This window comes from Dinghuibacter silviterrae, assembly GCF_004366355.1.
Lineage (GTDB): Bacteria > Bacteroidota > Bacteroidia > Chitinophagales > Chitinophagaceae > Dinghuibacter > Dinghuibacter silviterrae.
The window spans coordinates 3,681,771-3,738,648 of record NZ_SODV01000001.1 but is presented as its reverse complement, the minus strand read 5'-3'; the positions used below and the strand labels follow the sequence as shown (position 1 = coordinate 3,738,648).

At 47.0% G+C, this 56,878-nt stretch carries 57 protein-coding genes, 1 tRNA gene and 1 pseudogene (1 of these 59 running past the window's edge); 25 read left to right on the top strand and 34 right to left on the bottom strand.

Annotated elements, in window-relative coordinates:
- Nucleotides 1–120 precede the first annotated feature (120 nt).
- A complete protein-coding gene (locus EDB95_RS16080) occupies nt 121–2,136 on the bottom strand; it encodes a M13 family metallopeptidase (protein ID WP_133994822.1) in 2,016 nt (671 codons plus the stop codon).
- A gap of 94 nt (nt 2,137–2,230) precedes the next feature.
- Between EDB95_RS16080 and EDB95_RS16075 the strand changes: the two genes are divergently transcribed.
- A tRNA-Pro gene (locus tag EDB95_RS16075) sits at nt 2,231–2,304 on the top strand.
- 766 nt (nt 2,305–3,070) lie between these two features.
- Here EDB95_RS16075 and EDB95_RS28020 read toward each other — a convergent pair.
- From EDB95_RS28020 to EDB95_RS16045, 6 genes and pseudogenes are all read right to left on the bottom strand, one after another.
- Nucleotides 3,071–3,910: pseudogene (locus EDB95_RS28020) on the bottom strand (recombinase family protein); the annotation flags it as partial.
- 74 nt (nt 3,911–3,984) lie between these two features.
- Nucleotides 3,985–4,428 carry a hypothetical protein gene (locus tag EDB95_RS16065; RefSeq protein ID WP_133994821.1) on the bottom strand — a complete coding sequence of 148 codons (444 nt, stop codon included), beginning with the start codon at nt 4,426–4,428 and terminating at the stop codon, nt 3,985–3,987.
- 253 nt (nt 4,429–4,681) lie between these two features.
- A complete protein-coding gene (locus tag EDB95_RS16060) occupies nt 4,682–4,936 on the bottom strand; it encodes a hypothetical protein (protein WP_133994820.1) in 255 nt (84 codons plus the stop codon).
- Between the two features lie 20 nt (nt 4,937–4,956).
- Nucleotides 4,957–5,256: a hypothetical protein gene (locus EDB95_RS16055; protein WP_133994819.1), complete on the bottom strand. Its 300-nt coding sequence runs from the start codon at nt 5,254–5,256 to the stop codon at nt 4,957–4,959.
- Nucleotides 5,257–5,259: 3 nt separating this feature from the next.
- Complete coding sequence (locus EDB95_RS16050; protein WP_133994818.1) at nt 5,260–5,556, bottom strand: hypothetical protein; 297 nt, start codon at nt 5,554–5,556, stop codon at nt 5,260–5,262.
- A 10-nt stretch (nt 5,557–5,566) separates the two neighbouring features.
- Nucleotides 5,567–5,893: a hypothetical protein gene (locus EDB95_RS16045; protein ID WP_133994817.1), complete on the bottom strand. Its 327-nt coding sequence runs from the start codon at nt 5,891–5,893 to the stop codon at nt 5,567–5,569.
- Nucleotides 5,894–6,439: 546 nt separating this feature from the next.
- Here EDB95_RS16045 and EDB95_RS16040 point away from each other — a divergent pair.
- Entirely contained in the window at nt 6,440–6,868 is a 429-nt protein-coding gene (locus EDB95_RS16040; RefSeq protein ID WP_133994816.1) for a helix-turn-helix transcriptional regulator, read from the top strand.
- A 47-nt stretch (nt 6,869–6,915) separates the two neighbouring features.
- Here the strand turns inward: EDB95_RS16040 and EDB95_RS16035 are convergent, their stop codons facing one another.
- From EDB95_RS16035 to EDB95_RS16005, 7 genes are all read right to left on the bottom strand, one after another.
- Nucleotides 6,916–7,527: an SMI1/KNR4 family protein gene (locus EDB95_RS16035; RefSeq protein ID WP_133994815.1), complete on the bottom strand. Its 612-nt coding sequence runs from the start codon at nt 7,525–7,527 to the stop codon at nt 6,916–6,918.
- Between the two features lie 316 nt (nt 7,528–7,843).
- Nucleotides 7,844–8,434: a hypothetical protein gene (locus tag EDB95_RS16030; RefSeq protein ID WP_133994814.1), complete on the bottom strand. Its 591-nt coding sequence runs from the start codon at nt 8,432–8,434 to the stop codon at nt 7,844–7,846.
- A 1-nt stretch (nt 8,435) separates the two neighbouring features.
- The gene (locus tag EDB95_RS16025) at nt 8,436–8,861 is read right to left on the bottom strand and encodes a pepsin/retropepsin-like aspartic protease family protein (protein ID WP_133994813.1); all 426 of its coding nucleotides are present in this window, start codon (nt 8,859–8,861) and stop codon (nt 8,436–8,438) included.
- A 221-nt stretch (nt 8,862–9,082) separates the two neighbouring features.
- Complete coding sequence (locus EDB95_RS16020; RefSeq protein WP_133994812.1) at nt 9,083–10,069, bottom strand: DNA adenine methylase; 987 nt, start codon at nt 10,067–10,069, stop codon at nt 9,083–9,085.
- Nucleotides 10,059–11,990 (bottom strand): SNF2-related protein, encoded by a 1,932-nt coding sequence (locus EDB95_RS16015; RefSeq protein ID WP_133994811.1) that lies wholly within the window; start codon nt 11,988–11,990, stop codon nt 10,059–10,061. Before EDB95_RS16015 ends, EDB95_RS16020 begins: the two co-directional genes overlap by 11 nt.
- On the bottom strand, nt 11,990–13,876 hold the full coding sequence (locus tag EDB95_RS16010) for a hypothetical protein (RefSeq protein WP_133994810.1): 1,887 nt from the start codon (nt 13,874–13,876) through the stop codon (nt 11,990–11,992). The genes EDB95_RS16015 and EDB95_RS16010 overlap by 1 nt, the downstream gene beginning before the upstream one ends.
- A 243-nt stretch (nt 13,877–14,119) precedes the next feature.
- Nucleotides 14,120–16,012 carry a DUF262 domain-containing protein gene (locus tag EDB95_RS16005; protein WP_211352110.1) on the bottom strand — a complete coding sequence of 631 codons (1,893 nt, stop codon included), beginning with the start codon at nt 16,010–16,012 and terminating at the stop codon, nt 14,120–14,122.
- Nucleotides 16,013–16,755: 743 nt separating this feature from the next.
- Between EDB95_RS16005 and EDB95_RS27330 the strand changes: the two genes are divergently transcribed.
- The 3 genes from EDB95_RS27330 (at nt 16,756) to EDB95_RS15990 (ending at nt 20,531) form a co-directional block, all read left to right on the top strand.
- The gene (locus tag EDB95_RS27330; protein WP_162852629.1) at nt 16,756–17,313 is read left to right on the top strand and encodes a M35 family metallopeptidase; all 558 of its coding nucleotides are present in this window, start codon (nt 16,756–16,758) and stop codon (nt 17,311–17,313) included.
- Nucleotides 17,314–17,471: 158 nt separating this feature from the next.
- Nucleotides 17,472–19,823, top strand: coding sequence for a hypothetical protein (locus EDB95_RS15995; protein WP_133994808.1), 2,352 nt, complete (start codon nt 17,472–17,474; stop codon nt 19,821–19,823).
- 3 nt (nt 19,824–19,826) lie between these two features.
- On the top strand, nt 19,827–20,531 hold the full coding sequence (locus EDB95_RS15990; RefSeq protein ID WP_133994807.1) for a hypothetical protein: 705 nt from the start codon (nt 19,827–19,829) through the stop codon (nt 20,529–20,531).
- A 42-nt stretch (nt 20,532–20,573) separates the two neighbouring features.
- Here the strand turns inward: EDB95_RS15990 and EDB95_RS15985 are convergent, their stop codons facing one another.
- The 3 genes from EDB95_RS15985 to EDB95_RS15980 all read right to left on the bottom strand — a co-directional run bounded on the left by EDB95_RS15985 (nt 20,574) and on the right by EDB95_RS15980 (nt 22,966).
- Nucleotides 20,574–22,178 carry a recombinase family protein gene (locus EDB95_RS15985; protein ID WP_133994806.1) on the bottom strand — a complete coding sequence of 535 codons (1,605 nt, stop codon included), beginning with the start codon at nt 22,176–22,178 and terminating at the stop codon, nt 20,574–20,576.
- Nucleotides 22,169–22,309, bottom strand: a complete 141-nt coding sequence (locus EDB95_RS27325) for a hypothetical protein (RefSeq protein WP_162852628.1) — start codon at nt 22,307–22,309, stop codon at nt 22,169–22,171. Before EDB95_RS27325 ends, EDB95_RS15985 begins: the two co-directional genes overlap by 10 nt.
- A 318-nt stretch (nt 22,310–22,627) precedes the next feature.
- The gene (locus tag EDB95_RS15980; protein ID WP_133994805.1) at nt 22,628–22,966 is read right to left on the bottom strand and encodes a hypothetical protein; all 339 of its coding nucleotides are present in this window, start codon (nt 22,964–22,966) and stop codon (nt 22,628–22,630) included.
- A gap of 120 nt (nt 22,967–23,086) precedes the next feature.
- Between EDB95_RS15980 and EDB95_RS15975 the strand changes: the two genes are divergently transcribed.
- The 5 genes from EDB95_RS15975 to EDB95_RS15955 all read left to right on the top strand — a co-directional run bounded on the left by EDB95_RS15975 (nt 23,087) and on the right by EDB95_RS15955 (nt 26,981).
- On the top strand, nt 23,087–23,344 hold the full coding sequence (locus EDB95_RS15975; protein ID WP_133994804.1) for a helix-turn-helix domain-containing protein: 258 nt from the start codon (nt 23,087–23,089) through the stop codon (nt 23,342–23,344).
- A 110-nt stretch (nt 23,345–23,454) separates the two neighbouring features.
- Nucleotides 23,455–24,765 (top strand): hypothetical protein, encoded by a 1,311-nt coding sequence (locus EDB95_RS15970; protein WP_133994803.1) that lies wholly within the window; start codon nt 23,455–23,457, stop codon nt 24,763–24,765.
- A gap of 5 nt (nt 24,766–24,770) precedes the next feature.
- On the top strand, nt 24,771–24,950 hold the full coding sequence (locus tag EDB95_RS15965; protein ID WP_133994802.1) for a hypothetical protein: 180 nt from the start codon (nt 24,771–24,773) through the stop codon (nt 24,948–24,950).
- 4 nt (nt 24,951–24,954) lie between these two features.
- Nucleotides 24,955–25,326: a hypothetical protein gene (locus EDB95_RS15960; RefSeq protein ID WP_133994801.1), complete on the top strand. Its 372-nt coding sequence runs from the start codon at nt 24,955–24,957 to the stop codon at nt 25,324–25,326.
- 134 nt (nt 25,327–25,460) lie between these two features.
- A complete protein-coding gene (locus tag EDB95_RS15955; RefSeq protein WP_133994800.1) occupies nt 25,461–26,981 on the top strand; it encodes a zinc finger domain-containing protein in 1,521 nt (506 codons plus the stop codon).
- 707 nt (nt 26,982–27,688) lie between these two features.
- Here the strand turns inward: EDB95_RS15955 and EDB95_RS15950 are convergent.
- The 3 genes from EDB95_RS15950 to EDB95_RS15940 all read right to left on the bottom strand — a co-directional run bounded on the left by EDB95_RS15950 (nt 27,689) and on the right by EDB95_RS15940 (nt 28,538).
- Nucleotides 27,689–27,925, bottom strand: a complete 237-nt coding sequence (locus EDB95_RS15950; protein ID WP_133994799.1) for a DUF2442 domain-containing protein — start codon at nt 27,923–27,925, stop codon at nt 27,689–27,691.
- A gap of 10 nt (nt 27,926–27,935) precedes the next feature.
- Nucleotides 27,936–28,169 (bottom strand): DUF4160 domain-containing protein, encoded by a 234-nt coding sequence (locus EDB95_RS15945; RefSeq protein ID WP_133994798.1) that lies wholly within the window; start codon nt 28,167–28,169, stop codon nt 27,936–27,938.
- Nucleotides 28,170–28,265: 96 nt separating this feature from the next.
- The gene (locus tag EDB95_RS15940; protein WP_133994797.1) at nt 28,266–28,538 is read right to left on the bottom strand and encodes a hypothetical protein; all 273 of its coding nucleotides are present in this window, start codon (nt 28,536–28,538) and stop codon (nt 28,266–28,268) included.
- A 234-nt stretch (nt 28,539–28,772) separates the two neighbouring features.
- Here EDB95_RS15940 and EDB95_RS15935 point away from each other — a divergent pair, with 234 nt between their 5' ends.
- Together EDB95_RS15935 and EDB95_RS15930 are read left to right on the top strand one after the other, a co-directional pair.
- A complete protein-coding gene (locus tag EDB95_RS15935; RefSeq protein ID WP_133994796.1) occupies nt 28,773–29,198 on the top strand; it encodes a hypothetical protein in 426 nt (141 codons plus the stop codon).
- A 402-nt stretch (nt 29,199–29,600) separates the two neighbouring features.
- The gene (locus EDB95_RS15930; RefSeq protein ID WP_162852627.1) at nt 29,601–29,882 is read left to right on the top strand and encodes a sigma factor; all 282 of its coding nucleotides are present in this window, start codon (nt 29,601–29,603) and stop codon (nt 29,880–29,882) included.
- Nucleotides 29,883–29,899: 17 nt separating this feature from the next.
- On the opposite strand, the gene EDB95_RS15925 is transcribed toward EDB95_RS15930, so the two are convergent.
- Both EDB95_RS15925 and EDB95_RS15915 read right to left on the bottom strand, forming a co-directional pair.
- Complete coding sequence (locus EDB95_RS15925; RefSeq protein WP_133994794.1) at nt 29,900–30,442, bottom strand: hypothetical protein; 543 nt, start codon at nt 30,440–30,442, stop codon at nt 29,900–29,902.
- A gap of 595 nt (nt 30,443–31,037) precedes the next feature.
- Nucleotides 31,038–31,265, bottom strand: a complete 228-nt coding sequence (locus tag EDB95_RS15915) for a UPF0175 family protein (protein WP_133994793.1) — start codon at nt 31,263–31,265, stop codon at nt 31,038–31,040.
- A 333-nt stretch (nt 31,266–31,598) separates the two neighbouring features.
- Here EDB95_RS15915 and EDB95_RS15910 point away from each other — a divergent pair, with 333 nt between their 5' ends.
- Nucleotides 31,599–32,345 (top strand): Type 1 glutamine amidotransferase-like domain-containing protein, encoded by a 747-nt coding sequence (locus EDB95_RS15910; RefSeq protein WP_133994792.1) that lies wholly within the window; start codon nt 31,599–31,601, stop codon nt 32,343–32,345.
- On the opposite strand, the gene EDB95_RS15905 is transcribed toward EDB95_RS15910, so the two are convergent.
- Nucleotides 32,329–33,255: a ThuA domain-containing protein gene (locus tag EDB95_RS15905; protein ID WP_133994791.1), complete on the bottom strand. Its 927-nt coding sequence runs from the start codon at nt 33,253–33,255 to the stop codon at nt 32,329–32,331. The two genes, EDB95_RS15910 and EDB95_RS15905, sit on opposite strands and share 17 nt — an antisense overlap.
- Nucleotides 33,256–33,727: 472 nt before the next feature.
- On the opposite strand from EDB95_RS15905, the gene EDB95_RS15900 reads away from it, so the two are divergent.
- From EDB95_RS15900 to EDB95_RS15885, 4 genes are all read left to right on the top strand, one after another.
- Complete coding sequence (locus EDB95_RS15900) at nt 33,728–34,117, top strand: hypothetical protein (RefSeq protein WP_133994790.1); 390 nt, start codon at nt 33,728–33,730, stop codon at nt 34,115–34,117.
- 70 nt (nt 34,118–34,187) lie between these two features.
- Nucleotides 34,188–34,691: a 2'-5' RNA ligase family protein gene (locus EDB95_RS15895; RefSeq protein ID WP_133994789.1), complete on the top strand. Its 504-nt coding sequence runs from the start codon at nt 34,188–34,190 to the stop codon at nt 34,689–34,691.
- 122 nt (nt 34,692–34,813) lie between these two features.
- Nucleotides 34,814–35,296, top strand: a complete 483-nt coding sequence (locus tag EDB95_RS15890) for an SgcJ/EcaC family oxidoreductase (RefSeq protein WP_133994788.1) — start codon at nt 34,814–34,816, stop codon at nt 35,294–35,296.
- Between the two features lie 128 nt (nt 35,297–35,424).
- A complete protein-coding gene (locus EDB95_RS15885; RefSeq protein ID WP_133994787.1) occupies nt 35,425–37,848 on the top strand; it encodes an ABC transporter permease in 2,424 nt (807 codons plus the stop codon).
- A 41-nt stretch (nt 37,849–37,889) separates the two neighbouring features.
- On the opposite strand, the gene EDB95_RS15880 is transcribed toward EDB95_RS15885, so the two are convergent.
- Complete coding sequence (locus EDB95_RS15880; RefSeq protein WP_133994786.1) at nt 37,890–38,102, bottom strand: hypothetical protein; 213 nt, start codon at nt 38,100–38,102, stop codon at nt 37,890–37,892.
- Between the two features lie 183 nt (nt 38,103–38,285).
- On the opposite strand from EDB95_RS15880, the gene EDB95_RS15875 reads away from it, so the two are divergent.
- The 3 genes from EDB95_RS15875 to EDB95_RS15865 are packed head-to-tail and all read left to right on the top strand — an operon-like array spanning nt 38,286 to nt 44,010.
- Nucleotides 38,286–38,939: an alpha/beta hydrolase gene (locus tag EDB95_RS15875; RefSeq protein ID WP_133994785.1), complete on the top strand. Its 654-nt coding sequence runs from the start codon at nt 38,286–38,288 to the stop codon at nt 38,937–38,939.
- Nucleotides 38,940–38,943: 4 nt separating this feature from the next.
- Complete coding sequence (locus EDB95_RS15870) at nt 38,944–41,385, top strand: ABC transporter permease (RefSeq protein WP_133994784.1); 2,442 nt, start codon at nt 38,944–38,946, stop codon at nt 41,383–41,385.
- 54 nt (nt 41,386–41,439) lie between these two features.
- Nucleotides 41,440–44,010, top strand: coding sequence for an alpha-L-rhamnosidase (locus EDB95_RS15865; protein WP_133994783.1), 2,571 nt, complete (start codon nt 41,440–41,442; stop codon nt 44,008–44,010).
- Here EDB95_RS15865 and EDB95_RS15860 read toward each other — a convergent pair.
- Nucleotides 43,989–45,347, bottom strand: a complete 1,359-nt coding sequence (locus EDB95_RS15860; RefSeq protein ID WP_133994782.1) for a tetratricopeptide repeat protein — start codon at nt 45,345–45,347, stop codon at nt 43,989–43,991. The two genes, EDB95_RS15865 and EDB95_RS15860, sit on opposite strands and share 22 nt — an antisense overlap.
- 84 nt (nt 45,348–45,431) lie before the next feature.
- Nucleotides 45,432–46,175, bottom strand: coding sequence for a YARHG domain-containing protein (locus tag EDB95_RS15855; protein ID WP_133994781.1), 744 nt, complete (start codon nt 46,173–46,175; stop codon nt 45,432–45,434).
- A 57-nt stretch (nt 46,176–46,232) separates the two neighbouring features.
- Between EDB95_RS15855 and EDB95_RS15850 the strand changes: the two genes are divergently transcribed.
- Nucleotides 46,233–46,877, top strand: coding sequence for a DUF2306 domain-containing protein (locus EDB95_RS15850; protein ID WP_133994780.1), 645 nt, complete (start codon nt 46,233–46,235; stop codon nt 46,875–46,877).
- Here the strand turns inward: EDB95_RS15850 and EDB95_RS15845 are convergent.
- A complete protein-coding gene (locus tag EDB95_RS15845) occupies nt 46,849–47,775 on the bottom strand; it encodes an NADP-dependent oxidoreductase (RefSeq protein ID WP_133994779.1) in 927 nt (308 codons plus the stop codon). The two genes, EDB95_RS15850 and EDB95_RS15845, sit on opposite strands and share 29 nt — an antisense overlap.
- Before the next feature lie 69 nt (nt 47,776–47,844).
- Here EDB95_RS15845 and EDB95_RS15840 point away from each other — a divergent pair, with 69 nt between their 5' ends.
- Complete coding sequence (locus EDB95_RS15840) at nt 47,845–48,687, top strand: helix-turn-helix domain-containing protein (RefSeq protein WP_133994778.1); 843 nt, start codon at nt 47,845–47,847, stop codon at nt 48,685–48,687.
- Here the strand turns inward: EDB95_RS15840 and EDB95_RS15835 are convergent.
- Nucleotides 48,677–49,606 (bottom strand): zinc-dependent alcohol dehydrogenase family protein, encoded by a 930-nt coding sequence (locus EDB95_RS15835; protein ID WP_211352109.1) that lies wholly within the window; start codon nt 49,604–49,606, stop codon nt 48,677–48,679. The genes EDB95_RS15840 and EDB95_RS15835 overlap by 11 nt on opposite strands.
- Nucleotides 49,607–49,617: 11 nt before the next feature.
- On the opposite strand from EDB95_RS15835, the gene EDB95_RS15830 reads away from it, so the two are divergent.
- Nucleotides 49,618–49,983, top strand: a complete 366-nt coding sequence (locus EDB95_RS15830; RefSeq protein WP_133994777.1) for a winged helix-turn-helix transcriptional regulator — start codon at nt 49,618–49,620, stop codon at nt 49,981–49,983.
- Here EDB95_RS15830 and EDB95_RS15825 read toward each other — a convergent pair.
- From EDB95_RS15825 to EDB95_RS15810, 4 genes are read right to left on the bottom strand one after another with little or no spacing between them, the layout of a single operon-like run.
- The gene (locus EDB95_RS15825; RefSeq protein ID WP_133994776.1) at nt 49,968–51,059 is read right to left on the bottom strand and encodes an alpha/beta hydrolase; all 1,092 of its coding nucleotides are present in this window, start codon (nt 51,057–51,059) and stop codon (nt 49,968–49,970) included. The genes EDB95_RS15830 and EDB95_RS15825 overlap by 16 nt on opposite strands.
- Complete coding sequence (locus EDB95_RS15820; RefSeq protein ID WP_133994775.1) at nt 51,056–51,577, bottom strand: hypothetical protein; 522 nt, start codon at nt 51,575–51,577, stop codon at nt 51,056–51,058. Before EDB95_RS15820 ends, EDB95_RS15825 begins: the two co-directional genes overlap by 4 nt.
- Nucleotides 51,549–51,914 carry a VOC family protein gene (locus tag EDB95_RS15815; RefSeq protein WP_133994774.1) on the bottom strand — a complete coding sequence of 122 codons (366 nt, stop codon included), beginning with the start codon at nt 51,912–51,914 and terminating at the stop codon, nt 51,549–51,551. Before EDB95_RS15815 ends, EDB95_RS15820 begins: the two co-directional genes overlap by 29 nt.
- A gap of 5 nt (nt 51,915–51,919) precedes the next feature.
- Complete coding sequence (locus EDB95_RS15810; RefSeq protein WP_133994773.1) at nt 51,920–53,689, bottom strand: serine hydrolase domain-containing protein; 1,770 nt, start codon at nt 53,687–53,689, stop codon at nt 51,920–51,922.
- 59 nt (nt 53,690–53,748) lie between these two features.
- Between EDB95_RS15810 and EDB95_RS15805 the strand changes: the two genes are divergently transcribed.
- Both EDB95_RS15805 and EDB95_RS15800 read left to right on the top strand, forming a co-directional pair.
- Nucleotides 53,749–54,294, top strand: a complete 546-nt coding sequence (locus EDB95_RS15805) for a Crp/Fnr family transcriptional regulator (protein ID WP_133994772.1) — start codon at nt 53,749–53,751, stop codon at nt 54,292–54,294.
- A 54-nt stretch (nt 54,295–54,348) separates the two neighbouring features.
- Nucleotides 54,349–55,086, top strand: coding sequence for an SDR family oxidoreductase (locus EDB95_RS15800; protein ID WP_133994771.1), 738 nt, complete (start codon nt 54,349–54,351; stop codon nt 55,084–55,086).
- Nucleotides 55,087–55,093: 7 nt separating this feature from the next.
- On the opposite strand, the gene EDB95_RS15795 is transcribed toward EDB95_RS15800, so the two are convergent.
- Both EDB95_RS15795 and EDB95_RS15790 read right to left on the bottom strand, forming a co-directional pair.
- Nucleotides 55,094–55,999 (bottom strand): helix-turn-helix domain-containing protein, encoded by a 906-nt coding sequence (locus EDB95_RS15795; RefSeq protein ID WP_133994770.1) that lies wholly within the window; start codon nt 55,997–55,999, stop codon nt 55,094–55,096.
- On the bottom strand, nt 55,986–56,878 hold the 3' portion of the coding sequence (locus EDB95_RS15790) for an NADP-dependent oxidoreductase (protein ID WP_133994769.1). 70 nt of this gene lie beyond the right edge of the window; only the last 893 of its 963 coding nucleotides appear in the window; its start codon lies beyond the right edge, outside the window; the stop codon is at nt 55,986–55,988. Before EDB95_RS15790 ends, EDB95_RS15795 begins: the two co-directional genes overlap by 14 nt.

Sequence of the window (56,878 nt, the reverse complement as noted above, 5' to 3'; positions counted from 1 at the left end):
CTACCCCCTTTCTTTTCCATGACAAAGGCTCAGTATTTACACTTAGGTATTTCACCCCAAAGCATAGGCTGCAAAAAAAAAGCCGCCCTTGCGGGGCGGCCTTTATTTTTCCTTTAACAATTACCATATTTTAACCCTGGCCGTGTCAGGCAGATACATTTTATCCCCCGGCTTTACGCCAAATACCTCATAAAATGCATCCACATCGGCAAACGGCCCGTTGACCCGGAACTGCGCCGGCGAGTGCACATCCGTCAGCAACTGCCGCGCCAGCAGCTCCTTCTTCTCGTGCTCCAGCCATCCCAGGGCATACCCCAGGAAATACCGCTGCTGGGGCGTCAACCCTCCGATCTTCTCCCCTTTCTTGTATTGCTCCGTTTGCTGGAACGCATCCCAACCCAGCAAAACACCGCCCAGGTCCGCGATATTTTCGCCCAGCGTTGCCTTACCGTTGATATGCATTGTATCCACCGGAACATACCCGTTAAACTGCCGGACCATCACATCCGCCCGTTTTGTAAACTGGATACTGTCCTCCGGCGACCACCACGACTTCAGGTTCCCCTGCGCGTCAAACTGCCGCCCCTCGTCGTCAAACCCGTGTGTAATCTCGTGACCGATCGTCGACGCCCCTGCGTATCCATAGACCAAGGCATCGTCCAGCTCCTCATCCCTCATCCCCGGCACTGTAAAGATTCCCGCCGGCAATACGATCTCGTTATTGCTCGGGTTATAATACGCATTATATGTTTGCGGCGTCATCCCCCACTCATCCCTGTCCACCGGTTTGCCCAGCTTGTTGATTTCATATTGATTCCACCACTGCCTCGACGCCATGACGTTCCGGGCAAACGGCTGCGCCTTGATATCCATCGCCGAGAAATCCTTCCACTTGTCCGGGTACCCCACCTTCTTTTTTATTTTGGACAGTTTATCCAACGCCTTTTGTTTTGTCGAATCGCTCATCCACGTCAACTTTTCGATCCGGTGTTTATACGCCGTCCGGATCGCCTCCACCAAGTCCGAATACCGTTGTTTCGCCTTATCGTTAAAATATTCCTTCGCAAAAAGCTGCCCCAAGGCCTCCCCCATCGCGCCTTCTTCCACATCCAGCACCCGCTTCCACCGCGGCTTCATCCGCTCCAACCCATACATCAGCTTCCCATAAAAGTCAAAATTCGCCTCCGCAAAAGGCGCGCTCAGCAAAGACGCATACCCGTTGATCAGGCTCCAACGCAGGTAATCCTTCCACGTATCCAGCGACTCTTTTGTGAGTTCATTTTCCAACGTCCTGTAAAACTCCGGCTGACCCACGATCGCCGAATCCAGGTGGTTGATCCCGATGGCCTTCAGCCACCCACGCCAGTCGATCGACGGCGTCAGCGTCCCCAGCGCCTCCACCGAGTACTTATTATAGTTCCTATACGGATCCCTCAGGTCCTCCAGCTTGCGGCTATTCCTCGCCAGCGTCATCTCCAGCGTCATGATCGCCCTGCTGCTCTTCTCCGCCCTTACCGAATCATACCCCGCCAGCTGCAGCATTTTTTGTATATGCGGCGTATACGCCTCCCGGATTGTCGTCGTCCGCTTATCCGTATTGAAATAATAGTCCCGGTCCGGCAACCCCAGCCCCCCCTGATTCAGGTTATAGGCTTCCACGTCGCTGTTCTTCGAATCCTGCGACACCCCTTCGTCAAAACCCACATTCACCCCCTTGCAGTGAAGATCCGCCATGACCTTCACCAGGTCCTTTGTCGTTTTTATCCCATCGATCTCATCCAGCTCCGGTTTTATCGGGTTGATCCCCTCCTGATCCGCCTTTGCCGAGTCCATCCCGCTCTCCCAAAAATCCGCGATCTTCGCCGTGATCCCCCCATTCGCCCGGTCCTTCACCGCCTGCTCATTGATCGTCCGCTTCCTGATATACAATTCCTCATCCACCAGGTTCCCAATCCCCCACGCACTCTGATCCCCCGGAATCGGGTTCCCCTTTATCCACCCCCCGTTTGCATAATGAAAGAAGTCATCCCCCGGCCTCACCGTCGTATCCATGTTCACCGCCAGGATGTCCGGCTTTCCTTGTTCTTTACAAGCCGCCGCGGCGCATAGGCCCAGTATAATCGCGTACTTATACATCTAAAAAGATTTTAATTAAAAGTAAAAATATTGGCCGGTTTTGCGCTTTTTTTTGATAAATGGTTTCTTAAACCCTATTTTTGCACCTCTTTTACGGGATGTAGCGCAGCCCGGTAGCGCGCTTCGTTCGGGACGAAGAGGCCGCTGGTTCGAATCCAGTCATCCCGACAGAACAGGACAGGAGGTCATTGATGGCCTCCTGTTTTTCTTTATCGCCGCCTGGAGTATTGTTCAGGCTTGCAATTTGGGCGAAGACCTCGTTGACCTTGTCGGTTAGAAACTCTCCTTTTTCGCGGTTATAGCGTACTCCTTCGGGGAAGATCATTTTTTGGATTTGCTCCTTTACGGACACTTCGCTGGAAGCCCATACCGCAGCGAGTTTCTCGGAGAATTGAATAGCTGTTTCATAGTATTCTTTTAGGTTAGAACCTTCCACGTCGGTTTTGGTCAAAGATTCCAGGATTTGTTTCTTTTCATCGGCCAGTTTAGTCTGAAGACGGTCGTAGGTTTCTGTCGGGACCTTCCGCTCTACATAGTAGTCTTCTTCTAGGTGGTCGATCTTCTTGTCGATTTCTGTCAATTTGTCTTTGAGGATCTTTTGTTCTTGGATGGCTGCTGCATAGTGTTTGTCGAACGCATGGTTCATTTGCGCCAGGAGCGGGCCTATGAACTGCGGTTGGATGGCATATTGGGACAGGAAGCGGACAAATGCCTCGTTTACCTCCTGGGTGTTTTGATTGCAGTTGCATCCTCGTGTCCGGCATTTGTAATAATGGAACTCATCCTCTTTGCCGGAGGTCTTGTATTTCTTCCTGACCACATACCCAGTGTACCCCGATCCACAGATGTCGCATTTCATAAAGAGCTTTAGCGGATATTCTCTGTTCTCCTTCTTGTGGGATACCCCATATTTACCACCCGCTTCCGCCCGGATGTCATGGATACGCAGGAATAGCTCCTGGGTTACTAACTTCTCGTGGGTACCCTCTACCAACCGCCCGTTGAGCAGCTTGTGGGCGATGATCCCACAGTAGAAAGGGTTGGAAAAGATCATGCTGAGTTTTTGCCGGTATAGGTTCACCCCCATCGCCTTTAGCCTTGACAGTATTTCGTCGTTTTTCATCCCCTGGGATTTCCATTCAAACGCCTTTCTCAAATTCCTGCCGGTCTCGTTGACGACCAAGCGGCGATCCTTTCCGTCCTTTATTACTGAATAGCCCATTGGGTGCTTGATGCACCATATCCCCCTTTCCAGCTTCTCCCTAAGACCGGCTATTGTTCTCTGTCTTCGTAACTGGTTGTCGTATTCGCTGAACAGGAATTGCATGTTTTGCTGAAAGACGCCACCCGGGTTGCTGGTGTCTATGGGCTGGGTAACGGCGATGATCGTCACCCCGTATTTATTCCGGAGTTCCTTCGCCAGCCGCATGGCGCCGTCTCCTGTGCGGCTGAACCGGTCCAAAAGGTATACCAGGACGTGCGTCACCCGGTCCTTGTTTTTCTTAATAAAGTCCATCATCCTTAAAAATTCCTTCCGGCCGTCCGAGCTGGCGCTTTCATAGGTACCTCCAAAGTATCCGGCAATAGCGAACTCGTTGCGGGTGGCAAATTCATCGATGGCTTTCTTCTGCCAATCCAGGCTAAGATTGGTCTCAAATTGCTCCTTGGAGGATACGCGGGTGTACACTACGCAGACTTTGCCCTGGACAACCTTTTTGTAGTTCAGTTTTTGACGTTTTGACCAGGGTTGGAATAGATCAATGGAGGTAGACATGGTACTTCATTTTTGGGCTAGATCAAAGTGCTATACTTTTTACAGAGGTGGAGTTCTCATTATGTTAGCACTGTTTAGGAGGCCTTTCTTGTAACGGAATGTAAGGGCTTAACAATCGCGGCATCATCGATAGATATAGATTTCGGCGGTGGATCACTGTAACCTAACGGTTCGGGGATGTACTCGAATAGAATACGTGCAAGCTGCTCTATGGTCTGTACAATCGTGGCGGCTGTCCCGTCATTATAGTGTTCGCAACCAGGATAAGCCTTTAGCTGTTCGACGGTCAAAGGTTCTTTACTGGGATTGGCCGCCCGGCCAAAAGCAATGCAGTCATCCGCCGTTTTCAAAGGAAGGGTACTCATAACAAAATAGATATAGGTTCGTTTCACGAACCTACGACGGCCCAAAAACGCACTTTCCCATTTAGGGCGTAAAATCCCTATAAAGGGCGAAAAATGCTCAAAATTCCCTGTTCTTGACGCAAAAGGCAATGTAAAGCAATGAGGTTTTTTCATAAAACTCAGTGCTGTCGGGAGTTCGGAGAGAAATATGGATACCCTGCAACCAGGGAAAATCGTGTGAAATATCCTACCGTCGAGGGATGCGTAGCATCTTGAATTTATAAGGTAAGCCCTGTATTTCCCAGATGCCTCTATATTGGACAAGTAGTAGCGCGGTCTGGGGCGACATATTATCATGCTGGAGGGTATTGGGAGCTATTGGGGAGTAATTAGGGAGCAAAGGGGGAATGTTGGGGAGTGTTAGGATTTATTTGCCGACCTCCCGTATTACCAGTATAAACATGGCCGCCGGTTCGACCCCAACCAGCTTGGACAACCGCATTATATCAATTGCCGTCAGTCTCCCCGGGTCCAGGAGGCGTTTAGAGACAGTATTATAATTGAGGCGCATGTCTTTGGTGAGGACGGTAACCGGAACAAAGCGGGTTATATTGCGGATCGGTCCAAGGGTCCCGTTGTCCAGGGCGGTCTTTAGGACGCGGTAGTAATTTGGTTGCCTCATTTGATTTTGGTCATTGAAGTCTATTCCCTATTTTTCTGTATGGTGACGGCTACCAGCCTTGAGCGGTCGTCAAATGGAATGTCCAAAAGAAATGATAGCCTATATATTTCCCGGAAACTAAACCCCTCGGGCTCAAAAACCTTCCTGGTAAAACGTTCGTAGTTTATCCCAAGGTCGGCGGCAACGGTCGAACGTGGCACAATGTCGAAGATGTCATAAAAAGTCTTCATCTCCCCTGTCCTCCATAAGGAGGCCACAAACTTGTACCGCCGGTCCTTTTTAGGGGGTTCGCTTGCGGCGGTTTGGATGGAGTTATTCATGATCTAGGCGGTTTCGATGGGTTGATCCCGTCCATTTTGATCTACAATGTCCATCTTAGGCAAGATGAGCTGTATGAGATCTTTAAATGGCATTCCGATAAGCAGGGCCAGTTTGTGAATATCCTGGAGTGAAAATTTTCTCGGGTTCAGAACCTTCGCTGAAAACCGTTCATAATTCAAATGCAGGTCCGTGGCAACGACGCTTCGAGGGATAATACGAAAAATTTCATCAAAGGAGTTCAAATCCCCAGCCTTCCACACGGAGCGTACATAACCATATCTAATGTCCTTTTCCTCCATTTCAACAGGTTTATTTTGAAGCGCTTACATTAGCTTTTACATCCGCTACAGTCAGTTCTACAAGGGCGGCAAGGTTGATCCCGGTCAGTGCCTCAAGCCCAACGAGCTGCTTAACGTTCAATAACTCCGGACTGTTCAATTTGTTGACCAAACTGTGATAGTGCATCCCCAGGTCATCGGCAACAACCGATTTCGGGACAATCTCGAACATCTGGCGTAACGATTCCAGCTTTCCGGCTTGCCAGATCGTAAAGACATGCTTATATCGGTAGTCCCGCACGAGGGGGCGATTACGCCGCAGAGGTAGCGTCCCCTGGTGTCCTTCCATGATTTCCACCTTTATTGCTATTTATTTCGTCTCGGTGCAGCCAATAAACAGCTTCAACAAGTTGGAGAAACTGACCATGAGCAAACACGAGGTCCGACTTGGAAACTCCGTCCCGGCTATGGCTGGGTGCACATATTGCGCTATTAAATATGGCAGTCATAAACCTCCGGGTCTCGTCGAGGGTTTGGGCATGGAAAAAATCCTTGACGAATTTTCCCGGATTGCGCATATACTCCGGTGTTAGGTAGAGCGGCTGGTTTGAGGCGATGACGGCGCTGTTTGGAATGTCGTGGTCCCTGTTCATTATTTTGCTTTTTATTATTGTATGTTTTATGTTTACAGAAGTAATATGTCCAGAGAACTCCTTTATGCCATGCGTTCTCTTTACTTGGTATAAGGTCATCTGTAAATTCATCTACATACAAAGCAAATAATTAAATAATTGATTATCAATTAATTATGCGTATATTATAGACCATTTTCTGTGTATTTTACCGTTACCTTGTCTAAATTTCTGTCTATCTTAGACGCTGATAAAAGAACTAAATTTGCCATATGGGAACCACTGAAAAACTAAATGGGATACACGAAGGCCGGAACGTAAAACGATTCCGGGAAATGTTGGGTATGAAACAGGATGCGCTGGCCTCTGCACTCGGAGAAGACTGGACGCAGAGGAGGGTTTCCCTGCTGGAGCAAAAGGAATCCATAGAACCGGAGGTATTAGAACAAGTCGCTCAGGTTTTAAAAGTACCCATAGATGCCATAAAGAACTTTGATGAGGCTGCTGCGATCAACATCATCTCAAGTACCCTACATGATAACGCCGGTTCAATAAATAATCATTGCACCCTTTCTTTCGATCCGGTAGACAAATGGCTCGAAGCCATGGAGGAAATTAAGAAGTTGTATGAACGTTTATTGGAATCTGAGAAGCAAAAGGTGGAAATCCTGCAAAATCAATTGACTGGCAGGAAACAATAAAACGAAAGTAGGCATACCTCCAGGACCTCCAATACACCTTCCCTCCTTTATCCCCTGTCAGCGCGCCAGTAGGCTGATAAAGGGTTGTAGGCTCGACAAATCTCCGCCTCCAATTCATAGTCAATATCAAGATATTTATCCTCTCCGGATGTATATTGATATGCTTGTCTCTCATAGCAGATCGTCACACTTTGGACTAAAGACTGCAATGAATCAAATATCGATATCCGGGCCTCTGATTCATAATTGGTCGGAGAATAATAGAAAATCATCCCCCTAACCTTAGGGTCATCACTACAATTTATTAAATAATAATCGCCCCCACCGCTGCCAAATAACGGGAAAAGATCTTTTTTCCAATAATTATTTTGTCGGCTATAACAATCATAATCTTCAACTGCCATTTCAAATGGAGGAAAGATAGCAAGTCGAAACAATTCTAGTTCTCCTAGCTTATTACTTTCCAGATGAGATTCGTTTATTCCATTTCGCCAGGAATATAATTCATATACCTCCTCATTAAAGTTTATTCCGTATTTGGACGCGACGCCTTCAATTTTTTTATTTTCAACACCAGATTGAAGCTCTTCCACTAAGGGCGAGCCGGATTTAATAAGTTGCTGTAGAAGTTGGTCCAAATATGTTTTTATGGCATTCATTGAATGAAATTTAGTCTGAAGTGGTCCCCGATATCGGGGACCACTTCAGACGACCAATAATCCCGCCTTAGAACAGCAGGAAATTGACAATCTATACGGGATCATTTCGGGGTCACCTATCTCGCAAAAGTTGTCAGATGATTAGTCTTTTCTTCCGAATCTGGGTTATGAAAATGGCTTTTGTTGGGAAGGCCTTATATTTAAGAATGGCCAATGGAAGCAGATCGATGATCACCAAAAATTATTGGCTTCGTTTAAAGCAATATTCATAGCCCAATTCAAATATTTTCTTAACAGTCAATGCTTCAATTTCCGATTAGTGGCGGCTGATATAATAGTCAATAAAATCTCTAACCTCGTTCGTCTGCTGTTTTATTGTAGACAATTGTTCAAGATTAATCAATTTCATTATTACTACTTCCTTATCAGGATTTATCTTTTCAATTTCCAATTTTAGAATCTTTGCATCCTTATGAAAATCACTATTTCTGTAAACGGCATGCGAGTTCAAATACTGAACAATATTGCTAATCTTTTCAACAATGGGCTTTCGTGACTTTACTAAAGATTTATCACTCAACTTAGATGCAACTTTGCCTATTTCTGCATGTTTTGCCTTCTTTTGTAGAAATTCCTCAAATGTTGGTAAAAAACTTTCTTCCTTGTTTTCAATGTATACAATGCCTTGAGGGGTTATTTCAACGTAGGCATCTCCCAGATTAAAATTCGCTTTTGCGTATCCTTCGGCTTCAAGGTACTTTCCGATATCATAGATGTCGCTTGGCGTTGCTGGATAGTTCAAATTATCTACTATCTCACTTAAACTAAAAAAACCTGTTTGTCCTTTTCTTTTTAATTCATAAAGAACACTTACAATATAATCGTATAATTCCTTGTACTTGAGCATATTATCTAATCAAGGTAAATCTCTTTCTTTTTTTGCTTATGCCAAAATGTTCAAAGTTATTTAAAAAGCCAAAATGTCCTAACAATGATGTCAAGCTCATATTCTTATCGTAAGCCGCAGGAACGTTGAACTCTATACCCTTTATTTTTATAATGACTTGATAAACAGGAAGTTTCACTGAATTCCCGCCATACTGTATTGTTACATAATCAATAATAGGGGTTTGACTGGTAAATAATAGGGACAATCTTCTGTTTAGAATTGTAATGGCGGCTCCCGTGTCAACGATGAACTCTTGTGGAGTATAGGTTTTTAAATTGGCTTGTGGGTTTATAACTATTCCATCAATGTAGGTCATGTAATATGAACTGCTCCCTGAATTGTATATTTTATGCTTAAATCTAAGTTCTTGCTCTATTCTTTCCATCTAATATCATATTTAAAATCGGGACGGCTTTCATAACATCTTATTGACTGAAAAACAAAACACTAGCCAATATAATAATTTTTTTTTAAGCCCATCAAACATTGGATCGAAAATTGTGCAGCCAGGTCGACGAAAGCCTGCAGTAAGCAGATAAAACAACCGCAAAGCGTTTGATTTATTGCCCGGACGGCAGCAGGCATAAAAAATGGCCCTGAAGGGGGCTAGGTTTTTCGATTTTTGATCCTTTCTGGATTAACCTTCTTTTCCGCTCTTTCCTTATCAGTTAATTTTATAGGCAATTTTTTAGTAAGGGATGCTTTAATAAAGTATTTATTCATCCAAACGACTTCTGTCCTTTCATGGGTATTACCTGAGTGTCCCCTGGTAATTGTTTTAATCATTTTCTTTTGCCAACCTTTTTTGGCAGTCAAAAATTTGTCATATAGATCGTTTTGATATCCGCTAATAAACACCATACATTTTGCTTGGGTAGCTGTTTTTAGTAACGCAGTATGAAACTCTTCGGAATTAGCGTCTATATTATATCCATTAATTCTTTCCCCATAATAAGGCGGATCAAGATAAACAAGTGTGGCTGGCCTGTTTATGTATGATTTCAGCAGTACTAAAGCATCTTTATTTTCAACCCTGACGCTTCTAAGCCTTTCGACAACTTCGGAAAGGCGATCAGGCAAATTGTACCACCGACTTACTCTTGCTTCTTTACCATTTCTGGTGTAGGAATCTGAATGGGAGAAGCCGCCTCTCTCTAAGCCAAATACGCCGTTAATAGCCATCATCGACTGAACCAAAAATCTTCGTGCTCTTTCAATTTCCGATAGACGTTCAGTCGGAATGGATCTCGCTATCTCTAATTCTTGAGCAGCATATGGAGTAAGGGAAATTAGCTCGCAAAGTTTTTCAGGATTTTCCCTCAATTGCCTAAAAAAATTAATTATTTCTTGATCAATATCATTAATAACTTCAATCCCTGCTGGAGATTTTGACAAAGTCAGTGCTGCCGATCCACAGAAAGCCTCAACCCAGCAATTATGTGGCGGTAGGTCTTTGCAGAGTTGCATAGCAATTTTATTCTTTGAGCCAAAATATCCAAATGGTGTATTTATTTTGGCCGCTTTCTTTGAACCATGTATTGACTGTTGGCTAGTAGCCCTGGTAGACTTATCAGTTGTATCACTATTGCTCATGTTGTTCCCCCGTTCCAGTTTTCTTTTGCTTTAAAAAAATTCGTTTATACGCATCTATATCATCTGATGCGCCCTCTTCGTACAAATCTAAATTATAAATCACATAATCTTGTTCGATTAAATCATACATTCTCTGAGCTTTTCTATCTAAACTTTTTTTTATATCCTGATCTAGGGAATTTCTGTATTGCAGAAAATAATAGTTGGCTTGATTGTACTCGGATCCTCCAACACGATGAATTCTATCTAGCGACTGAAGGTATTGGGCACAATTGTATGACAAATCATAATAGATTGCATTAAAACAGGTTTTGTGCAGAGATATTGATTCAGAGCATGCCGCAGGATTAGCAATTAAAATATTCAAACCACTTTTCGGATCAATAAATTCATCCCGAATGTCTTCCCTTGTCTTTTCTTCGCTAATTTCAAAATCATCATCTTTTCTTCTTGGAGTTTTGCCATATATCAATTCGGCCCTCCAATCAAGACTCAAGAAATGATTCTTTAGCAGATGTAATGTGCCGATAAAGTTTGACCAAATGAGTACCTTTTGGCCCCGCTCCAAAAGCACTCTGACCATTTCGATGAGCTTCTCGACCTTTGCAGGGATTTCCAATTTATCATAGTTAGTTAATGTGGTTTTTAGCTCTGAGATTGGAAAGGGAGTATCATTAAGCGACTCAATGGGCAAATCCAGCAATTTAGAGTATGAAAGAGCTTGACGAAGTCGAATCATTCTTCCCTGCCATAATCGATTTAAAATTCCCTCGTTTTCAAAATATTCATCCTGTGACAGCTCAAGTATTTTTGCATTTACAAATTGATATATTTTCTTCTCATAGGCGTTCATCTCCACCAGAATCGGCGGATGAAAATTCGGGTCCAATAAGCCCAAATCCTTTTTACGAACTCGGTAAAAAAGTGGTCCTACCTTTTCGTTCAATAATTCCTTTACAGCTTCATCGTTCTTATTTTTCTCCCATACATCAATTTGAATTTTATCAGCCTCCTTTAAAGGGCTATTGCTATTCCATAGAAAATCGAACAAATTAAACAGGTCTTTGTAACTCCTAGGAATAGGTGTCCCCGTCAAAATACATTTAAACATTGCATGCTCACTGATGTACATTAAGGCGTTAGCCCATGAACCACCTATTTGCTTGATATAATGGGCCTCATCAATGACCACGAAGGCCTTTATTGACTTTTGTGACAGGAATTTTATTACGTCATGGCAATCGTTTAATATCGTCTGGAATGTACTTAAGTAAAGTTCTCCTGTAATTTCAATTGGTTTGTAATACTCGGACTTTCTTTCGGATATATTCCCGCCGGATAGAATAATTGAATTCGGTTGTCGCCCTAAAGTTTCATAAAACTCATTTTTCCATGGTTGAAAGCAGGCCGGAGGACCTATCACAAAAAGAATGTTGCAAATATTATCCTCCTTTAATTTTTCATAGACGGATAATACGACTGAAGTTTTACCACTGCCAGGAACTGAAAAGTTGGCTCCATTACCGATTGAATAAAGATGGAACGCTGATTTTATTTGATGTTGCTTCAGTTTCCTTGGAAGCCTGTTCAAAAAGGTATTGAATAAAAGAAGATTCTCTTTATTGAAGTTGCCATCTTTTACTTCTTTGGCAATATTAAAACGGAGGCTTAACTGTTCATTTTGTTTTGCGGCAGAGCTGAGAAGCAAATTAATCTCATTGGAGACCTCAAGATTTACGGACTCATCCGTAAAATATTCTATAATTTTAGCTATATCACTTTCTATGGATACTATTGGCTTTATAAAATTGCCAACTACTTTTGTGTACCCGAAGTATTGTAATTGGGATAATTGATAGTGTTTGAGGTTTGCTGCCTCTTGAATAATAATGTTTCCGTTTTCAATAGACAGTTTTATCACTATTTCTTCTTATTGAGCTTTTTTAAATTGTACCGTCTATGGTCAATTGCCTCGTGGATTTTGTCCGCTTCAGCACTTATCTGAGAGGTTAATTCCATTGCCTTGTCGTAATAGGAGGTGTCCATATTCTCAATCTTAAGGTTTTCGTGACGCAACTTCTTTAGTGCATCCTCCAGCAATTCTAAAGGCTTGTCTCTCTCTTCCTGGTTTGTTATGATTCGATGCGCTTGTATTAAATTGCCAAGAATACCCTTTTTATAGAGATTTCCCCACTGTTCATCAATGTCTCGATCTTCAAAATTCTTACCGTCTTTAGTTGATTTCATTTCCCCTGGAAGGTCTTCGGGAACCTCTTCTGAAATTTTCAAGAGAAATTTTCGTGCTTCTGCATTTTTAATATACTTCGGCGATTTTCTAACAAAATCATGGACCTTCCCTATCGAGCTTTCTAGCTCTTTTGAATTGAGACTTCTTTTCCTTATAACTTTAAAAATGGCATTCTCAATCTTCCCAATTTCGCTTTCCTTGACTTTAAATTCGGCTAATTTTGCTTTGTTTAAAATAGTGCCATAATAAACGTTACTATAGTCTATAAATGCCTGCCATCTTCCCTCTTTGTCACCAGCGCTTTCGGATATCACATTATAATGCCCCTCAATACCAAAAGTTCTCAAATATCTATCAACACATTCTAAAGGGTGCAAGTAATTTTTTTTAAATTCATTAACTATTTTTTCAAGGTCCTTACCGTGCTTATCTGTATATTTTGGGTCGTCCCGCAACTGTGCTTCTAAGCTATATCCTTCCAGCTCGTTGCTCCTAATGGTTAACGCTCTATTTAAGCCGTGATATTCAGACTTCCCTTCATCTTGCAATTGGTATCGATTTTCTATTTTTCTTATATCAAGCTCCGAAACGGATTCCGGCAAAATCACCACTCGCATATTTTCAAATCGAGGATCTTGGTTTGTCTCTTTGTAAAGTTGCTCCAGACAGAGTTTACGTCTGTTTCCGTTTATTAAGAACCCATCACAAGTAACAATGGCTGGTTGTTGCTGCGATTTGTGCATCAATTGTTTTTTAAGCACTTCGGTCTTTTCTGGATCACTTTTAAGAAGAAAGCTTCTTAAGAGCTCTTGTGCTTCGACATCACATTCGTCTAAAGTGATATTATTTACGATCTCATGGCTTTCCACATCTGCCTTTATTCTTCCATTATCTTTTCTGAATTTTAATAGGATTGTAGGAACTATTTCCACAGTTCTCTCTATCCGTTCAGACAACTCGCTCTTGAAATCAATTACCCACTTTCCGGGTGGAGAAGCGGGTTGTTTTGTCTGATCTATGGCATCTTTGAAGTCCTTATTAATTTTTCGCACCCCTTCAATCTTTGACTTTTTACCCTTGTCAGGCCCGTAAAAGTGATTATGCTGTGTCCCAATTTGAGTGTCTATATTTTGCGTATTTGCTTGGTTATTTATCTGTGACCCCGATGATGAATTTGCATTTTCCTGTTTCATATATTGGCTGATTGATTGTTGCACAATTTCATTCGAGACTTTGTAATTGTTATATTGGTTACGAGCTTCGTGGGCTACCTTCAGCCTTTTTAGTTCAGACACTGGAAATTTATTTACATCATTTGTGATCTTGTGGTGGTTGCCGCATAATAAGATGAGGTTTTCTAAGCTTCTTCGATAGTCGTCTGTTGAAGTTGGATTGTAGCGCTGGCCACCTGGTTCCGCGGCCTCTATATGACAGATTTCGCCGATTAGGTGATTATTGCTATCAACAATTTTCTCCGAGCATGATGGGAAACTACAATTGTTGCCAGATAAGGCGAATAGCTTCTTAATGGTTTGTTGGGTTGGAGCAAGTCGTGCCATGCTATAATTTTCAAAATATGGCTATCTATTCATTATTTAAGTTTCAAAAGGGCTCTGTTATTTTTTCCTTTGCCCCGATCATCACCACTTAGGCAATAATTATTGTGTGCACCTTACCGCTTCTAACCATTTCCCCACCTATCCACGTTTCAGAACGCGTCGGACGAAACACGAAATCTTGCTTTAGCACACCCTTAAAGGGCTCAAACTTATCAAACATTGTCCGTTAATTTTTTTATATAATCAACTTTCAGCCTCTTCCGTCTCCTGCTCTGGGGAAAACGTCAATATTTCCCTGAGCTTCTCCTTCAACAAATGCCACCGTCTTTCTACAAATTCCGGGAATTGCTCAAATTCCAGCATTTCCGGAATTAGTTGTCTTTTCAAATCAGGGCGGGTAACCGCCACCCATTCCGACAACATTTTGTCATTTTTAGATTTGTTCTCATTTCCATCCAACAACTGCATGTTTACAATTCCATTGTAGAAATCGGCATCCTTGAAATAATGTCCATTGCCTACCTCAGTATCAACACCGTTCACTTTCAAATTCCGCTTAGAAAACTGCGATACCGGATGTATATGATCTTTGTGAAAATCTCCATTCTTATAATCCAGATAGGGGTACAAGAGCGCCAGTATCGGAAACGCATATCGATCTTCATACCTCGTATACAACAAATTCTCTATAAATTCGTCGTCCACCGTAATTGACTTTCTTGTCTTGGACATTTTTTTTGCAATAGCTACTGCGGGGAAAGCCTCCACGCCTTTCCCCAACTCGTCCGAGATACAATCCCGTATGATTTTAAGCACGCTGTCAGCCTGTCCGCCAAAAATTCTGTGCAACAATACCGCATGTAGCCACCGCTTTATGATATCCCTGTCCGCTTTATAGCCCACCTTCTTTGTAAAATCCTCCGCCTTTTTTGCTTTGGCCAGGTAATATATAATGGGCAATGCAGCATTTTTGGATGTCATAGTATTTTCCGAGTAACCAAAGTCCTTAATCAACTGAAAACCCTCGCTAATCGCACCTCGGATATCGTACCAGTGCTGTTCAAATTCCTGGGCATTGGCCATAGAAAAATTCGCAACCCGGAACTTAATATCCTCATTAAAGAGCATCAAATAAGTCCTCAACACCAAGTCCTTGCTAATTTGAATCCCGCTATTCGCCCAAATTTCACTGATCAACGAATTGATCTCTTCTCGTGCCTTTAAAAGCTTCCACCCAGCAATCGTGGTCGACATTATCAAGTCTGAGTAATCCAGCTTCTCACCCCCGCTATTTATCCGAATGAAGATATTCAACGCCTTCTCATAATCCTGATCAGTCTCCAGGTAATAATGAATTAGCGGTTTTATATGAACCACATCATGTAATTTGGCCAGCGTTTCATTAATAAATGGGATCTCTGCCCACTGCTGATCCCGTACAAACTGCCCCAATTTGAATGTACCCTGTATTCCCAAAATTTTGCCCACCTCGAACCATATATCTGTAGCCTCCGCCACCTCTGCATCGGTTAGGAAACGGAAATCATACAAACGACCGTCCTCCGTGACGTCCCCTTCAGCATCGTCCTGATTCACCAAGCTACTTAAATTTAGGTAGAGCTTTCTTGTCGGCAGAGAATATGAATTATCGTTCCAGCTTAACCTGTACGTTTTATACGCATAAGAACCCTTCAGACCCAGGTATAAAGCCGTGAGCCGTTGTTGCCCATCCAATACAGCCTCGAAGTCCGGCAACAGCGCAGTGTTGACTTCCTCGCAGTGTGTATGATACCGTTCCCGATAATATTTGAGCACTTCGTAATACCGGTGCCCCCCTTTATTCGCTCCTTCCACTTTCCACATCAAAAGAGAGCCAAACGGATACTCACGCATCAAGGAATCGAATAACAACTCGATATTCCGATAACCCCAAACAAACTCCCTCTGAATTGCCGGTAACAAATATTGTTTATACTCAATTTTCTGTATAGCAGTAGATATGGTAATGGGCGGGAAATAACTCATTATTAAAACATTGATTATGTGACAATATAATTTTTTCGACACGACAAAACAACCGCTAAAACACCCTTTTTTCTTAGAAGCCTCATTCAATCTCATCGTTTCCTCGGCCATTCGATGAATAGTTCCCCATGCCGGGTCCATAGCAACAATGAGCGAACGCCACCCCTATTTCCTTTTTTTTATAGTAAAATGGGTGTTTTAACGGTGTGCAACAGCTGGGAACTGACGTAAATTTAATTTAATCGGTCCGGGGCCGGATCGTAAAGAGACCAAATATGCCTAAGCGTGAAAGAGACATCGAGGTCACTGTGTATGCCAGCGGCGAATATTCCGTCGACAGGCCGATAAATCTCGTGTTTGAGGTATCTAACCGGTCAAAGAACCCCTTGTACCTTTTAAAATGGGGCACACCTCTGGAGGGATTCAAAACCGACTGTCTCGAAATCAGCAGAAATGGAAAACGCATTCCCTTTGGCGGTAAGCAGACCGTAAGAAGCGTTCCTTCTCCGATGGATTTCGTGTTTATTCCACCAGGAAGGTCCAGGACGCGAAAAATAGATATCGCTAGGGGTTACTCTTTTCTCCAAAAGGGCAGGTATCGGATAGGCTTACGCAAAAAAAGTGTCGAATGTCTCCTGGTAAAGCCGACTCTTCCGGTGATTGCCAGGGCCTACACAGTCGGGACAACGGCTAAACATTCTTCGGCTAAATCAGGAAAAGGGAACTGTGTATCGCGGTTGTCGATCAATGTGAAAGGGGCCCATTTCCTGGTTGTACCACTGACGAAGGCGCCCGTAAACAAGCGAATACCAAAGACGAGCCAGCCTGAAAAAGGGAAAACCGGGGCTACCCCGGTGAAATCGACGAATAGGCAGGCGGTGGCTGCGTTGGTCAGCGAACAGGTGTTGCCAGCAACGGGGATCCTCAGGCCTTGCTCGATACAGGGCGGGACCGCGACTCAACAGGCGGCTGTGAACGATGCACATGACAACGGGTATATCCTAGCCTCCCAGGCGCTGAAGGGCTTGCAGAATGACGCCCGGTACCAGTTGTGGTTTGGCGTCTACTTACCCGCCAGGTTCAACAAGGTTCAAGCCAAGCTTCAAGCTATCGTCAGGGGCTTTGAAGAGACGGACTTTGTATACATTATCGACGACAACGCCTGCGATCCCGGCGCGATCGCTTGTACCAATCCCGGAGACCCCAGGATCAATATCTGTACAACATTTTTTTCCCGGCCGCCGGCCGGAACCAACTCCATGGCGGGGCGTGTCCTGCATGAGCATAGCCACAGCTCGGCAGACACCCTGGATGTTCGGTATGGCCAAGCGGCCTGCCAGGCCTTGGCCGCGACAAGGCCCGATGACGCAGCGAATAATGCGGATAGTTACGAATTCTACGCAGGGGGCTGACACAAAACCGAATTTTCTATTGATAGCTGAAAGCTATGCTTATGAGATGTATTCTATATGGCGCCATTTTTAGTTTTTTTTCATTTGCCGGAATTGCGCAGACCAAACGTGCCGATTCAGCGGTTTCGGTAACGCTGGCTGATTCCGCTACACATGCAATGCCGAAGAAAGCGAAAAAAAAACCACGCCCGGTCTCCATCGAATTTGACGAGACAGGCAGGATCATCAGATTCCCCTCTCCTGCGTTTAACGGCTATGACCGGGTTGTATTTTCCGTCCGGATCAGCCGGTCCTTCTTTGCCGGAGAGGTCAACCCATTCCTCGACAAAATGGACAGTGTATATCGCTTCTTCAAAGGGAATCCAGAAAATCAGAAGATCCTCTGGTCTTTGTTCAACGGAAACGCCGATACCACATCCAAATGGTTGAGTGATCTCGATGACTACCGATCGGCGAGCCAAGCGCTGAGCAAGAACTATTATAATTTGCATCAATACGACCCATCTCTTAACCAGGGCTTTTTTCATTATGCGGACAACCTGAGCTTTTTCCCTTTGTCCCTGTATTTCAAAGAGCTACTGTACAAACAATTCTCAGTAAAGATCTCCGCTGGCAATGATTCTATAAAGGAGTTCTTCCTACGGCCGGATGTGGCACATGCCTGGACGGGCAAGGAGGATTGCTATTGGTGGCGTTCCGAGACGATGGCACTGGACACGATATTTTCAAAAGATTGTCATTGCCAGGATGAGTTCAACATTTCGCTGATATACCACGATCCCTGGAAATCCATGCTGATCAATTGGTATAATCAGCAATTCAGCAGGTGCGACACGTCCCTGGCCAAAGGGGATACCCTGAAATGGGGCCTGGCGAAGAAGCTAAAATACCTGCAGGATGGTAATGCCAATATAGGATCGTTACTGAAAACCCAGAAACGCCTCGACTCCCTGGGCCTTACAAAGTCTGATGACAAAGCGCAGCAAGGACTGCGGAAATTAGCGGAAAAGGATACGGCGGTCCGGAAATTGTTGTTATATGTCTATACGTTGCGCACGATGCAATACTGGTTGCTGCATTGGATTTGGTATAACGGGCAATACCTGGTCGTGAATCCTGTGCCGTCACATACCAGCGCCTGGACAGTTCGTCAAAAGGATAGCCTGAAGACGCTTAATAAGGCTCTTGTGGATGCCGGTGAGGAGAAAGGGTTCCTGGATACCGCACGCGTACACATGCGACCCGTGTTTGCCGAATACGATACCCTTAAGATGGTCATCAATGCCCGGGATGTGATGATTGATTCTATCGACCGGATCAAGGAGCGGATCGGCGTCTTTGATAAGATGCTCAAGCAGGATAGCTTGTCAAAACGCATCGTCTTTGCCGATCAGCAATTCTACCATCTCGACCAGCCCTTACTACCGTTAGTGAAGGGGCTTTTGCCCCGTAAGGTATACCTGCTGAGACAGTTCTCCCTTTCCAGGGACAAACGATATATATTCCCTGTTTACCAGGGGGCAAGGAACAAGGAGGCATCGAATGAGATGCCGGAGAATGGGACCCTATGGGTAGCCCTTCACAATATTCCGCAGGGGGCAAAGGTGAGTGTGTCCCAGGTAATGACGAGTTTCAATGATATGGAGGAATTTACAAAGCAGGTGCAGGACCTGCTAAAGGGTTTGGATTCGTCGGGAATATTTCAAACGGCACTTGCGAAAGGGCTTTCCAGTTTTACCAATTTTACAAAAAGCCTGGCCAGCTTTAATGCCATTGATACGGATAAAGAAAACGCGGCAAGGGATTCGGGCCAAGCTCATTCCAATAGCCTGGCCCTACCCGCTCCGGCGGTTGCCTACCTGGAAAAGTCGGCTGATATGTCACCGGTAAAATTTGATACGGACATGATGGTTGTCCAGTCTGTCAGGGCCAGTCTGGACACAGCCCGTGGTTTTTTGACAAAGAGCTTTCCCGGCACCATCGATACGACCGGAGCCTACCAGATCAACCTGTCCCTGTCGATCGATTCTATAAAAGGTAAGGGGATCATCCACGTGGGCGGGCTACACCGCATACAGCTGGCAGCAGGCATCGCCTTTGTTGGTAAAGGTGTAGAACAAACATCCGTGGACACTTCAGGGAACGGTTTCCGAACCTCTTCTTCCACCAATAATGCGCAGACAATCATTGGTATCAAGATATACCCGGCGAAAACCTACCTGCGGGATGGCAGCCTTTGGCCCCGTTATCCTTTACGGAGATTCAGCGTCCTGTTTGCGGTGAGCGTGCCGAAGGCGCTAAATAATTTCTATGTCGGCGGGGGATATGACCTCGTGCCGGGATTGACATTTACTATGGGCGACAATATCTATAAACAGAATTTCTACCAGGTTCGGAACGCACAGATCGTGAATTCGGCAACCCGTTATCGAAGTGCCGGCTTGTATTACGGCGTCACCGTCAACCCGATCCTTTTTGTACAGTTTGTAAAATTATTTTTTAACAACTAAAATATGAAACCAGCCTACGGGAGTTTGCTTTGGGGCCTGATCATCATGGCGTTCAACGGAGGATGCAAAAAACCCGGCTTCAATGATCTGGGGGGCAGCAACGTGATCAATGGCGTCGTCGTTTTATATGATACGCTTGCCCTGGGTTACGGTTATGCCCCGGTTTCCGGCCAGACAGTGTATTTGCAAGACCCATCGGATACCACGGGCTATCTATATTCTTCAAAATCGAATCCGTTAGGGCAATTTTCCTTCAACGGTTTTGACAGTACTGCCCGCTACCGGATCTATACTTCGTTTGATAGCAATCACGTCCATTATACGGGAAACCTGTTGTACAACGATTATAACGCTTCATTCCTCCATGCGTGGGATAGCCTCGTGGTCAGTATCGATGAAAGCAGCCAGAATGGCATCTTCTATGAAGTATTCGACAGCTTGGGCGGACGGATCAGCAATGCTAATCTTTATATATTCACCAGCAAGCTATTATGGCAAGTGACCGATAGCACGGGCGTCGGCAGTAACTACCCAGCATTGAAGTCTGACGTATTTGGTCGTTGTCTGCAGATGCACGTCGCCGGTGGGTTATACTATTATATCATCGCTATCTATAAAGTGAAGCCGGGGGTCTCGTGGAAAGGTGTGGATACCGTCTGGGTAAACAATACGGGAATACGGAAAAAAACGATCACCCTTCGACCTTAACCACCAATATGCCGTTTTGGCAGCTAGCCAACCATCTTTCTGTCACAAACCAATCATATTGTTTACACTTAAAAACTCACGAAAAATCATTAACCCTCCCCGCACCGGGTTCGACATTTGTCCCGTTCTCCCGACTTGGCAGGACAAAGTTTCAATTTTTGAGCTTTGTCCTGTTTCTTTTTCGGACAGTTCCTTGTCCAGCGTGTATATCAGCTGCACAGCCTCGTTGATTCTTGTGGTTCGAAGTTGGTCGCCGTCGAAAGTGAGTTTTTCGGGATAGACCGAACCAATGACTTTTCGCTTTTCTTCGCTGGTGCCGGTTTCGTAAATCTCGCTCAAGTGAAAGAGGTTGTTTAAGCCCTGTTTTAATATTGTGTCGAAGTTATCGGGCTGGTTGACCAGGGCGTTCAGCTTCACTTGTTGCCGGTTTAATCGTTCTTCGTATTCAGCTTTCATGGCGCGATAATCGGCCGGGTCGATCTGATCGGATAGCAGGAGGTCGCGGGCTTTGGACAGCTTACCTTCCAGGTCCTTGATTTGTTCCGTCAGTTGCTTCCTGTCGTCGCTGCTACGGCTTGTTTGCTGATGGTAGGCCTTGTACAGGAACGATTTCAAGATCGGCTGCCATCGCGGGTTAGGCGTATATTTCTTTAGTTCCACTGTTAGCAGGTCGTTTACATGATCGGCCCGGAATCGATGGGTACAACCTCCGAAGCAATGGTAATAAGCGTAATATTTATACCTTCCCCTGGAGGCGCTTCCACTCAACACCTTCCCACACACCGGACACAACAGAAAGCCGCGGAGCGGCAACGACACCGCCGCGACGGTCTTTAACCGGTATTTCCTTCCCCTGCCATCCAGTATATCTTGAACTTCGTAAAACAGCGCTTCCGATATGATGGGCTCGTGTTGCCCCTTAACAAACTGGCTTTCCTCGTCCTTGTGCTTTGGGATAAATATCTTACCGCAGTACACCGGGTTGCGGATGGCAAACCAAAATAGGCTTTTTGTGCCCTTGAAGCCTTTTGCCTTCGCCATCTTCCAAACTTGCTCGGTATTGTACCGGCCAGCGGCCAGCTCCTCGAAGGACCAGCGGATAATATCGGCTTGCGGCTCATCAGGGGCGATAAATTTCCGCCCATTGGGGTCGGTGCGGTTGATATATCCAATCGGGGCAAGTCCCATGTAACGACCTTCTTTGCGGGCTCTACGCATACCATAAAAAACGTTTAGTGCCCGGCGATCGTTCTCCACTTCCGGGGCGGCAAGGTAAAACGCCAACATCATTTTGTTTTCCGGGATGGTAAGGTCTAACGGTTGCTCGATGGCCTGGGGTTCGACGCCTAGCTTTCTTAGGACGTTGATCATTTGGTAGGCGTCTCCGGCATTGCGGCTGAATCGGTCCCATTTGGTGAACAGTACCAGGTCTGGGCGGTCCTTTCGTTTGCGGAGATCCAACAATAAGGCCTTCCATTGGGGGCGGTTAAAGGTCTTCGCGGAATGATCTTCGTAGATCACTTTGCGTACCTGGACAGCATGAAGGCCGCAATATTTGCGGAGCATTTCCTCCTGGTTGCGTTGGGAATAGCCTTTGTCGGCTTGCTCGTCCGTGCTGACGCGGATGTATAAATCGGCTACTTGCATTGTCGTAATTGTTGTGAAATGATGATGGTGGAAAGACGTTCCAGCAGCTCGACGACCTGGGCGGCTTGCTCGTTGGTGATATGAATTCCCTGCGCCTTCAGTCGCTCCTGTACCCTTTCAGGTCGGAACATTTCAGGGCTATATTCGTCCATTAGGCCATCATTTACCTCAAACTCTTTCATACACTTTGCCGCCAGGGGAAAGGATAAAGTTACCTCTATCCGGCTTGCGGCACCTGTTCAGAAAGGTTGCAGGTGTTGGCCCTTCGCTGTCGTTTTGACGGCAGAGTTTTCAGTCGGTTTGCACCCCAAAAATGTCGGCGCGCCAGCCGACCGCGTGTGGCACGCGTCGCCGGCAAGATGTCCCGTTGTGGCACGCCACAACGGAAAGGCAGGGATTTGCCTCCGAAGTCGGCAAATCAAAGGCAAGAACAAGGAGTATTCAAAATGTCATTTAGTCACTGGACCTGGCAGATCGGGTCTGCCATGGATGAAGTCATTCCGAGTCGCCACAGCCCTGTTGTAATCCTTGGCAACAAAAAAACCTAATTCAATTACCTGAACAAAAAGGTCGTAATAACGCAGTAATTCTGGCCGCGAATAGCTACCGAGCTCATCATCCTTGACAACTATACTACGGGAGAATACTTCCCATAAGACCTCTCGCATATTATGAAGGGTGAATTGCGAATACAAGTCGGCAAGTGCCTTGTCACGGGAAATGAGTTGATCCGTAGTCAGCCTAAGCGGGTTGTTTTCATTAACAACCGCCGATAATAGAGTTGACATAAAATAGGGTTTTGATTTTAAGATTGACCTCGAAGGTAGGCAAATTTCAACTTAAAGCTACTTATTAGTAGTATCTTATTAGGGGTAACTCATTCGGAGCGGATTTCCGTTATTTATGGGATGGACCAGAATAAAAAAAGGGTGAAAACACCTATTGAACCGGAGGATCAATTAGTTAAATTGGGGGCTAGAATAAAAGCCTTACGTATAAAGGCTGGATATGCAAGCTATGAGACATTTGCCTATGAGCATGGACTGCCTAGGGCGCAGTATGGAAGATATGAGCAAGGAAAAGATTTGAGGTTTAGCAGTTTGGTGAGAGTCTTAGCTGCATTTGATATATCTGCAAGCGATTTTTTTAGCGAAGGGTTTGAATAATAATTAGGCTTGATGGGCACGTATATTTAAATAGGATCGAGAAAAATGGTTCGAATCCTATTTCATTTGCACGCAGTTTGTGATTTTATTTAATTTCCAATCTTTTCAAAATGACTGCAATTGTTGGTGTTTTAAATTCCCAAGGAATTGCCTTAGCTGCGGATAGTGCTGTGACGGTGACTGGCCGGAATGGAAAAAAAGTATATAATAGAAGCAATAAGATTTTTACTCTTTCAAAATATCATCCTATCGGAATAGCGATATATAATAATGCAGACTTTATTGGAATCCCCCTGGAGACCATTATCAAACTTTATCGCAAGACAATCAAAGAAAAATCGTTCAATACCGTCAATGAGTACAAAAATGACTTTCTTGACTTTGTAAGATCTCAAGTTAGATTAATATCTCCAGAATCAAAAAGGGATGCATTTTACAGTTTTTGCCAAGAAGCCTTTAACCACGTTAAAGACTCAATAACGACTAAACTGAAAGCGATTGAGAACGAATTATTGCAACTTGATCAAGCAGAGGCTATTCAACTGATAGATATAGAAATGCTCAATGAAATAGATGCGTATTTGCAAATTCTCCAGGGATACCACAAGGCTGATTATGTCAACCTACCAGCTGAAAGCTACTATACTCATTATCAAAATGAATTAACCGAGATAGCAAATTTTATCGAACAAGGAATACAAAAGCATCAGCCGCTTGCTGTACTTAAGCCAAACCATCTTGAAAGATTGAATGCCATTTTTTTTGAGCTAGTCAACATTGAATTTATATTTGAACGATTTTGCGGTTTAATATTTTTTGGATTCGGAGAGGCGGAGCTCTTTCCCTCAAGCCACCTAGCCCTTTTGGGCACGTTAATTGTTGATCAACCACGTATCCGCATCTTTGAAGCGAGGGATATAGTTCCTGGAAAAACTAATTCGAACATTCTTCCATATGTTCAGGGTGATGTAACAGAAGCTGTGCTTACAGGTGTCGACCCCAACTTCAAAAATGAGATGAGCTCAGCAGTTGAATCAAGTTTTAGGACGATTTCTGAAGAAATCACAAACAGAATACCTCCAGGTGAGGAGGCGAATCAAATAGCCGCCATTATCAATGACACCGGTACTCAGCTATTGCAAAAGCTGAATGAATATCAAATGAACAATATTACAGGTCCGCTTTTGGACATTTTAGCCCATATGGGGAAAGAAGATATGGCGGAACTGGCGGAATCTCTAGTTAATATCACTTCTTTAAAGCGAAAGTTCACATCGTCAGACTCAGCGGATGAAAGTGTCGGTGGGCCTGTTGATGTTGCACTTGTAACTAAAGGCGACGGATTTGTTTGGATGAAAAGAAAACAATATTTTGACATTAATGACAATCGCGGCTTCATTGAAAGATATTATAAATCATAATTTGTATGACTAATTTGTTAAAGCAAGTAACCCCAAATAACTCACCAATTGCTGGAGATAAGAAGGAAGCAAGTATAAAAACCTATTCTTCGGAATACAGCTTTGAGGGGCGGAAATCTATGCCGTCAATATCCTTGCAAATGCAATCATTTGTTAAAAACAAATTTGCTAAAATAAAAAAATGATGGGATGGCCCTCTATGATTTCTTTCGGATTAGTTTGCCTTACGGAATGAGAAAGAACAAAGAAGGTAAGTGGATGCCTTTTAATAGAGAATACATGCCACTTGCCTATAATGATACAAGCTATAAAGAAGCTACTTTTCACGACCAATATTACCAGGATAAGCCACTTTTTACAAAATATTCCGGCCTTACAGATAAGGCGATTCTAAGCCGAATTCCCGAATCTGCTGTCCGACGCGGCAAGGATGGTAAAATAAATGAATTTTGGCTTTACAATGATGCCACTAATCCCATGATAGCCCCCGAATATTGGGATTCTTATTTGGGCAAAATTAAATGGCTTTCTAAATTTAAGTCAGGTAAGAGTTCAGAGTAATGATTTTTAAGTCAAACGAAAAATGGCTCGAAAACCGCCCTACAAGATCGACTCACATGAAACCCGCAGCATGGTTGCGGGTTTTGCATTTCTTCCAATATTTATAATACCCACATAACCCAAACGTCGACAATATGAGATCGTCAAATTTAATTTCAGAGTTTGAGGCCGCTCAAGAAGTAAAAATATCGCCAACCTTGTTAAGGTGGTTTACTTCCTATGCAGCAAAAGACGACGGAAGGAAACTGATGTTTGAAATTCGCGATGGGTTATATTATTACGACAAAAAGGAACTTTTAGATTTTAGTAGCTATTTACATCTTCCTTGGGCAAAGCCGCCCAGAGGTACCAGGCCATCTATACCCGCTGGTATAATTACAGAGATTAAAACGGAAAGCCATTATCGTTGCCCAATATGCAACACAAATATGGGGGAATTAGCACATATAAAACCCGTCTCAAAGACTTTTGATAACCATCCCCATAACCTGATCTATTTATGCCCCAATCATCATACCGCTTATGATTTTGGAGCTCGGTATGCTAACATTTCGGAAGAGGAAGTTCTGCTACATAAAAAGGCTCTTCAGAACTTCCAGTCAATAAGTTGGGGATTGCAAGGCCAAATCATTAATACCTATTTGTCGTTAATAAATGCAATTGGAAGAGTAAAGGAATTAGAGCATTTACTTCTAAATGCCAGTACCGAGGCAGAGTTTGATAGCTTATTACAAGCGATTTTGGCTAAGATAGACAAATTAAAATCTACTAAAAATGTTAACCCTAAAATAGACCAGTTAATTGAATCTGTTAAAGTTGATAGAAATGAGAAATCTCCAAAAGAAGCATATTTATTTCTTTCAGTTAAAGAAGAAATTGAGAAAGAATATCAACAGGACAAAGGATTAATTAAATGCCCACTCTGCAATAGCAGAGGATATACAGATTTATTTGATATTTGCCCAGTATGTGTGGGAGACGGATATATAAACAAGAAACGAGAAGTTGATATTTCTATTTACGAGATAGAAAATTGTCCTTTATGTAAAGGCAGAGGGCAGACGAATGAATTTGAAACCTGTCCCCCTTGCCATGGCCAAGGGAAATTAACCAAAGAACAAATTGAAATTATTGACTTTTCGATTTATGAAATAGAAAATTGCCCTTTATGCGAAGGTAGAGGATACACGGACGAATTTGATAGCTGCCCGCCTTGCGGTGGCGAAGGGAAATTGACCAAAGAACAAATTGAAACTATTGACTTTTCGATCTACGAAATGGAAAATTGCCCTTTATGCAATGGCAGAGGCTATACGGACGAATTTGATAGCTGCCCGCCTTGCGGTGGCGAAGGGAAATTGACTAAAGAACAAATTGAAATTATTGATTTTTCGATTTACAAAATGGAAAATTGCCCATTATGTAAAGGCAAAGGGCATACAAACGAATTTGAAAGCTGCCCACCTTGCGGTGGCGAAGGGAAATTGACCAAAGAGCAAATTGAAATTATCGACTTCTCGATTTACGAAATGGAAGATTGCCCTTTATGCGAAGGTAGAGGACATACGGATGAATATGAAAGCTGCCCGCCTTGCCATGGCGAAGGACGATTGACTAGAGACCAAATTGATCAAATTGATTTTGATCAATTTTAGCGTGGTAGTAAAGATTTAAATAAAACAAATTTATCGCGTTCGCACTGAGGATAAAAGTGATCAAACTGTCGATCCTCAGGTTAAGTCCTAAGTTAACTTGTTGGTTTTCAGGAATTAATTAAGAATAAGCTTTTGAAATCGTAGATGGAAAGGTTCGAAAACTGCCCTGCCAGGTCGACCATAATTCAAAACCCGCCAGCACGGCGGGTTTCATTTTTTGATGGTTTTAGTCAATTGACTAATCGGTTGATTATCTGGAAGAATTTGGTTCGAATACAAACACCTTCCTTCTGCATCCACAGTAACAAATCATCTACCGGCCTTTGCATTATACGACTCGATCCTGTCGCTCTTGCATGATGATCTTTTTCCCGGCTACACGTTCACCCTTCCAAAACTTTCTGCGGAAAAACTTCCGAAGATGTTTTGCCCATTCACCGGAAACGGTGAGTTGTCCTTTTCTTTTATGTGCCATATTGGAAAATCTTTATTCTATCCGCCATACTTTCTCCGAAATTACCTTTGCACCATATCTGCTCAACATTTCTTCCATCTTGTCAAGCGAAGGCATATTCCGAAGATCATGACCTGCCAGAGCCCGTTTCCAATTGGAAACGGTAGACCGATCGACACCTAATTTTTTATATATCCCACGTTCATTTAGAAGTGTAATAAATGCTTGAGGAGTGCTTTCAATAGTCATGGCGCTATGCTTTAACCGGTTCTTGCTTATAGGTCAAAAAACCCTCCAGGGATAAGTCTTCATCTAGCTCTTCCCAATGCAACCAGGTACCATTTCCCCACACTTCAAATTGTTGCATTTGCTTCGAGGTACCTTTTCTGAGATTCGGGTACCAGGCAATTGGAGTACCAATTACCCTGTTATCGCTCAGTTCAACAAAAATCCTGGTTTCATCGAACCAGACTTTCTTAATTGTAAGCATATATTAAATTTTAGGCGCCGAAATATTCTTTCCATTTAGTTTCTATAATCTCTTGGTTTTCTTCAATGATACTTTCGGCCAAATAAATGTCTTTGTTTTTTATACCCTTATTTTCAATGAGTTTAACAGGATTTACCTCAAACTTGGCCTCTCCGTCGGAATTCTTAATATGTACATGTATAGGCAAATGCTCATTACTGAAAAAGAAAAACCTGATACCAAACATTCTAAATAACTCTGGCATAAGATAGTTTATTGCAAAAATACAATGTTTTGAGTAAGCAAAACATTGTTATTATTAAATCGTTGATACGCAATTTATTATGTAATAATTGCTGGATTATGCCAGTAAGTTTAATTTTTTAATATCGGCCCAAAAAAGGTTCGAAGTAAGTACAGCCAGGTCGACAAAAGCCTGCAGCTTTCTGATCAAACCTGCCGCGAATGCGGCAGGTTTTTTTATGTCGGAGCGGCAACGGCGGAGCTTGCTCCGACGGGGACGCGCAGGCATAAAAAAGACCCCGAAGGGGGCTTGATCAGAAAGCGGTAGGGTTTTGGACACCCCACCTTCTGGATCACCGGAGGCGCGCAGCGCCGGAGGTAATCCAGTCATCTTATCAATATCACCACCCAATTTTAATATATTTGGTTGTGCTCGAAATGAACTCTGATATTTTCCAACAATTAACGGCGCATTTGAATTTATTCGACCGCTCCTTCAGCGAAATATCTACGGTAATTGAAAATTGCGGACCAGGACATTTTTTGTTGCCGGAGGAGCTGTAAGAGACTTTATTATATCTCCATCAATTCCATTAAAATCTGCGATTACTAAATTTCTCTTTCAATGAAATCAATAATAACCATCCTAGTAGCTGTATATTTCTCCCCGATTGGTGTCAAAGCGCAAGAAATAGACTGGTCAAAAACAACGAACTGGAAAATGTACGACGTCCCTCGCATTCACTATAATTCGCCTATCGATTCATTGTCTCAATTCGACTCCGTCCGTTTGAGCCTACAAACACTACAACAATTTTTTAGCAGCGTCACCAAAATACCAAAAGAAATTCGACCTTACTGGGAAGGGGTCTATATATGTACGGCTCAGACAGAAACCGGTCAGAGAATAGAAGTTTATGTAAGTACCTTCGGTGGCTTTTTTATGAACGGCAATACAATGGACTGCTATGAAATTCCGGATGAACGAAAGGAGGATTGGCAAAAATACTTTAAAGATGAGTGGATGTCGATAAAACGAGCTTCCCGATGATTTTTATTGATCCCATAAAATTCCGAAGTCGACTAACAAAAATAGTCCTAATTACATTAGGCATAGTCATACTAGTGCCCAATCTGTTTCCAATACAATCTGCCTTCAACTCCTATACATTCAGTAATAAAGATGGGCGTTTTGTATTCAGGGAATATCCAATGTTCGGGACTGACAGGGTTATGATGAACAAGCAGTGGGAGAGTTATCTCGACACAACGGGTTCGCCGAACAAAACCTTATTTAGGACGTTTGCCAGAAATCCCCTCCATTTCTGGCAATGGGGGGAATACATCTTTAATGGACGTTATTACTATCCCTATTGCAATCCCGATTCAATACCTTTTCCCCCTATACAGCCTTATACCCCTCGTCCAATTCCGACACCTTAACAGTCGAGTTATGGCATCTGACCAATTGGTAGATACGGTTTCAGAAGAGGACTTCTTAGTGGTAAAGTTTCGAAGAGGAAAAACGCGAGCTTTTGACCAACTATTCCTAAAGCACTACGGAGCAATTTGCTACTATACACAGGAGTTTATAGCCGATATCGAAAGTGCAAAAGATTTGGTTTCTGATATATTTATAAAGTTGTGGAGGCTCATGGAGAACTTTGAGAATTTGCGAGCCATCAAATCCTTTTTAAATGATTGCGCTCCAACCCAAAAACCCGCAGTTATTTGAATAAACCAAATCGGGGTTTATAAATGAACAACGACATACGTCGAATCATATCCCCCACCCAAAATCAACGAGTCCGTCTGCGGTCGCCTCCCATCAATCAACAGCGACTGCATCCTGAATTGGCAATTGGTAGCCAAACTCCTTTCCATGTCCACATACACCACATCAGACGCAGAACCGTCCGGATACTCCAGTGTATACGTTTTTATCCCTGACTGCGCACTATAAAGCGGCGCTACGCTTGTCGTCATCACAAAGTGGCGAATGCCATCCGACTCCGGCATCCCATCCGATACACTAAGATCCGAAACGTACTGCTTCGAGCTGCCAGACGTATAACTCATCTTGATTTTCGCAAGAAACGCGCTATCGGTTATATACTGTCCATTCTCCTTTAACTCAAGAATCAACGGGTCCGGGACCTCAAAATTATTACACTGGCTCGTGTCCGATCCCGACTTGTGACAACCCATAACCGAAGTCACGGCGACAATAACGAAGCTTAACAAAAGCCCATGGACGGCCTTAATGCGGATAAATATTCCAAAGCACTTGTTCATCAGTATCAAAATTTACACCAAGGCCCGATATAGGCCAAGTGCGGTACGAGATAGATTCTTTCAGAAAAGCCAGTTTTCCAGTTATCGGACTCATATCTGCAAGATTGCAAAAAAAGGTAACCGACTTACCCGTGAAATACCCTTTTTTGCGCAAAGCTGGTTAAGTTAAAGAGATGGCTTCTAACATTTTCTTAATTATTTCATTTCAACATGAGAAAATATGAGAGATGCTTTATTCGATGACTTTCAATTCGCTAGGTTCGCTAATCGCCTTAGGTCGCCGACAAACCGGTTCGAGAATTGTCCTGCCAGGGCGACCAAAATTCAAAACCCGCCACCACGGCGGGTTTCATTTTTTATAACCGTAATAGCGGAATACCGAGCATTCAAAATCAATGCCTGTTGGTTCGAATATTGCCACCTTTAACGGCATGTTCCTTTGCCCGACCCATGACAAGCCTTATCAGGAAGCGGCTCACCGAATTCTATGGCAATATCAACAGTTGTCACTATTGACCCATAGACCTTATGAAGTAGATCGAGTTCACCAATATTGGTCAAAACGATAAAACAACTCGTATCAGAAATAATGGTCTTAGGCATTCGCTACATCCCTTGACAAATCGGAAGCGGGATAATTGAAGATGGAGACATTATATGAACCGAGGAGCTCTGCAAATGACCTCTTGGTCAGACCAGCCACTTCGGCTGCCTGTCCAAGCGAAAGTTTCCCCTGCTCATATAGCCGACTGGCAACAAGCATAGCTACCTCTCTGTTTTCCATGCCGAGGGAATCTGGCATATAGAGGGTTATTGTTCTCATCGGTGTAAAGTTAGTAAATTTGGGAGATGTTTTAAAACGCTGCAAATGAATCCTTTATAAATAATTGCAGCATATTGATTATCATTAAGTCGTGATAAAACTGGTTCGAAAAATGTACAGCCACGTCGACTAAGCGGTGGCGTTAGGCCTCCCCCGTTATGGATCACCGGAGGCGCGCAGCGTCGGAGGTAATCCAGTCATCCCAACCATAATTCAGAACCCATTCCGGAAGCTATAACCTCGGCCCAATTTCTCCGCCCGTTGGCGCTTTCACCCCTCCTCTTTGTCGCCATTGCCGCCGGTTTACTCGATATAACAATTATTTTTGTTCTCATGACGAAACTACTTTTGACTTCTTCCGGTATTTCCAATAAAAGTATTGAAAACGCGCTCGTACAGCTCTTGGGCAAGCCCATCAGTGAGTCGAACGCACTTTTCGTCCCGACAGGCGTTTACCCATTCATGGGCGGACCGAATTATGCATGGTGGCCGATCGCAGGAAAGATGAAAGGCGCTCTTGTTGACCTGGGCTGGAAAACGATGGGGCTCTTTGAGTTCACCGCACTTCCCAGTATTAAAAAAGATATATGGGTATCTTCGCTGGAGGACGCGGACGCGCTGTTGGTTTGGGGCGGCGATCCGCTGTATCTGGCGTACTGGTTCGAACAAGCAGGACTTACCGAGGTATTGACTTCTCTTCTAAACAAAAACTTGGTCTATGTTGGCGTAAGTGCCGGCAGTATGGCTGTAGGCGTTATCTTCGGCGAGACCTATAGTAATCCGAGGGGCGGCAGCGGGACGCCGCTGACTATGGAAAATGTGGTATTCAATACAGGAGAGGGCGAAATCAGCAGAACCTTCATTACAGGCAAGGGTGCAGGGCTGACCGATTTCGCGGTAATTCCACACTTTAATAATCCTCATTTCCCGGACGCTTGCGGGCCGAATGCAGAAAAATGGGCTGCAAAAATTCCCAGAGCCGTTTATGCAATTGACGATCAAACCGCGATCAAAGTTGTAGCAGGTCAGGTTGACATCGTTTCGGAGGGACAGTGGAAGTTTTTCAGTAAGCCAGCTTGACGCTCTCAGCACGTACGCTGACGGCATCCCCGGTAGGAAAGTTGGCAGGTATGGGATACGTTACCCGCCCGGTGCCCAGCCACTCTGCTGCGCGAATCATAGTCGTCTGAAAACCGATACACCTATAACTTATGGGGTAGGTGTCGCCCTTCCACAAATGCCCCATGCTGGAGACGTAGACGTTTCCTTTCCCGTACCTAACCACCCACTCGACAGGCCAAATGTTGCCGGTGACGCTATCCCTGGCCGCCGACAATATCGTAATATTCTCCGCGGGCCCGCGCGCATACCGGTACAATTCCATGGAGGCTGTCTTCCAGGCTTCCGGATAGCCCTCATTGATGGGATGACGGTGCAGGATGTGGATGACGGCGTCAAACCTGGACCCATGGTTGGTGCCCTCTCCCTGCCCTGGCGGTATGCGGATGATTCGGCCTGCGGAATCAATTTCCAGCGCATAACCCGTCTCCTTGGGGCGCCATCCCAGCCCGATCATTTGATTGTAGGCCTCCCACTGCGGAAAGGCATTATTGGCCGAGTGCAGGATATACAAGCCCCCGCCCGCCCTGACATACTTTTCCAGCCGCTCTTCCACCCTTCTGGGCCAGCGCAGGGCGGGATTTTGAATGTTATTGGTGTTTTGGATGACGACGTCGTATTCCTCAAATTCCGGGTTCCAGGAAGCCCAGCCCGTATCGTCTACCGTACCGGGCGCAGTGGAAATAGACACTGTAAAACGCCCGGATTCTTCAAGGATCCGTTTCGTCATCAAGCTAGTTTGTTTCCAGTCATGATTGCTGAACCCATCCACGATGAGAACACTGATCAGTTTCCTGGGGGTGTCCTGCGCTTGCGCGAATGCCCCCGGGAAGAACGAGCAAATAAACAAACAATATAATATTGATCGCATGATCCAAGGTAAGCCTTTAGGCTCATCATCTGGGTACTTCCTGCACTAGTCCAACCTACAGTGTCAAAAAGGGTGTTTTCCCCGTTCTTTTTGCCCAATATTCATCTTATCATGTGTTCGAATTTTCCCATCCCTCCAAAACATACCCTTACAAGCCAAGCCATTTACTTTCAACCTAATAACTATTGTTATGAAACTAATTACCTGCATCTTGTCGTTATTCATCGTTTTGGGATTTACCAACAATCCAAAACCAGGTCAACATTTTTCAACCACCTCGTGTGAGGATCCCCAAACCGTGAAAGTGAGAAAGGAAATGGGCTGGGATTGGATGCAAGAAAAAAGAGGCAGCTTATGGCCTAGCATTATTGACCCCAACCCACTCCACAGTCCTATTTTAAAACTTTTTACAACTACCGAAATCCGCGCCATCGGCAATCCCGATTTCTATGGCGACATAGATTACTACTTTTTGGATGCCCTGAGAACCTATATCTTCAACCCAGGCGGGAACCCCATCGGAGAAATACACAATTATCAAACGAACGATGCCGTCAGAAAAGACTATGGAGACTTCCTCATGAACTTCCATGATGACGCATTTTGGAAACTTTCCATCACGGCCACCATCGACGACAGAGGCGCTGACCTTAACCAATGCAAGGGAGGACTCGATTTCATAAACGCCAACGGACCCGTATACATAAAGGTCGCCCAACAAGCCTTCAAGAAAGGGGAGGACGTCAAAGCCATGTTTGCCCTCATGTACCCCCAAAGGCACAACATGGACGCCTGCACCTGGTTTAGGGGCACCTATCGCGAAAAGAGGGCCGAATTCATAGCCCTTGTCAACTCCTATTGATCCTCATCACGAATATTTCTGTAGATTAGGCATGTAAAAACACAGCGCTACCCGGTCAGGAGCAGTTAATATGTCCAACAACATCAGGCGTCAATTAACTTTGTTCGTTGAAGAAAATGACGCGATTCGAATCGAATCAGTCCGGGAAAAATTCAATCCTGTACAGTGTACATTGATCCAAAGCCATGTCACTCTTTGCCGGGAAGATGAACTAGTGAATCTTGAAAAGATAGTAGAGAATCTCCGGAAACTCGACGCACAACCGGTAACCATAAAATTTGCCGGGGTTGCGAGGTTCGACAACGGGAAGGGCGTCTTCCTACCAGGCGCGACAGCCAACAACGAGTTCCACCAGCTGAGAAAAAAAATTCTGCAGGGCGCAACTGACCTCATCAGGCAAATTGTACCCCATATAACATTGATGCATCCGAGAAATTCCTGTTGCACCGACGACATCTTTGAGGTGATACGGACAATGGATTTGCCAACCTGTTTGACGTTCAACGAAGTGTCCTTGATTGAGCAAATTGGTGCAGGCCGATGGCAGACGAAAATGACTTATCCGTTACAATAGCGCTGTCACGGCGCGTCTCTTTGCGCACCTGGTAATTCAACAATCGGCAAAACGAAACATCGCAAGTTTCGGGTTTTCTTGCGCCCGCCTTCCATCTACTTTTAGACCTAAAATCCACCACAATGACAATTAAAACAAACACCCTGACGGTCTTCACACTGGTCACGTTCGCACTCTTATGGTCAAGGCCTTCCTTTGGGCAGGGCTCAAAAGATGAGCAAGCCGTAAAAAACGTGGTAGCCTCTTTTCAGGACGACTTTAACGACGGACGGTATCTGAAAGTCGATTCCTATACTACCCAGGATTGGGTACATATCAATCCGATTGGAGGAATCACCTATGGGCGGGACTCCGTTTTGAAAGAATTGCTTCCGTTGCAATCCACCATTTTGAAAGGCGCTGCGATGACCACGGAAAGCACGGCTGTCCGGTTTCTGAGCCCTACCGTTGCCATGGCCCTCGTTGTCCATCAGGTTGGCGACTATGAATTCCCACAGGGGGTCAAACACCATAACGAACGGTACATGAAAACATACATCCTAGTCAAAAAGCAAAACAAATGGCTGCTGACCCTGGATCAAAACGACGTCATTGTCCCGCAATAGGCGCCATTGACCCGAAAATGATCACCTCTTGTACCAAAAGCGCACATTTCCAGCGCCATCCACAAACGCAACTATAAGATTATCATCGATTTACAAAACGGGCACGTCATTGGATGGCGTATCGGTGTATGTATAAAAACTACTGGAAAATCGCGTTGCGCACCCTCTGGAGAAATAAGTTTTTCTCCGCCATCAATATCATCGGGCTTGCCGCAGGCCTTGCGGTTTGCCTGTTGATCACATTGTATGTGACGGACGAATGCGGTTACGATAGATACAATGAAAACGCAGACCGCATATACCGCCTGGACGCCGACCTCTTTATGAATGGTACGCTCTTTAACTCGGCTACGTCGCCCAACCCGATGCCGGGGACACTTGCAAAGGACTACCCGATGATTGAGCAATTCGTGCGGCTAAGTTTTGAGTATGATATATTGGTCAGAAAGGGGAATCAAAATATCCAGGAACATCATTCCGTACTGGCGGACTCGACCTTTTTTAAGGTCTTTACGGCTCCGATGATCGCCGGCGATCCTTTGACGGCATTGAATGAGCCGAATTCGGTGGTGATCGATGAAACAACTGCCCGGAGATATTTCAACAGCACCGACGTGATCGGAAAGACATTGTACATAGACAATGCTGAAAATTGCAAGATAACGGGCGTAATAAAAGATTTTCCCCGGCAATCTCATTTTCATTTCAGCTTTATCCGGCCGTTTCATGAAATCTGGCCGGGTCAGGGTAGTGATTGGTTGACCAATGGCATCCATAGCTACATCCTGGTAAAACCCGGAGTTAAACAATCGGACATCCAAAGCCGTGTCGATGAGACTGTAAACACCTATCTATCGAAACAACTGGAAGGAGCCTTTCATTCATCCATTCATGATTTGCAAGGACGTGGGGACTATTTCCGTTATCATTTGATGCCCCTGACGGATATTCATTTGCACTCTGACAAAACTTTTGAGTTCGAAGCCAACGGGAACATCAACTACGTATACATATTTTCCGTTATTGCCATTGTCATACTGATCATTGCCTGTGTAAATTTCATGAACCTCTCCACGTCCCGTTCTGCGAACAGGGCCAAAGAAGTCGGCATAAGAAAGGTGTCGGGCTCAACGAGAAACAACCTGATCATGCAGTTCCTGGTTGAATCTGTTTTGATGAGCTATCTTGCCTTATTACTGGCTTTAGCGCTATCGTCATTATTAATCCCGTTGTTCAACCAGGTTTCGGGCAAACAAATGCACGTCGACATCTTGTTCACCTCATGGCTGCTTCCCACACTGATCACGCTGGCTTTTGTTGTCGGATGCGCCGCGGGAAGCTATCCTGCCTTTTATCTGTCTTCCTTTAATCCTATCCGGGTACTGAAGGGTTCCATTGCTTCGGGATTCAAACACGGCTGGCTACGCAGCAGCCTGGTCGTTTTCCAATTTAGTACTTCAATAATACTCATCATTGGCACCATTGTTATTTACAACCAGTTGGGCTATATCCGAAGCAGGAAAATCGGGTATGATCGCGAGCACGTCCTGGTGCTGCACAACACGGAAAACCTGGATAAACGGATCCATACATTCAGGGAGGAATTGTTAAGCCTGCCGGGCGTGGAGCAGGCATCCATATCCGCTGACCTTCCAACGGTAGGAGGAGGCAATCTTAATCAGAGGGGCTGGTTCCGTGATCCGACGTTAAATGCCCAAAATGTCATTATAATGACAAGTATCTATGTGGACGAAAATTATATTCCCGCACTGGGCATGCATATCGAAAATGGAAGAAATTTCTCGACGGAATATAAGACGGATTCTACAGGACTCATTCTAAATGAAACGGCGGCAAAAATGCTGGGATGGAGGGACCTTTCTGGTGCAAAATTGTATCTCCCGGGTGACAGCAACAAGCCAAAGGCATTTCATGTAATTGGCATTGTGAAAGATTTCAATTTCAGCTCCATGCATGATAAGATCGGCCCGATGGTGATGCGTTTGGAGCAAAGCTGGGGTAACATTGTTCTCCGTTTCAAAAACAACGATATTCCCTCCTTAATAAGCCAAATTCAGGACAAATGGAACAGCATGGCGCCGGGCCTACCCCTCAGTTATACGTTTATGGACAATGATTTCAACAACTTGTACAATGCAGAGCAGCAGACCGGCAAACTCTTCACCACATTTGCGGTATTCGCCATATTTATTGCATGCCTTGGCCTGTTTGGGTTGATTACCTATGCGGCAGAACAGCGAACCAAAGAGATCGGCATCCGGAAGGTGCTGGGCGCCAGCGTGGGCCGGATTGTGTCGCTGCTGTCAAAGGAATTTGTCAGGTTGGTGTGTATTGCCTCCCTGATTGGCTTTCCTGTTGCCTGGTGGGCAATGAATAAGTGGCTTGAAAGTTTTGCCTATCGTGTCAATATCGGTTGGTGGGTTTTTGTAATCGCCGGACTGGCCACCTTGATGAGCGCATTGATTACGGTCAGTCTTCAGGCCATCAAGGCGGCCATGGCCAATCCGGTGAAAAGTTTAAAAACGGAGTGAAATCGCCCCCTAAAAGGGGGCATTTCACTTTGAGCTCGTTTTTAAGCCTCCTCCGGGACAAAGCAAGCCACGTTGTGCCCCGCAGTGGTCCAGAAGTCAGCCCACGCGGCTACAAGACTTGCGCTTTCATCGCAAAACGATTTACCGCCGGTTCCGCAGCAATACATTGTTCCGGCCTTGATGCTTTTCATCTGCGTCTTACTAAGGGCTTCGCCGGCACCCATTCCCAGGGTACTCAATTTGAGCTTTGTCATTGAAATAAATAGTTTAAAGTTTACGATTGGTTACTTTTCAAATCTAATAATTTTTCTCCCAGACTAGTGTCGGTAAGTGATCCATTCAATAACTGCATTGAAATAGGAATAACTGCGGTAAAAGCGGATGATACATAAAGGAATCATAAAATTCCATATATTACTAACTCCCAACCTCCACACATGAAAATCTTTGTAGTCCCCTTACTGCTATTGGCAAATCTTTCACTACCCGCAAAGGGCCAGCAGGCAATTGACAGCAGCAGGTATATCTTTTTCTTGCACAACAAATTTGTTGAAGAACATGGCCCTTTGGAAAAACACCCTTCATACGGGCGCGCTGAATACAAAGAAATTTTAGGTCATTTTACAAATGATGGCTTTGTCGTCATCAGTGAAAAAAGGAAACCTAACACGGATGTAAAAATCTATGCGGAAAAGGCAGCAGCGCAAATTGACAGTTTATTACATGCCGGGATCAACCCTTCACGCATCACGGTTGTCGGCACATCAAAAGGGGGCTATATTGCACAATACGTGTCCAGTCTTATGAAAAACAAGCAATTGAATTTTGTCTTTATAGGCAGTTCTTTCAAAAATGACTTGGACGACGACGACAATATCAGGCTGTATGGACGGATGCTGTCGATTACCGAAGCATCGGATACAGGGAACATCCCCCTATCAACACAGCCCCGATGTAAAAATTCATCATTTGCCAGCTTAAAAGAAATAACGTTACATACAAACCTACACCACGGTTTTCTGTTTAAAGCCTTGGATCTGTGGATAGATCCCACGGAAAAATGGGCACGGTTTCAGATAATAAATCGTTAGAGTCATGATCAAAAAACAGCTGCTTTTCGCCCTGCGCCGCCTGGGCCGGCATAAGTTGACGACTGCCATCAACATCCTTGGGCTCACCTTCGGCATCCTGTCCTGCGTGGTGATCTACCTGTATGTGGCGTTTGAATTCAGCTACGACAAGTTCCATGCGGACGCCGACCGGATCTACCGGCTGGTGCCTCCAAGGAACAACGGCAGTGACATACAAAGCAATGATGCGGCAATGTCGGGTCCCCTTGGCCCCGCCTTGCGCCATGAGGCCACCGGCTTTAGCGCTGTGACCACCCTGTTTACCGATGACACCCGTGTGCTGATCCCGAGAGCGGGGCAGCCGGCCCGGGTCATACCTGCCATCAGTGGCGACCAAACGTATCATATTACGTTTGCCGATACGGACTATCTGAAAATCTTCCATTATCAGTGGCTGGCGGGCGATCCCGCGACGGCCCTGCTGAAACCGTTCTCGGTCGTGCTGACGGAATCGGAGGCGAAGCGCTATTTCCAGGGCGGAACGCCTGAAGACTGGATGGGGCGTTCCGTTGTGTATGAAGATTCGCTGACGGTTTCCGTCACAGGGATCGTGAAGGACTGGGAACAGCATACAGACTTTGGCTTCAAAGACCTTATCTCCTATAGTACCCTCGAACGCAGCTTTCTCAATACGAATATCCAAAACTGGAGCATGTCGGGGAGCAATATAAATATCTACGTCAAGCTGGCTCCCGGTACGACAACCGCCCAGGCGGAAGAGCAATTCACCGCCTTTTTCAAACGGCATCGGATGAAGACCAGCCTGTTGCTGCAACCGCTTGCAGACATCCATTTTAATGCGGCTTATGGAGATACCTATGGCCGCCGGGCACATAAGCCTACACTGTTTGCGCTGGCCGGCATTGCCCTCTTCATCCTGGTCATTGCCGCTATCAACTTCATCAACTTATCTACGGCCCAGTCGATACTGCGGGCAAAAGAAGTAGGCATACGGAAAGTCATGGGTAGTAGCGTCGGCGGTATTGTCCGGCAATTCCTCATCGAAACCGGCATCATCGTTGTCGCTGCTATGGCAGTCGCCCTCCTGCTCGCCAATCCTGTTATTAAAGTCCTTCATGGCTTTATTCCGGAAGGCGTCCGGCTACACGCGGCTGACCCCCATACATGGCTCTTTATAGGCACTACGGTCTTTGTCACCTGTCTGATCGCCGGCTGGTATCCCGGGCGGGCACTCTCTTCTTTCCTGCCGGCAACCAGCCTTAAGGGACAGGGTGTCCGGCAGCTCAACGCCAAAAGCTACCTCCGCAAGGGCCTTATTGTTTTCCAGTTTACGGTGAGTCTGCTCTTTATCATCGGCACCATGATGGTAGGGCGGCAGATCCATTACATGCTCAATACGGACCTGGGTTTTAATAAAGACGCCATCGTCACAATCGATATTCCGTGGGGCCAGCCCAACAACCGGAAAGATGTCCTCGCCACCGAAATCCGCCATCTGGCGGGTGTGCGGCAAGTGAGCCTCAACACAGCCGATCCCGAATCGCTCAACCATATGCTGCTCGGTATTGCTCTTGAATATAAGGGAGCCTCGGACGTGACGATCCTACCGGGAGGGGACGATATAGACACCGGCTATATATCCTTATACGGGATGACGCTGGTCGCCGGGAGAAATTTCTATCTCTCGGATGTAGCGCGACCTGGCTACCGGGCTTATATCCTGAATGAATCAGCGGCGAGGGCCCTGGGTTTCCACCGGCCGGCCGATGCCCTTGGCCGTCAGTTGATTGGCGTTCGGGGATCGGCGACTATTATCGGGATCGTAAAGGATTTCCATTCGGACGATTTACATCAGAAGATACGACCCTTTGTCTTCACCTCAGACGCAGGCGCCGGGGCCCAACTGAGCGTAAAACTTTCCAGCACCGGCCTCTCCGCGGCCGAGGTAAAGACACTGATGACAAACATGGAATCGGTCTTTAAAAAATTATACCCGGGAGCCCTGTTTCAGTCCCGGTTCTTTGACGAATCGCTGGAACAGTTGTACACGCAGGAACGGCAGACATCGCAGATCCTCAACATCGCCATGGGCATCGCCATCTTTATCTCCTGTATGGGCCTTTTTGGTCTTGCGGCGTTCAATGCCAACCAGCGGACGCGGGAGATCGGCATCCGAAAAGTACTAGGGGCGGGTGTTCCCCAACTGGTCACCTTGCTGTCGAGGGAATTCGTCCTTTTGGTGGGGCTGTCGACCGTCATTGCGGCGCCGCTGGCGGGCTGGGGTGCGCATCAATGGCTGCAGAACTTCGCCTATCGTACGTCGATGCCGTGGTGGATCTTTGTGCTGGCCGGTGTCGCGGCGACGGTGATTGCGCTGCTCACCGTCAGCTTGCAGACCATTCGCGCGGCGAGGGCCAACCCGGTGAAAAGTTTGAGGGTGGAATGAGTAAGCAGGAAAGGCCAGTAGAGTTATATAGAGCCGCTTCCTTAGCTTTACTCCATGTTCCTACGCACCTGTCTTGCCATTGCCACACTGGCCGTAACGGCGGCCGCCACCGCCCAAACAAACCTGGAATGCGAACACCTGTCCGGTCCCCTGGGGATTGATGCCCCGCGCCCGCGCTTTTCCTGGCAGTTGAGCCAGGGCGCCCAAACGGCTTACAGGATCACCGTGCGTACCGGACAAGGCGCGGTATGGTCGTCCGGCAAAATCGCCTCCACTGCCCAGCTCGTCCCCTATACCGGCGCTCCTTTGCAGCCGTTTACCAGGTACTATTGGACGGTCCAAACCTGGGACCGGGACGGCCGGGCCGGAACCCCGGCGACGGCGGTCTTCGAAACGGGCATGATGGTGGAAGCACACTGGAAGGGCTCCTGGATTTACGATACCCGTAACACGGGCTTGAAACCCGCCGCGTTGTACAGGAAGACCTTTACAACGGCCAAAACCCTGGCATCCGCCCGCGCCTATATAGCAGTGGCCGGTCTTTATCAACTGTACATCAATGGGCAAAGAATTGGCGACCGTGCGCTCGACCCCATGTATACCCGTTTCGACCGGCGGAACCTGTACGTCACCTATGACGTGACCAAAGACATCCAAGCCGGCAAAAACACCATCGGCGTCGAGCTGGGCAACGGTTGGTACAACCTCCAGTCGACGGCAGTCTGGTATTTCGACAAGGCCCCCTGGAGGGGGCGACCGTCGTTTTGTATGGACCTTCGGCTAACGTACACCGATGGGACGGTCGAAACCATCTCCACCGGGAAGGACTGGCGCACCACCCTGGGGCCAACGATCTTCAACAGCATCTATACCGGCGAGCACTACGATGCGAATAAGGAAATCCCCCACTGGAACGATAACGAGGGCGTCGACACGGCCTGGCGGCAGCCGGAATACGCAGACGCCCCCTCCAAACACATCGTGGCCGAGGCCATGGTGCCCATCCGCCGTGTCGATACACTCGACGCAAGGGTCATCCGGCCATTCAGCGATACGGACGTGGTTTTCGCCTTAAAGAAGAATATCGCCGGCGTTTCCGAAATAACCCTTCAAGCGCCCCGGGGTACCATCGTCACCCTCACCCACGGCGAACGCCTCTACCCTACCGGCCATGTCGACCAGTCCAACATCAATGTCCATTACCGGCCCACCGATGACACCGATCCGTTTCAGACGGATATATACATTTGCAAGGGCGCGCCCACAGAAACCTTCAGCCCGGCTTTCAACTACAAAGGCTTCCAATATGTGGAGGTAAAGGCCAGCAAACCCATCGTCATAGAGCGCCTCAAGGCCTATGTCATGCACTCCGATGTGAAACCCTCCGGCGACATTCAAACCTCGGACAGCATCCTCCAAAAGATCTGGGCCGCGACCAACAATTCATACCTGTCCAACCTTTTCGGTTATCCCACGGATTGTCCGCAACGCGAGAAGAACGGTTGGACCGGTGACGCGCATACCGCGGTCGAGACCGGTCTCTACAACTTCGACGGCATCACCGTCTACGAAAAATGGCTGGCCGACCACCGCGACGAACAACAACCCAACGGCGTGCTCCCCAGCATCATCCCGTCTGACGGCTGGGGATACGAATGGGGCAACGGCCCGGACTGGACCAGTTCGGTAGCGATCATTCCCTGGGAAGTATACCTTTTCTACGGCGACACGGCCATCCTTTCCCAGAACTACGACGCCATCAAACGCTACGTCGACCATCTGGCGTCCCTTTTCCCCGACGGCATCTGCACCTGGGGCCTGGGCGACTGGATCCCGGTAAAGTCGCAGACACCGGTCCCCTTCACGTCGACCGCGTTCTATTATACCGATGCGAAAATCCTTGCAGACATATCGCGAATCCTCCGCCGCAAGGATGGTAACTACGACAGCCTCGCCAACCACATCAAAGACGCCTTTAACAAAAAATACCTTGACCCGGCCACGGGTAACTACGACCAGGGCTTCCAAACAGAGCTCAGCACGGCGTTGTACCGAGGACTGGTACCAGACGACCTTAAGGCCAAAACCGCGGCGGGATTGGCCGGCCGCGTCAAAGCCGACGGCGTCACACTCGACGTCGGTCTCCTTGGCACCAAGACCCTCCTCAACGCCCTCTCCGAAAACGGCTACGCCGGCCTGGCCTACCAGTTGGCAAGCAGTACCCAGGAGCCCTCCTGGGGATACTGGATCGTCAACGGCGCTACGGCCCTGCAGGAGAACTGGCCTATGGAGGCCAAAACCGACATCTCCAGGAACCACATCATGTTTGGCGAGATCAGCGCCTGGATGTACAAGGCGCTGGGGGGTATACGCCCGGACCCGGCAAACCCCGGTTTCCGAAGGGTCCTGCTGGAACCGCACATCATTCCAGGGGTCGGGTACTTCAGTTGTTCGCATGATTGTCCCTATGGGCGGATCACGTCTGCCTGGACAACGTCTGGTAAGGGTTGGGAATACCGGGTAACGCTTCCCCCGGGTACCGAAGCGGTGCTGAAGTTGCCGGGACAGCCGGAGCGGCTAATAAAGGCGGGGACGTTCCGCTATCAGGCACCGGAGGAGCGCTGATGGTTCTTCTCTATATGTGCTTCCACAAATCGTTCCAACCGATGGTGTATGGGTATCAGGATGGCAGCAATTAACACCAGCACCAACAACATCCCCGGCGTGGAATGATTGGTATAGGTCTCCACCAGGGGGTGTACCAGCAGGTTAATGAATTCAAACATGATTAATAACCCGATGCTGCCAATGTATACAATCACTTTTGGCTTTGTCCTTATCTTTCTTGCTATGATTAAATAACCCGTCGCCAAAGTGATTAAGATAATGGCGATGAGCAGGCTCTCGATATGCCTGATTCTTTGCTCTTGGTTCTCCTTCTCTTTTGCTGCCGCATCTTTCTCGCGCACCTCCTCATTAAAAGTCAGGGCCAATAGCTGATTGATATTGTTTACGGACAACATACTGTCGGTAATCTTCTTACCGAGAAGCGAAGAAACATACGCCTGATGCTCATTTCCTTGCGCGGCATATACTTTTTGCAACAGGTTCGCGCCACCCACGACATTGTCTTTGTAATTGTATCTTATCGCGGTGTCGAGGCTCCTTTTTGTGAATATAAGGGCCGAATCAAAAAGACCCTGTTTGAAAAAGAAATTGCCATACTCTAAAGTGGAATTGGAAAAGTGCTTGAAATCCCGTGTCGCATCACTAATGGCAATGGCATTTTCAAAATAATATTTTGAAAGCGCTAATTCGTCTGCGGAATGGTTCTGAAGAAACAATTTGTAATAAGCGTTTCCATAGTCCAGGCAGATCGAGGCCTGAATATATTTATCCTTGAATTTCTCGTTCAGTTTGGTGGCAAGGTCCAGATAGTGCAAGGCGGGAATGGGTCTCTCCAAACTCAGGTATGTCTCCGCTAAATTTTCGAGAATATATACATTGATTGATTTAGCTTCACTTTTGGAGGCTATATCTTCCGCCTTTTTTAAGTATTCGAGGGCCTTGTCCTGGACGCCCAACTTACTATAGTTAAAGCCGATATTATTGTACAGTTCGGGTAGAAGATGTGTCAGGGCCGGCCGGTTCTCGCATAGTTGTATCCCGGTGAAGTAATAATTTATGGCGGAAATATGGTCATTCAGCAGGTAGTAACAATTGCCGACCATCTTGTACGACACAACCTCGAATGAATCGTTGTTTAAGGATTGGGCGTATAGGAGCATCTCCTTCGCATAATCCAACATGGCATTGCTTTCGCCAAGTTTATAATAGGTTAATGTGCTATTGTAAAGGTCATAAAATTCTTTCTTGTTGTTTCCTTCGGCAGTTTTATCGGCGTTATTGCCATTACAGCCTGCCAAAAGGAACAAAGCAAGCATCATGGTCACTTTTTTCATAAACATCTATAACAGGTAAGCAAAAAATAGATGTTTCAAATTATACTTTAAAATCTGGGGAAAAAAAGGTGTTTTCACCCTACCCTACCGTCCATAGTCATCATAACTCGAATCCGCATACGACTCATACCGCTTGATAAGATTGGCATTCGCCGTTTCTATGCCCGTCAGCTTTTTCCGGACATCGGTGGATATCGGCATATACCAGTCCTGGTTGTCGAACATGGCGCGCACCTCCTTTATCTTGAAGGAATACCCGTGTCTCGCAAATATCTCGTTGCGCATATAGCGGAGTTCGTCCTTGAGGAGGTTGTTGACATCATCGCTGGTCAGTAATCTTGCGGAAGTTTCGGCGTACCTTCCCGCGGCCGGGTCGTAGACAAAATTCTTTCGAACGAGGGTGTATTGACGACTGGACAAGGTGGATTTGAAAGGCGTCCATGTGCCGGAGAGCGAGAGCGGATTTTTCTGGATGACCAGCGCAAACGTGCCATCATAATCACCGTTACCGGGCTCTTTGAGCGTGGCCGTTATCTTATCCCCGTCATCCGTATAGGTCCCCTTAAACGGGCGGTCGTTCCCTGCACAAACACTGTAGCCATATATATTACCCCCGTCCATTTGGTCAATAAACAGGGTGATTTTATTGGAGGAGACCTGGTTGTTACTTGTTGGTTCGAACATACCGGTCCACGTACCGGTAATGGAGTTGGCCGGCGCCGTAAGGGTATGGGCTGCGGCGGTATCTTTCACGACGCTGGGATTTTTACAGCCGGCGGCGAAAGAAAAGAGGGCGATGACGGGCATCATCCATTTTGTTGGAGTCATAGGCAATCGGTTTAGAACAGGAAAATATGAAACTTTTTTTATATAATTTTATTCCTGATGCCTATTGTTTATCGATACGGACTATTGCTCCTGTTCGCGTTTTTCTTTGTGCTGATGGGGAACATCACCCTGCAGTACCTTCCGGTGCGCACCGACGCGGCTTTTCTGCAAATAAAACAGGAATATATCCATATTACCCCCTGGCTTGTCGCCTTTTTTGTACATGTATTTACATCTATGTTTGTCCTGGCGGCGGGCTTTACCCAGTTTTCAAAGGCTTTGCTGCACCGGTATAGGACGATTCACCGGGCTGTGGGGAAATGTTATGTGGTGGCCGTTCTTTTTGTCACCGGCCCCGCTTCGTTTATTATGGCCCTGCTGGCGAACGGGGGCATCCCGTCGCGTATTGCATTTACCAGCCTTTCCGTGTTGTGGATGTATACCACCGCCAAAGCCTGGCGGACGGCCGTGGCAAAACAGTTTGACGCCCACCGCGACTGGATGTACCGCAGCTATGCCCTGACACTGTCGGCCATTACCCTGCGGGGTTGGAAGTGGCTGTTGATTACCTTATTCCACCTCCGTCCCCTGGATACATACATGATCGTGGCCTGGATGGGCTTTGTGCCCAACCTGGTCGTTGCAGAGTGGCTCATCCGTAAGCGTTATGCTGCTATAGGCGAACCACGACCTTCCCGATAGTCTTCCCGGTCTCCACCTGCAGATGGGCGGCGGCCATGTCCTCGAATGGAAAAAGAGCGGAAACGTGTGGCTTGATCACCCCCTGTCCGATCAGTGCCGCGAGCGCAGCCATGTTCTTGCCGGCGGACTGAACCAGATAAAACGCGGCATCCACCTTTTTGGCTTTCGATCTTTCTATCACGTCGGCCCCAAGCCCCGTTGGAATGCTGATCAACGTCCCGCCGGGCTTTGTCATAATCAGTGAATGGTCACCACCGATGGTATCCAAAACAAAGTCGAATTGATCCCCGTAGCTGTGCCAGTCGGCGTTCGTGTAGTCGATATAGGCATCCGCACCCAGTGCCAACACGAAATCCTTGTTCTTACCCGACGCCGTGCCGGTTACATGAGCGCCAAGGTGCTTTGCGATCTGCACGGCAAAATGGCCAACGCCGCCCGCGGCCGACTGGATCAGTACCCGTTGTCCTGTCTGCACGTTCGCCCGTTGGACGAGGACTTGCCAGGCCGTCAATGCCGCCAGCGTTGCGGCTGCCGCCTCTTCATGGGAAATAGTCGCCGGTTTAAATGCCAACTGGTCGGCCGGTGCGGCCACAAACTCGGCGTACGCCTTGCCATGGCCAGGGAAATTGACCATACCGAACACCTCGTCCCCTACGGCGAACCGGTCCGATCGGGTCTGTATCACCTCGCCGGAGATATCCCAGCCCAGGATCAACGGCTGCTCTTCCTTCAAACGGCCGTAGACCCCTTTCCCCGCCCGGCTCTTGACATCCACCGGGTTGATGCTGATGGCCTTCACCTTAACCAATACCTCTCCGGTCTGTAGTTCCGGAAGGGCAATATCCACCGGCTGCAACTGGCGGACATCGCCGGGCGCCTGTACAATGATTGCTTTCATAATACAGGCAAAATTATACAGGCTATAGAGCCATTATTGGTATAATTTTGCCAAAAACGAGTACATCCCATGATCAGGGAAAATCTGCATAAACCCTTTTCGATCGAGTTTTTAACGGTTGATGAAGGTCCGGGTGCGCCACATCACCATAGTTTTTTCGAACTCGTCTATATTGTCAAGGGTGCGGGTATCCAGTGTATCAATAAAAGCCAGTTCAAATATGGCAAAGGCCACATGTTCCTGATCACGCCCACCGACTGCCACGCGTTCGAGGTAACGGAAACCACTACCTTCTTTTTCCTCCGGTTCAATGACATTTATGTCCAACAGTCCGGGCTATCCAGCGGCAACATCCAAAACCTCGAATTCATCCTGCAAAACGCCAACCACAAGCCCGGCTGTATCCTCAAAAACGCCGTCGACAAAAAACTGGTGGAGCCCCTTGTCGACGCCGTCCTCAGGGAAAACGAAAGTCCCGACCTGTACAACCAGGAATTGATCCACCACTTTGTCAACACGCTCATCGTTCTTGTCGCCCGGAACATCGCCAAATTCCATCACCTTGACCTGAGCGACCATACCCATCAACAAACCGCCAACATCTTACACTTTATCCAGGCCAATATTTACAACCCCGACAGGCTGCGGACGGAATACCTTTGTTCGCGCTTCAATATTTCCGTCAATTACCTGGGGAAATACTTCAAACAGCAAACCGGCAGCACCTTGCAACGATATATCACCGGCTACAGGCAGAGTTTGATCGAACACCGCCTGATCCATAGCGACAAACGCCTCGGGGAAATCGCGGACGAATTTGGCTTTACCGACGAAAGCCATCTGACTAAATTCTTTAAGAACAACAAGGGCGTAAGCCCGAAAGCCTTCCGGGCAAATAAGGTCATATCGTAACGACCACCTTACCGATATGCGTGTTGGCTTCCAGAAACTTTGTTGCGGCTACGATCTCGTCGAAGGGAAACGTTTTGCCGACAACGGGTTTTAGCTTTCCTTTCGCAATACCTTCATAAATAAACTGTATCGCGGCCCCCAGCTTTGAAGGATTGAGTAGTACATCGGTCGCATTATATCCATAGAGGGCGGGCGTTTTGCGCACCAACGTCAGCGCGGAGAGCGAGGCGGGTTCCGGGCTTAACCCGCCGTAAATATACACCTTACCCTTAACGGCCACCGCGTCTATCAGCTTTGTCAGCAAGGGGCCGCCTACGGGGTCCAGTATGACTTCCGGGCCGTTGTTCTTAGTAATTTTCAGCACCTCCGTTACGACATCCTGTTCATCTGCCGCAATGACGTGTGCAGCGCCCGCTGTCACCAGGGCATCCCGTTTTCTACCCGTAGTGGTCACCGCAATAGGAATGCCCCCTACACCATTGACCACCTGTATAGCCGCCAGCCCCGCATTGCTGGATGCCGCAGTGATGACCACATACTGTCCCGGTTGTACATTCGCCGCATCGACCACCATTCCGTACATCGTAAGATAACTTGTCCAGACCGAAGCAGCTTCTTCAAAAGACAAGGAGGAGGGGTGCTTTTGCAAGGTATAGGCCGGAACAACGATCAGCGCTCCATAAGTGGCGTATTGATGCAGGGAAAAAGCCGGCAGCACGCTGACCACATCGCCCACCGCAACACCTTCCACGCCATCACCAATAGCCTCCACAATACCTGCGGCCTCATACCCCAGCCGCGCCGGGAAAATGGGATATTCATCATAAATGCCGAGCCGGTACATAGTGTCGGCGCGGTTTAACCCGATGGCTTTTACCTGGATGCGAACCTCCTGTGGGCCGGGCGCCGGTACACACAAAAATGTATGTAATGGGAAAAGTCAAAGAGACTTCCACGAACTACAAGAATCGTAAGTTCTTGACAACCTGTAACATGACGTATGCCGTGCAGATGATTGGCGGCAGGTGGAAAATATTGATCCTGTCGGCGCTGGAGCACGCACCAAAACGATACGGTGCGCTCAAAAAGGCCATTCCGGGTTTGACGGAACGGATGCTCACCCTGCAACTGCGCGAAATGGAGGAGGATGGCCTTGTCAAAAGAACCGTTTTCCCGGAAGTGCCGCCCAGGGTAGAATATGAACTGACCGAAAGCGCGCGGGAGCTTTTACCGATTTGCAATTATCTGCATGAATGGGGGACCCGGCATCGAAACGTGCATCAATTCGCCGGGTGATAATCCTTCCAAAGCCACTCCAGCGCTTCGGGAAGCGTTTGCATTTTTACTTTATGATCCACGTGCCTGGCATTGCGGGCAAAAACAAACTGGTATGGATAGTGCTTACCAGCGAGCACTTTTGCCATATTTTCATTGGCGACCACCCAATCATGCATACCATCACCCATAACGTTTGGATTAAAAAGGTCCTGGTCCCCCACCTCCATCCATATCCGTAATGGCTTTACAGGGCTCTTTGGAATCAGGTGCTCATGAAATTCCCAGGCGCCGTGCGGTGTTTCCGGGTTATAGGGCCATTGCTGATTGACATACGTCCCGGAATAGGTCAGCACACGGTGATACCATTCCGGGTGGTACCACGCCATGATCAGGGCGCAGGACCCACCCGAACTGCCCCCCATGGTCGCGCGGCCGGCGGGGTCTTTGGTTAGTTTTACCCCGCACGTACTTTCTACCAGCGGCAGTACTTCGGTTTCTACAAACTCTGCATATACCCCGTTCATCGCATCGTATTCCAGGCCCCGTTCGCTGCCTTGGGCATCCCCGCTGCCATTGCCAATAGAGATGGCAATCATGGGCGGTACTTTGCCCTCGGCAATCAGGTTGTTCAGTACCGTAAAAAGCAAGTAGTCCGGCCCATCGGCGCCCACAATAAACGGCGCTGCGGAACCGGGAACATATTGTTTGGGGACGTACACGGTCACCAGGCGGGTATATGGAGCCGGATGGCTTGTGGTGACGATTAACCTGGCGGGGTTTTCCGGATCCGGGGTGCCAAATGTCTTCGGTTCCCGGGCGATGCCGGGATAGATTTTGCTATCCTTCGACTCCATGGTAAACCGGTAGATGGTCCCCTGCGGTACGTTCGCCTGTACCGTCGATTCCGGTGCGGGGTTATGCGTGGGGCCAATAATAAAATTTCCATTGGCGCCGGGGGAAGGATTGGCGCTGTCCGGGAGTTCCGTGGCCCGTACATAACCGCGTGTATGCGGATCTCGGATGGGTGGTTGGGCGAGGGCCGGGCTTGCACTCCATAGCATGCAAAACCACACACCTGTTTTAATATGATTCATAAAATCGACTTTTCTGCCTCCCGGACCAACTCCGTCAACCCATACCAGTTCCCCAGTTGAAGATCGCCCCGGAATATTTGCCTGTCGCGCTCATTGCTGTTGGCACCAGTGGCATCCACCATTTTTGCCAGATACCCCTTCGCCTCCTCTTCCCGGCCCGTTAGCGCCAGCGTCTTTGCCATGATCATGTAGGCGTATGCCACATCAAAACCCATCATCGCGTCCGGCTCGCTGATGGTCAAATCGAGACACCGTTTGGCGTGTACATACGACGGCTCGGCCCTTTCGGTGACCGCATACGCCATCGCGATCAGCCATTCGCCGCGTTGTACGTTGGCGGGTGTACATTCCGGGCTTTCGCTCCAGTGCAACAGGGAGGCGTGTGCCAGGTTGATCATCCGGGCCGTTTCTTCGATGGACCTTTCCTTTTGCTCTATAAGAGACCAGCAGGCGCCGTTATAGGATTTCGCGAAGAAAAGATGAGCCTCTTTACCACTGCTGAATGATGATGCAAACATTGGAATCGTCTTTTAACGCGAATTCCCTGGCGCCCCAGGGCCGAAGGGTGATTTCCTTGAGGTTTGGATGCAAGAACTCAGGATGCGTTGAGGACACCTTTTTATATACCTCTTCAATATCGTTTGTTACCAGCCTGAATTCAGGCCTGTCTTTTTCCGCATATTCCTGATTTTGGAACAAGAGTAAAGACAATCCATTTTTCTCGATGGCACAAAAAGGATGATCCGTATTCAATTCATCATGACCGATGCTAAACCCCAGGCAGTCAATAAAAAGTCTGAGGCCCATTGTGATGTCCGTGTAAAATACGTTGGGAACAAGTTTTGTAAAATTCATAATGTCTACCAATTATACATTTGTACGACCGTCGTCGCAATTTCGGTATACAAACTATCCCCGTTATCACCATTCGTCATTATCATCAGACCCGCCCCGATACCAGAGAACCCATAGAAGATGCATTTAAAACCGGCGTTGATGCCGTTGTGGCAATAGTTGAAGTTTTGCGCATTGGGGGCCCAATTGCTGAACGTCCCCGTCGATTGTTGAACCATATAATTGACATTGCCGGGGGTTAGAATGGTGTTTCCATTAAGGGTGCCGTTCTGGTTGAGGCAACAGATCATCTGGCAATAATCCGTCGGATTGGTGCGAAGACCGGCCGCGGTGGCTTCGGGATGATTGTTTCCCCCTCCGGGGTACATATTCCCATTTTGATCATGACCGGCAGCGGCCCTGGAAAGGTTGGCGGGTATATACAGGTCAAAGCTGCTGTTGTTCATGCCCAAAGGCGCCAGGACATTTGTTTGCATGTATGTCCCGAAGTCCTGGCCGGTCAGTTGTTCCAAGAGGTACATCATGATCATATACCCCGGTCCGGAATAGTATTGCGGTGACGTCAGGCTGGGTTCATAAGTCAATTGTATGGGCCCTGAGTTAGCGGGGGGCGCTCCTTCCAGGATCTGCATCAACGACGGGATCAATTGGCCTGGCACATTGGGATACCCGGAAAATCCACCAAAATTGCTGCATTGGTTTTGTGGGTCGGGAACCCCCTCCCCACTGATGCCGCCACGGTGTTGCAACAGGAGCTGAATGGTGACCAGGCTCAACCATGACGGCGTGGCTGAGGGGCAAACCGGCGGATTCCATGGCATGTAAGGGTTTATATTCGCATCGAATGCAATAAGCCCGTTTTGCACAAGCTGATAATATCCCAAAGCGGATACCGGCTTGCTGCAGGAAGCCGCCTGAAATGCCGTATCGGTATAGACGTATTGGTCCCCGCCCTCTTCCAACGTTCCATAGCTGGTGGCCCAGGCGACCTGGTTGTTCAGAACGACCGCCATACTGACGCCGGGGACATTGTAATGACGCATACGGTTCCAGATGGTATCGGTACTCCCCGTTCCATACATAATATTCTCTTCGATCTGACGGATGGTATCGGGTGGATTGTAAGGGTCCGGCGTATTGGAAATGAGCGACCAGCCTCCGTCCGGCGCAAAGGCCAGGAGGTCCGGCAAAGCGCCGGCTTGAATAAATGCGCCGAATTGCGCAAAGCAGTCATCGGGGATCCCCCGGGCTTCATAGTAATCGCCCGCCAGAATGGCCCAACCGCCCTGGGGAGGAAAAACAACCCACCGGGCTTGTCTTGTGCTGGGCAGGTAGTTGCAAAGAAACTGGAAGCATTCGTCGTCGATATTGCTGGCAGTTAAGATCCCCCCCGCCAGAATGACCCAGCTGTCCCCCCCGGCGGGTGGAAAGGCGATACAGGTAATGGCGTAGCCGGCGTTGAAATAAGAAACCAGTGCGCTAAAACAGTCATCCGGGATGCCGCTGGCACAATAGGCCGTGTTGGTTACAATGACCCATCCGCCATCCGGTGTAAATGCCATGACGTTGATCAGGTCTCCGTTATTGATATATTGAACCAGTTGTTGAAAACAGTCGTCGGGGATACCACTCGCGCAGTAGTCGCCGTTCATGGACACGATCACCCAACCACCGGAAGGGGTAAACGCAAGGGCAGCGATGCCATTTGGCCCGTATTCCTGGACCAGGGTGTGCAGTTGGTCCGGGATACCGCTGTCATCATAGTAGTAAAACATAGGTTCAATTTTGTGGAGTCCTACAAATATAATATCCGCATAGATACTACATTTGCTCCATGAACGAATTCATACACTTCCTCCTGCAATTTGCGCATTTAAATGAACAACAAATTAATTTAATTTCCAAAAAAGGCAGGGAGACAATCCTCCCCAAAGAGGAATACTTTGTAGAAGCCGGAAAAGTCTTCAGACAGGTCGGCTTTATCATCGAAGGCATCATCAGAATTTGCTACTACAACAACAAAGGCGAAGAGATTACAAAAATTTTCATAGAAGAAAACCACCTGCTCATCAACCTCAACAATGCCCCGTCTACAGAATATATCCAGGCAGCGACCGATTGCAGGATGTTGGTATTGTCAAACGAGGATTGGAAGGAAATCGCCGGCTGGGAGGATATTACCCAAAAAATACAGATGAAATCCTTGAACGAAAAATTGACGCGGGTGACGCCCCTTGTCGCACAGGACGCCCAGACAAGATATCTTGAATTCATGGACAAATACCCCACGCTGGCCAACCGGATTCCGCTGTCTTATATAGCCTCTTATCTGGGCATAACCCAATCGACCTTAAGCCGGATCAGGAAAAAGATTTGCTAAAAGGCAAATGTTTTCATTTTCTTAAGCGCCAGCTTTGCGCCAAATAACAAAAAAATGAAAACAGCGCTCATCACGGGGGCCAACAAAAGCATCGGCCTTGAAACCGCCCGTCAGCTATTACAACAAGGATTTCAGGTTTACCTGGGCAGCCGCGACCTGGACAAGGGCCGGGAAGCCGCCGCACAATTAAAAGCGCAGGGGTTACAGCATGTGGAGGCCATTCAATTGGACGTCAGCGACGACGATTCGGTAAGGGCCGCGCGAACCACCATCGGGGCAAAGACCACAGCACTGGACGTTTTGATTAACAATGCCGGCATCAACGGCGGCATGCCCCAATCTCCTATTTCCGCCGGTATGGATCAATTCAAAAAAGTATTTGAGACCAATTACTTCGGCGTGATCCGGGTCGTCCAGGCATTTTTTGGTCTCCTGCGGGAATCGCCCCAGCCCCGTATCGTCATGGTATCCTCCAGCGCGGGCTCGCTTACCCTTCAAAGCGATCCAACCTGGAAATACTACCAGCATAAAGGCGCGGTCTACCATCCCTCCAAATCCGCGCTGAACATGTATACGATCGACCTGGCATTCGAACTACTCGGTACGTCCTTCAAAGTAAACGCTGTGGACCCGGGCTTTATCAAAACCGACTTTAACGGTCATCGGGGCACCGGATCGGTCGAAGAAGCGGCGAAACGGATTATCAAATATGCCCTGATTGGTCCCGAGGGTCCTACCGGTAAATTCTTTAGCGAGGAAACAAACCCGGAAACGGGGGAAATTCCCTGGTAGTCTATCCTTAATTAAAAGACCGCCGGAATTCGACCGGGGAGAGCCTGGTTTTGTTTTTGAACAGCTTGCTGAACGACTGGATATGTTCAAATCCCAGCGCGTAGGCAATTTCGCTGACGGAAAGATCGGTGGTGGACAATTTAACCTTGGCTTTTTCGATCAGCTTTTCATGAATGTGCTGCTGTGTATTTTGGCCGGTCAGCACCTTGAGCAGGCTGCTCAGGTATTTTGGCGACAGGTTCAGGGATTGCGCTACGTATCCGACAGTGGGAAGCCCCTTCCCGCTGTCAAAGTATTCATCCAGCAATTTTTCCAGGCGCTCCAACACCTGGTGATTTGTTTTTTCGCGGGTAATGAACTGGCGATGGTAAAACCGGTCGGCGTAGTTGAGCAGGGTTTCGATATGCGAAATGATGATGCTTTTGGTAAACTTGTCAATATTCAACTGACACTCCTGCTGAATGGTTTGCAGGATATGAACCAGCGTGGCCTCCTCTTTTTCTGAAAGGAACAAAGCCTCGTGAACCGAATAATCCCAAAAATCATATTTCCTGATCATTTGGGCCAGCGGCGTATTCCAAAGAAAATCAGGATGGATAAGCATCATCCATCCTGATTGTTTTATGGTTTGGACTTGGTTATCCAGCGATAGACTCAACACCTGGCCGGGCGCCACAAAAGACATGATCCCGCTGTCGAAATCATACTGTTGTTGCCCATACTTTAATTTGGCGTTGTGGGAATTGGAAACCCTTTTCAGGCCAACCGCATAAAAGTCATACACCCAGCTTTGGGACGCTTCTATCCGCGCGCATTCGACGGGTTCCACTTTAAATACATAAATCAACGGGTGTTCCGGCTTTGGCAACTGCCTGAACTGTAGAAATTCGCCGATCGTGTTAAACCGTTTCATTTTTTCTTATTTCCAATACAATCTTGCCACGGACGTGTTTGGTTTCGCTTTCCCGATGGGCTTCAGCCACTTGCGCCAATGGGTACACCTTGCTAACCACCGCCTTCACTTTGCCTTCTTCGATCAATTTCGTCGTTCCCGTCAAGGAGGCGGCAAAACCCACCAGCGTGGCCGTTGCGCTTTTCTTTGCAAACGCATCCTTCAGCTCATCATCAAAGGGAGCATCCAGCTGCGTACACACAAAAATACCGCCTTCTTTCAACACAGCCGCCGACTTTACCCTTGTTTCGGGATCACGCACCGGCGAGGCATTGAAAACAAGATCAATGTTATCCAGCAAATGTCCGAAGGTCTGATGGTTGTAATCGATCGCTTCATCCGCGCCAAGGTTCTTTAAAAAATCGAAATTGTAAGGCGAAGCCGTACCGATCACATAGGCGCCCTTTGCCTTGGCAAACTGTACCGCCAGGTTTCCCACGCCACCCGCGGCACCATGAATCAAAACGCGCTGGCCTGGTTGTACTTTTCCCAAATCGACGATGCCATTCCAGGCGATCAGTGCACAGGAAGGGAGCGCACCGGCTTCATTAAAGGGAATGTCTTGAGGCATCAATGCAAACCGGCTCGCTTTTGCGGTGAGGTATTCCGTATAGCTGCCGCCGCCCGGGAAATTGGGAACACCATACACTTTGTCGCCTTTTTTAAAATCCTTTACGTCACTCCCCACTTCTTCCACGACACCGGCCGCGTCCAATCCCAACCCCAAAGGCAACTTCAAAAACGGCCTCAGCAAATCATTCCCGCCCTTGCGGATGATGTAATCCGCGGGGTTGACGCTTGTTGCAAAGACTTTTACTAAAATTTCATCGGCTGCCGGGA

Bases quoted from the DNA above. Each gene is read 5' to 3' on its own strand.
- EDB95_RS15825 (WP_133994776.1), bottom strand. From the start codon at position 51,059: ATGAATCATATTAAAACAGGTGTGTGGTTTTGCATGCTATGGAGTGCA.
- EDB95_RS15850 (WP_133994780.1), top strand. From the start codon at position 46,233: ATGCCTATTGTTTATCGATACGGACTATTGCTCCTGTTCGCGTTTTTC.
- EDB95_RS16060 (WP_133994820.1), bottom strand. From the start codon at position 4,936: ATGAGGCAACCAAATTACTACCGCGTCCTAAAGACCGCCCTGGACAAC.
- EDB95_RS15820 (WP_133994775.1), bottom strand. From the start codon at position 51,577: ATGTTTGCATCATCATTCAGCAGTGGTAAAGAGGCTCATCTTTTCTTC.
- EDB95_RS15805 (WP_133994772.1), top strand. From the start codon at position 53,749: ATGAACGAATTCATACACTTCCTCCTGCAATTTGCGCATTTAAATGAA.
- EDB95_RS15930 (WP_162852627.1), top strand. From the start codon at position 29,601: ATGGCATCTGACCAATTGGTAGATACGGTTTCAGAAGAGGACTTCTTA.
- EDB95_RS15935 (WP_133994796.1), top strand. From the start codon at position 28,773: ATGAAATCAATAATAACCATCCTAGTAGCTGTATATTTCTCCCCGATT.
- EDB95_RS15925 (WP_133994794.1), bottom strand. From the start codon at position 30,442: ATGAACAAGTGCTTTGGAATATTTATCCGCATTAAGGCCGTCCATGGG.
- EDB95_RS15875 (WP_133994785.1), top strand. From the start codon at position 38,286: ATGAAAATCTTTGTAGTCCCCTTACTGCTATTGGCAAATCTTTCACTA.
- EDB95_RS15960 (WP_133994801.1), top strand. From the start codon at position 24,955: ATGGCCCTCTATGATTTCTTTCGGATTAGTTTGCCTTACGGAATGAGA.
- EDB95_RS16040 (WP_133994816.1), top strand. From the start codon at position 6,440: ATGGGAACCACTGAAAAACTAAATGGGATACACGAAGGCCGGAACGTA.
- EDB95_RS15855 (WP_133994781.1), bottom strand. From the start codon at position 46,175: ATGACTCCAACAAAATGGATGATGCCCGTCATCGCCCTCTTTTCTTTC.
- EDB95_RS16020 (WP_133994812.1), bottom strand. From the start codon at position 10,069: ATGAGCAATAGTGATACAACTGATAAGTCTACCAGGGCTACTAGCCAA.
- EDB95_RS16065 (WP_133994821.1), bottom strand. From the start codon at position 4,428: ATGAAAAAACCTCATTGCTTTACATTGCCTTTTGCGTCAAGAACAGGG.
- EDB95_RS15950 (WP_133994799.1), bottom strand. From the start codon at position 27,925: ATGCTTACAATTAAGAAAGTCTGGTTCGATGAAACCAGGATTTTTGTT.
- EDB95_RS15975 (WP_133994804.1), top strand. From the start codon at position 23,087: ATGGACCAGAATAAAAAAAGGGTGAAAACACCTATTGAACCGGAGGAT.
- EDB95_RS15810 (WP_133994773.1), bottom strand. From the start codon at position 53,689: ATGTTTTACTACTATGATGACAGCGGTATCCCGGACCAACTGCACACC.
- EDB95_RS15945 (WP_133994798.1), bottom strand. From the start codon at position 28,169: ATGCCAGAGTTATTTAGAATGTTTGGTATCAGGTTTTTCTTTTTCAGT.
- EDB95_RS15840 (WP_133994778.1), top strand. From the start codon at position 47,845: ATGATCAGGGAAAATCTGCATAAACCCTTTTCGATCGAGTTTTTAACG.
- EDB95_RS16025 (WP_133994813.1), bottom strand. From the start codon at position 8,861: ATGGAAAGAATAGAGCAAGAACTTAGATTTAAGCATAAAATATACAAT.
- EDB95_RS15880 (WP_133994786.1), bottom strand. From the start codon at position 38,102: ATGACAAAGCTCAAATTGAGTACCCTGGGAATGGGTGCCGGCGAAGCC.
- EDB95_RS16050 (WP_133994818.1), bottom strand. From the start codon at position 5,556: ATGGAGGAAAAGGACATTAGATATGGTTATGTACGCTCCGTGTGGAAG.
- EDB95_RS16010 (WP_133994810.1), bottom strand. From the start codon at position 13,876: ATGGCACGACTTGCTCCAACCCAACAAACCATTAAGAAGCTATTCGCC.
- EDB95_RS15915 (WP_133994793.1), bottom strand. From the start codon at position 31,265: ATGAGAACAATAACCCTCTATATGCCAGATTCCCTCGGCATGGAAAAC.
- EDB95_RS15965 (WP_133994802.1), top strand. From the start codon at position 24,771: ATGACTAATTTGTTAAAGCAAGTAACCCCAAATAACTCACCAATTGCT.
- EDB95_RS15795 (WP_133994770.1), bottom strand. From the start codon at position 55,999: ATGAAACGGTTTAACACGATCGGCGAATTTCTACAGTTCAGGCAGTTG.
- EDB95_RS15970 (WP_133994803.1), top strand. From the start codon at position 23,455: ATGACTGCAATTGTTGGTGTTTTAAATTCCCAAGGAATTGCCTTAGCT.
- EDB95_RS15815 (WP_133994774.1), bottom strand. From the start codon at position 51,914: ATGAATTTTACAAAACTTGTTCCCAACGTATTTTACACGGACATCACA.
- EDB95_RS16035 (WP_133994815.1), bottom strand. From the start codon at position 7,527: ATGAATGCCATAAAAACATATTTGGACCAACTTCTACAGCAACTTATT.
- EDB95_RS15865 (WP_133994783.1), top strand. From the start codon at position 41,440: ATGTTCCTACGCACCTGTCTTGCCATTGCCACACTGGCCGTAACGGCG.
- EDB95_RS15910 (WP_133994792.1), top strand. From the start codon at position 31,599: ATGACGAAACTACTTTTGACTTCTTCCGGTATTTCCAATAAAAGTATT.
- EDB95_RS15860 (WP_133994782.1), bottom strand. From the start codon at position 45,347: ATGAAAAAAGTGACCATGATGCTTGCTTTGTTCCTTTTGGCAGGCTGT.
- EDB95_RS16030 (WP_133994814.1), bottom strand. From the start codon at position 8,434: ATGCTCAAGTACAAGGAATTATACGATTATATTGTAAGTGTTCTTTAT.
- EDB95_RS15905 (WP_133994791.1), bottom strand. From the start codon at position 33,255: ATGCGATCAATATTATATTGTTTGTTTATTTGCTCGTTCTTCCCGGGG.
- EDB95_RS15955 (WP_133994800.1), top strand. From the start codon at position 25,461: ATGAGATCGTCAAATTTAATTTCAGAGTTTGAGGCCGCTCAAGAAGTA.
- EDB95_RS15830 (WP_133994777.1), top strand. From the start codon at position 49,618: ATGGGAAAAGTCAAAGAGACTTCCACGAACTACAAGAATCGTAAGTTC.
- EDB95_RS15895 (WP_133994789.1), top strand. From the start codon at position 34,188: ATGTCCAACAACATCAGGCGTCAATTAACTTTGTTCGTTGAAGAAAAT.
- EDB95_RS15885 (WP_133994787.1), top strand. From the start codon at position 35,425: ATGTATAAAAACTACTGGAAAATCGCGTTGCGCACCCTCTGGAGAAAT.
- EDB95_RS15995 (WP_133994808.1), top strand. From the start codon at position 17,472: ATGCCGAAGAAAGCGAAAAAAAAACCACGCCCGGTCTCCATCGAATTT.
- EDB95_RS15940 (WP_133994797.1), bottom strand. From the start codon at position 28,538: ATGACTGGATTACCTCCGGCGCTGCGCGCCTCCGGTGATCCAGAAGGT.
- EDB95_RS15890 (WP_133994788.1), top strand. From the start codon at position 34,814: ATGACAATTAAAACAAACACCCTGACGGTCTTCACACTGGTCACGTTC.
- EDB95_RS15985 (WP_133994806.1), bottom strand. From the start codon at position 22,178: ATGCAAGTAGCCGATTTATACATCCGCGTCAGCACGGACGAGCAAGCC.
- EDB95_RS16055 (WP_133994819.1), bottom strand. From the start codon at position 5,256: ATGAATAACTCCATCCAAACCGCCGCAAGCGAACCCCCTAAAAAGGAC.
- EDB95_RS15845 (WP_133994779.1), bottom strand. From the start codon at position 47,775: ATGAAAGCAATCATTGTACAGGCGCCCGGCGATGTCCGCCAGTTGCAG.
- EDB95_RS15870 (WP_133994784.1), top strand. From the start codon at position 38,944: ATGATCAAAAAACAGCTGCTTTTCGCCCTGCGCCGCCTGGGCCGGCAT.
- EDB95_RS16080 (WP_133994822.1), bottom strand. From the start codon at position 2,136: ATGTATAAGTACGCGATTATACTGGGCCTATGCGCCGCGGCGGCTTGT.
- EDB95_RS15990 (WP_133994807.1), top strand. From the start codon at position 19,827: ATGAAACCAGCCTACGGGAGTTTGCTTTGGGGCCTGATCATCATGGCG.
- EDB95_RS27325 (WP_162852628.1), bottom strand. From the start codon at position 22,309: ATGTTCCGACCTGAAAGGGTACAGGAGCGACTGAAGGCGCAGGGAATT.
- EDB95_RS15800 (WP_133994771.1), top strand. From the start codon at position 54,349: ATGAAAACAGCGCTCATCACGGGGGCCAACAAAAGCATCGGCCTTGAA.
- EDB95_RS15980 (WP_133994805.1), bottom strand. From the start codon at position 22,966: ATGTCAACTCTATTATCGGCGGTTGTTAATGAAAACAACCCGCTTAGG.
- EDB95_RS16005 (WP_211352110.1), bottom strand. From the start codon at position 16,012: ATGGCCGAGGAAACGATGAGATTGAATGAGGCTTCTAAGAAAAAAGGG.